The sequence below is a fragment of the Ruegeria sp. AK4 genome (assembly GCF_056541025.1).
This window is the reverse complement of the sequence record NZ_JBQFXS010000011.1, coordinates 55528-110285: the sequence shown is the minus strand read 5'-3', so window position 1 is coordinate 110285 and position 54758 is coordinate 55528. Positions and strand designations below refer to the sequence as shown.

The following is a 54758-nucleotide window of genomic DNA, read 5'->3' as shown; positions in this document are numbered from 1 at the left end:
GATCGCGGCGACGAAGGTTCAGGTGTCGTGCAGGCTGGATCAGGATCAGTTGGACATCCTGATCACGGATACCGGTAACCCGCTGCCGGGGTGCCAGCCGCCCGACGGGGTTCCGGCGCAGATCGGATCATCGGTTCAGGACCTGCCCGAGGGCGGGTTTGGCTGGTTTCTGATCCACCAACTGACAAGCGATATCCGGTATGAGCGGCGTCAGGGATGCAACCTGCTGTCCCTGCGCTTCGACTTTGACCGCCATGATTGACCGCAAATGGCCACAATAAGGCCTCTTTCGAACCATTGTAGCGCCCAAAACGAGCATCATACCTAGTCTTGTAGCTCAGATAGCTTCCCTCGGCGCCATTAATCACAGCCCCCACCCAGTGACCGGCGCCGAGGAACTTCCCCCCCTTAAATTACTGGACAATACCGGATCAGGTTTTACCTTCGCCCCGTTGCAGGCAACAGGAGGGGTAATATGCGGGATTTGCACAAACCGGGCCGGTCCGAAGTTCTGGCCACCGAGGGGATGTGTGCCACATCTCATCCGCTGGCTGCAAAGGTTGCGCTCGACATTCTGGGGCAAGGCGGCAACGCGATGGATGCGGCGATTGCCGGGGCGGTGGTGCTGGGCATTTGTGAGCCGCAGATGACAGGGTTGGGCGGCGATTGCTTTGTGTTGTTCAACCGCGCCAGTGAAAGCGATGTGCGCGCGCTGAACGGGTCGGGCCGTGCCCCAGCAGCGGCCAATGCCGACAGGTTGCGGGACCAGGGCCTGTCTGCCGTGCCCCTGAACAGCGCCGATGCGGTGACGATACCGGGCGCGGTGGATGCGTTTTGCCATCTGGCCGACTCTGAGGGGCGTTTGGCTCTGGATGCGATTCTGCAACCCGCGATTCGCTATGCGGAACAGGGCGTTCCGGTGGCCCCGCGCGTGGCATTCGACTGGCAAAGCGGGGCCGACACGCTGCAGGGTGCGGCGCGCAGCCAATATCTGATCGACGGCAAGATACCGGGCACCGGCCAGATATTCAGCGCCCCGGGCCAGGCTGAGGTTCTACGCCAGATCTCGAAACACGGGCGCGACGCGTTCTATTCGGGCGAGATTGCGCAGGACATGGTGTCGGCCCTGACGGCGATGGGTGGCGTTCATACGACCGAAGACTTTCAGACCACCCGCTGCACCCCGGCTGAACCGCTCAGCGGGGATTATCAGGGCATCGATCTTGTCGAGCATCCGCCCAACGGGCAAGGCGCGACAGCGATTTTGCTGCTCAACATCCTCAAACATTTCGACCTGTCCGGAATGGACCCGCTTGGTGCGGAACGGGTGCATATCGAAGCCGAGGCCACCAAGCTGGCCTATGACGCCCGCAACCGGTTCATTGCCGACCCCGATCACATGGCCGGTGTAGACCGGCTCCTCGACCCCGACACCGCTGCCAAGCTGGCCGCTTTGATCGACCCGAAGGCCGCAATGCCCGCCGCCGCCCCGCTGACCGAGGCGATCCACAAGGACACGGTTTATATCACCGTGGTCGACCGGGACAGAATGGCGGTGTCGCTGATCTATTCGATCTTCCACAGTTTCGGGTCGGGCATTGCCTCGGAAAAATACGGCATTCTTCTGCAGAACCGGGGGGCGGGGTTCAATCTGCAGCCGGGTCATCCGAATGAGCTGGGCGGCGGCAAACGCCCGATGCACACGATCATCCCCGGCCTGCTGAAACAGGGCGGGCGCGTGCTGATGCCATTTGGCGTCATGGGCGGGGCTTATCAGCCCACCGGCCACGCGCGGTTTGTGTCAAACCTTACGGATTTCGGCATGGACCTGCAGGAGGCGATCGACGCCCCCCGCGCCTTTGCCGACGGGTCGGTTCTAACGGTCGAACGTGGCTTCCCGGCGCAGGTCGCGAAACAATTATCGGAAATGGGGCACACTATTGAGCACCCGGAAACCCCCTTGGGTGGAGCGCAAGCGATCCGAATCCGGGATGACGGTGTTCTTGAGGGGGCAAGCGACCCCAGAAAAGACGGATGCGCATTGGGATATTGAATTCTCACCCGCCTAAAAGCGGACACCGGGATGAATCAATTCAGATGGAAATGCAGCGGGTAGGACCCGTCCTCGAACGGGCCGAACATGTTTGGGATATCCGGGTGTTCGACCGGTTCGCCGGAATAGTCGGCGACCAGATTTTGTTCTGAAACATAAGCCACATAGAAGGATTGGTCGTTTTCCGCCAAAAGGTGATAAAACGGCTGTTCCTTGATGGGCCGGCTGTCCTCGGGAATAGCTTCGTACCATTCTTCGGTATTCGAAAACTCTGGGTCCACGTCAAAGATCACCCCTCGAAAGGGATGTTTCTTGTGACGGACCACCTGTCCCAGGCCGTACTTGGCGCGTGTCTTTAGCATTTGTTTATGCCCCCAAAGCATTTACTACCTGTTTTCGGGCAGAAAATCCAATCATTGATCCGAATTTCGGGGAAACAGTCTGTGAACATTCTACTGACAGTGTTCGAAATTGCGGCCCCGGTCTTTCTTCTGGCGGGCATCGGTTTTGCCTGGGTCCGGCTGGGATTCGAGTATCGGCTTCAATTCGTTACGCGGTTCGGCATGACCCTTGCGCTGCCCAGCCTGATCTTCGTCGCGCTGATGCAGTCCGAGATTTCGGGCGGCGATCTGTCGCGCTTCACGGTCGCAACCCTTGTCGCCAACCTGGCTTTGGTGGCGGTGTTCTGGGTCCTGGTCCGGGTCTTGAAACTGGATCAGCGCACCTATCTGTCGCCACTGATTTTCGGCAATACCGGCAATCTTGGCCTGCCGCTGTGCCTGTTTGCCTTTGGTCAGGCGGGGCTGGGCTATGCGGTGCTGTTTCTGGCCGTATCCATCTTGTTTTCATTCACTTACGGGATCTACCTTGTCGCGGGCAAAGGCGCGTTCGGGCAGGTGATGCGCCAGCCGATGGTCTGGGCGACCATCCTGGGGGCGCTGTTTCTGTGGCGCGGGTGGGAGACGCCTGTGTTCCTGACCAACACGCTTGATCTGCTGGGCCAAATGGCGGTGCCGCTGATGCTGGTGACCGTCGGCGTCGCGGTTGCGCGGCTCAGCACGCATAACCTGGGGCGGGCGGTGTGGTTGTCGCTGCTGAAACTGGCCGTATGCTTCGGGCTTGGCTGGGCCGTAGCCGCCGCGTTTGAACTGGAGTCCGTCGCCTTTGGCGTTCTGGTTCTGCAGATGTGCACCCCGGTCGCGGTCACATCCTATCTGCTGGCGGAACGGTTCGGGGCGGATGCGGACGCTGTGGCGGGGATGGTCATGGTCTCGACCCTGCTGTCGGTCGCGGCGCTGCCGATGGTTCTGGCTATGGTTCTGTAGCGATTGTGATTTCCTCGGCGCTCAATCTGCGCTAGAATGCGAAAAAAAGGCACGAGGCACATGAGCAGAATTCTTATCGTACTCTTCGGGGTGCTGCTTTTGGCATCCTGTGGGGGTGGTTCGAAACAACCGCCCAGCAAACTGAATGACGCGTGCAGCATTGCGCGTGAAAAGCCCGATTACATCAGGGCGTTCAAAAGCACCGAACGCAAATGGGGCGTGCCGGTCCACGTCCAGATGGCGACGATCTATCAGGAAAGCCGCTATCGCCACGATGCGCGCACGCCGCACAGATATGTGCTGGGCGTCATTCCGATGGGCCGCCAAAGCAGCGCCTATGGCTATGGTCAGGCGCTGGACGGCACCTGGGATCAGTACCAGCGCGAGACCGGCAAACGCCGGGCCAAGCGGGACCGCATCCGGGATGCCTCGGATTTCATCGGCTGGTACATGAACAAAAGCTACGAGCGGAACGGCATTCATCCGTCCGACACGCGCAACCAGTATCTGGCCTATCACGAAGGTCACACCGGCTATGCGCGCGGCAGCCACAACGGCAAATCATGGCTCCTGAACGTCGCCAATGACGTGGATGCGCGTGCCAATCTGTATCAGGCGCAGCTGGCGACCTGCCGGCACTAAGCCTTAAGGCGGGTCAGCGGTTGCCGGACCCGCTTCTTGTTCTGCTGGAAAACAGGTTCTGATCCAGTTGGCCGCCTTCGGTCAGCGCACCCAGCAGCACCGTGGTCTGGCCGCCCGCATTGTCGTGGATCACCCATTTGCGCAGCTCGACCGGGTTGTCGGTGAACATCAGCTCGATCCGCCCCGAGTCGGGGTTTTTGGGGTCCTGCGCGGTCACCACCGTGGCAGTGCCATCGAAATCATGGCCCACAACCATATTCGCCTGACCCAGATTCACATTCCGCGCCAGCACCAGCGACAGCGGGGTCCGTCTCAGCGGGTATTGCTCGGGCGGCTGGTTTGATTTGGGGTCGAAGATTTTGACGCTGCCGGACCGGGCCAGCACCACCGCGCTGTTGGGCGGGTCATATTCGAACCGCATCTTGCCCGGACGTTCCAGCCAGAGCTTTCCGGTACTCAGCGAACCGTCGTCATTGACCTGCGTAAAGGTGGTCTGAACGGTTTTCAGCCCGTTCAGATAATTGGAAATCTGCGACAAAGGCAGCTTGTCGGCGGCCCACGCGGCAGGCGCGGCCAGTGTCAGAGCAAGGGCAAAAGCAATCTGTTTCATGGCTCACAGATAGGCGCTCTGCCCTTGTTATTAAATATCCTATTGCTCGGGGACCAGGATTTCGCGTTTGCCGACGTGATTTGCCGCCGAAACAACGCCTTCGTCCTCCATCTGCTCAACCAGCCGGGCGGCCTTGTTGTACCCGATGGCGAGTTTCCGCTGAATGTACGAGGTCGAGCATTTGCGATCCTTGATCACAATCGCCACCGCCTGGTCGTACAGCGCATCCTCGCCATTGGTGTTGCCACCGGTGTTCAGGCCCAGAACGGCGTCGATATTGTCGGCCTTTTCCTCGGCCGGGCCATCGACCACGCCGCTCATGTAATCGGGCGGACCGAACTGTTTCAGGTGGTTGACGATTTCCTCGACTTCCTCGTCCGAGACAAATGGCCCGTGGCAACGGGTGATCTTGGCCCCGCCCGCCATATAGAGCATGTCGCCCTGCCCCAGCAGTTGCTCGGCGCCCATCTCACCCAGAATGGTGCGGCTGTCGACTTTCGAGGTGACCTGAAACGAGATCCGGGTCGGGAAGTTCGCCTTGATCGTGCCGGTGATCACATCGACCGAGGGGCGCTGTGTGGCCATGATCAGGTGAATGCCCGAGGCCCGCGCCATCTGCGCCAGACGCTGGATGCAGGCCTCGATCTCTTTGCCTGCCACCATCATCAGATCGGCCATCTCGTCGACGATGACGACGATATAGGGCATCGCTTCGGGGGCGAATTCCTCGGTCTCGAACATCGGCTCGCCGGTTTCGTCGTCAAAGCCGGTCTGGACCGTGCGGCTGAACAGCTCGCCCTTGGCCAGCGCGTCTTTCACGCGGCCGTTGTAGCCCGCGATGTTGCGCACGCCCATCTTGGACATCTTGCGATAGCGATCCTCCATCTCGCCCACGACCCATTTCAGGGCCACAACCGCCTTTTTCGGGTCGGTGACAACGGGCGACAGCAGATGCGGGATGCCGTCATAGACAGAAAGTTCCAGCATCTTTGGGTCGATCATGATCAGGCGGCATTCATCCGGTGTCAGCTTATAGAGCAGCGACAGGATCATCGTGTTGATCGCCACCGATTTACCGGACCCGGTGGTCCCCGCGATCAGCAGGTGAGGCATTTTCGCAAGGTTCGCCACCACAGACTCACCGCCGATATCCTTGCCCAAGGCCAGCGGCAGCGCGTGGTTGCCATCGCCAAAATCGCGGCTGGCGAGAATCTCACGCAGCACCACCATCTCGCGGTTTTCGTTGGGCAGTTCGATACCGATCACCGAGCGGCCCGGCAGGGTCGAAACCCGCGCCGACAGGGCCGACATCGAGCGCGCGATATCGTCTGCAAGGCCGATCACCCGGCTGGCTTTCAGACCCGGAGCAGGCTCCAGTTCGTACATGGTGACAACGGGGCCGGGGCGGACGCTGACGATCTCACCCTTGACGCCATAGTCGTCCAGCACGTTTTCCAGCATCCGCGCGTTTTCTTCCAGTGCCTCATCGCTCAGGTGGTGGCGCTGGATGTTGGCCGGGTTCGACAAAAGGCCCAGGGGGGGCAGTTCGAAATCGGAATGCTTGTCCTCGAATGACAGCGCGGGCTGCGCCTCGGCCTGCGCGCGGCGCGAGGGCTGCGGGGTCCGGCGCACAGGCTGCGCGACCACCGGCTTGCGCGGTTCGGCCACCGGGATTTTCATCGCCGGGCGCTGTTGCGGCGCGGGCTCATCGTCGAACACCGCGTCGTCGTCATAGTCGGGCTCGGGCGCATAGTCGTCATGCTCCGGCTCCTGCCATGCAGGCGCGACATCCGCAGACAGCACCGGCTCGGGCGGCAGACCGTCCAACGTGACCGGCGGTTCAGGCGGCAAGCCGTCTTCCACGCCCCGGTTCAGGATCAGCGGGTCCGGCCCCCTGCCCCGGCCTTTGGTCAGCGGCAGGTTCGGATCGGGTTCCGGGGCCATCTCTCCCGTAGCAACCTTGCGATTGCGCACGGCGGCAGAGATTTTTGACCGGATGCGATCTTCACCGGGCATCTCGTCAAAGCCGTGAACTGGCTCGGGATCGATCAGTTCCGGTTCCGGCATCGGATCGGGGCGGCGGATCAGCCCCGGCATGCGGGCCAGCAGACCCATCTTGGGTGCGGGTTCCGGTGCCTCCTCCTCGTCATCCTCAAACAGCGGGTCGGCATAGGCCATGTCGTCGTCAAACGCAGGCTCAAGACGCGCAGCGCGACGGTCTTCCCATTGCGAACGGCGATCCCGCGCGGCCTGCGCGGTGGCCGAGGCCCCGCGACCCAGCAGGTTCATCAGCATGTCGTAGGACATCACCAGGCCAAGCAGGAATGCCCGCAGCCCACGCCGGACATCGGCCCGGGTAAAGCCCAGCACAAACACGCCCAGAGCCAGCATGCCGAACGCCATCGCCAGCGACATCAGCTTAACCAGAAAATGCGAGGAGATCGGCAACAGCGTCAGCAACGCGCCCATCACCGTGTCGCCAAAGAGCCCGCCCAGCCCATAGCTGTGTGTTGCGCGCCAGGCATCGCCGGGCACCAGCGTCGCGGCATAGACGGAAACGACAGCGATCCAGATCGGCGCAAAGATCAGCCGCGCAACGGCGCGATCTTCACCAAAATGACCCGCAAAGCGCAGGCCCCAGCCGATCAGAACCAGCGCAATACCCCAGCTTCCCCAACCGACAATCATGAACAGCGGCGCGGCGATCGAAGCGCCGACCCGTCCCATCCAGTTCTGCACCGGCGCGTCGGTCGATACCATCCAGTTCGGATCATCCGGCGTGTAAGACCAGATCATCGCGGCGGCGGCCAGCCCCAGCAGGATCAGGGCAATCCCGATCAGTTCCTTGCTGCGCCGTTCGATGGCCGCCTGCGTGGTGCTGTCCAGTAACGGGTCGCGGTTGCGCGCGTTCAATGATGCCATTTTGCCCTCGTACCTCACAAATAGATGCAGTCGCGCAGCGTGATCAGCCCGCGCTCCATCTCTGTTTTTGGGGCCACCATCGCGACCCGGATAAAATGCTCGCCCGGGTTTTGCCCCGGATCGCCCTGAGAAAGATATGCGCCCGGCAGGACCCGTACGCCGGTCTGCTGCCACAGCTTCAATGCGGTTTCCTCGCCGTTTTCCACCGGCAGCCACAGGAAAAACCCGGCCTCGGGCGGCATATAGCCCTGCACCCCTGCAAAGACTCGATCCGCGATGGCGTATTTTTCCTGATAAAGCGCGCGGTTCTCGGCAACATGGGCTTCGTCCGCCCAGACCTTGGCCGACGCAGCCTGCAGCGGCAGCGGCAAGGGCGCGCCCGCGTAGCTGCGCAACTGTTTGACCCGCCGGATCGTTTCCGGCCCGCCCGCAATCAGGCCCGAGCGCAGCCCGGCCAGGTTCGACCGTTTCGACAGCGAGTTGAACAGGGTGATCCGCTCCGGGTCGGCCCCAAGCTCTTGCGCCACGGTCAGAATACCGGTTGGGGCCTCGTCGCGGTAAATCTCGGAATAGCATTCATCGGCGAAGATGCGGAAATCATAGGTCTCGGCCAGACTGATCAGGTCCGCCCAATATTCGCGCGACGCGACAGCCCCCTGCGGGTTGGCGGGTGAGCAGATATAGGCCACAGCGGTGCGGTTCAGCACCTCTGCGGGCAGTCCGGCATAGTCGGGCAGGTGCCCGGTTGCGGCGGTTGCGGGCACAAAAACCGGCTCGGCCCCGACCGAGATCGAGGCGACCATGTAGACCTGATAAAACGGGTTCGGGCACAGAACGACCGGCTTCTGCCCGTTCTTCTGTTCGGGGCAAAGCGCCATCGCGGCGTTGTAAAGCCCCTCGCGCGTGCCATTCAGGGCCATCACGTTGGTTTCGGGGTCCATTGTCACGCCATAACGGCGCTTGATCCAGCCGGTGATCGCGCCGCGCAGCTCGGGCGAGCCTTCGTTTGGCGGATAGCCCTGAAACCCGGCAGCGTTTTCCGCGATCACATCCGGGACCCAGGCCGGGAATTCATGCATTGGCGCGCCGATGGTCATATGAATCACATCGCCACCCGGCTGGTGATGATCCAACAGGGTGCGCAGACGCGGGAATGCATATTCCGGTAGGTCCGAAAACCGCTCGGGGAAATCCATAACTACTGCCTCAATATCGGGGTCATTGGCGCCCCGTTTTTTTGGCAGATTACAGCCCAAGGCCCCCTTCGTCCAGACAAAGAGGTTCCGAATCAGGGGATTGTGGCATTCAGGCCAGCGCGGTTTCCGCCGCGGACCCCAGCCGCAAAAGCGCCTCTTCCGAGCCCGGATAGCCCAGCATCATCAGCCCGCAACCGGGGGTTCCGGTGGGCAGGGTCAGCGCGGCCAGCCCCATCAGATTGGCGATCCGGGTGTTGCGCAGGGCCAGCAGGTTCTCGGTCACGTAATAGTCGTGATCGTTCATCAGGCGCTCCAGATTGGGCGGCAGAATCGGGGCAGTCGGGGCGAGGACCGCGTCAAACCCGGCGGTGGCCGCATCCCATGCGGTGCGGCAGGCCTTGAGCTTTGACCACGCGGCCACGTACTCCGGCCCCGAAAACCCTTTGCCCATGCGGAACCGTTCGAGGATTTCGGGATACATCGCCCCGGGGTTCGCCTCGATCACGTCCCGCCACAATCCGTAGGCTTCGGTGGTATAGAGAACCCCGGTCAGGCCCATCGCCTCATTCAGTTCCGGCACGTCCAGCGGGACGATTTCGGCCCCTGCCTCCCTGAGGCGGGCCAATGCGTCGTCATAGGCCCGCCCCGGCGCATCACGCAGATCGTCTTTGACGACGTTTTGAAGATCGGCGAACCGGCGGCCTTGCAGCGAGGCACCCCGCAGGTCGGCCGGGCTTCCACCCTCTAACGCCGCCAGCATATGGGCCGCATCCTCGACCGAGCGCGCAATCGGGCCAACGGTGTCGAACCGCAGGCACAGCGGCACGGCCCCCTCAAGGCTGATCCGCCCGGCGGTGGTTTTCAGACCGACCAGATTGTTCCACGCCGCAGGTATGCGCACCGACCCGCCGGTGTCCGAGCCGATACCACCAGCTGCCAGATTCCAAGCAACCGACGCCGCAGCGCCGGAAGACGAGCCTCCGGGCACCGCGTCCTCATCATCAATGCAGGGCGGGGTTTCGGTGATCGGGTTCAGACCCAGCCCCGAAAAGGCCAGTTCGCTCATATGCGTTTTGCCCAGACACACCGTGCCCATCGCGGTGGCATTGCGCAGCACAATCGCATCCGCGTCCGGAACACGGCCTTTCAGCAGCGCCGATCCGGCCTCGGTCGCGGTCCCGGCGGTGTCGAACAAATCCTTCCAACTGATCGGCACCCCATCCAGCAGGGAACGCCGCAGGCCAAGGCCCGCCCGTTCCTTGGCCGCTTTCGCCTCGGCCCGCGCCCGGTCATGGGTGACGCGGGCATAGATGCGGTCGCGATGGGGATGGTCGTCAATCGCGCTCAGATAGGTCTCGGTCAGTTCGACCGGGTCGATCTGGCCCATGCCGATACCGCGCCCCAGATCGCATGCTGTCATGGTCAGCCAATCCTGCATCTCGCCCCCCTTCGGATTTTCCGCCTGATCCGGACGGTAGCGACAGGACCGCACATGGACAATCCCGAAAGGGCGCGCATAGTGCGGGCATGAACACGGCTTCGGATATCCTGATCGTTGGCGGCGGCCTGAACGGCCCGGCACTGGCTCTGGCATTGGCGCAAACGGGGCATTCCGTCACCGTGATCGATTCTCTGACCGGGAAAGTGCGCAAGAATGCCGCCTTTGACGGGCGGGCTTACGCGCTGGCGCTGGCCTCGCAACGGCTGCTGGATGCGATTGGTGTGTGGGACCGCGTCGCCGACCACGCCCAGCCGATGCTGGAGATCAAGGTAACCGACGGCCATGCGGGCGCGGGCCCGTCGCCGTTTTTCATGCATTTCGACCATGCGGAAATCGAAGAAGGCCCGATGGGTTACATGGTTGAGGATCGCCACCTGCGCCGCGCCTTTCTGGACGCGATGGGCGAGGAAAAGCGCATCACCCAGATCAGCGGCAAGACGGTTGTTTCACAACAGATCGATGTGGCGGGCGTGTCGCTGACCCTTGATGACGGGTCAACCGTTTCGGGCCACTTGGTGGTCGGCTGTGACGGACGCCGCAGCGGCACTGCCGCGCGGGCGGGGATCAAACGGACCGGCTGGGATTACGGCCAGACCGCGCTGGTTTGCGCCATCGAGCATGACCTGCCCCATCACGGCATCGCGCATCAGTTCTTCATGCCGCCGGGCCCCCTGGCCATCCTGCCACTGACCGGCAACCGCAGTTCCATTGTCTGGAGCGAACGCACCGAGACCGCGCACCGCATCAATGCCATGTCCGAGGCCGACTATCTACAGGTCCTGCGCCCCCGCTTCGGCGATTTTCTGGGCGAGATCCGCTTGCAGGGCGATCGATTCACCTATCCGCTGAACCTGACCATCGCCAATTCCTTCGTCGCGGATCACCTCGCGCTGGTCGGCGACGCGGCCCACGGCATGCACCCCATTGCAGGCCAGGGTCTGAACGCGGGTCTGCGCGATGTGGGCGCGCTGGCCGAGGTTCTGACCCTCGCCGGACGGCGCGGCGAGGACATCGGATCCGTGCTGGTGCTGGAGCGCTATCAGGAATGGCGGCGGTTCGACACCGCTTCGCTGGCAATGGCGACAGATGTGTTCAACAGGCTGTTTTCCAACGACAATCCGCTATTGCGGATGGGCCGGGATATCGGCATGGGCATCGTCGGATCACTGCCCGGCCTGCGCCGCGGTTTCGTGCGCGAGGCCGCCGGGCTGACCGGAGACCTGCCGAAACTGCTGCAAGGCCGCTCAATCTAATCCAACTCGCGCGCCTCATCCACCAGCATCACCGGAATCCCGTTGCGGATCGGAAAGGCCAGACCGGCGGCTTTGGACACCAGTTCCTGTTTGTCAGCATCGTAATGCAGGGTGGTGTGGGTCTGCGGGCAGATCAGCGCCTCGAGCATGTGGCGGTCAAAGGCGTGTTCGGGGGTGCTCATTGCAGTGTTTCCTCATTTGAGCCGCCGCGCAGTGCAAACTCGATCAGTGTCACCAGGGTCTCGCGCCGTGTGCGCAGGCACGGAGCCTCGAGCAGGGCCTGTTTGTCCTCGGGGTCGAAATCCAGCAGCATCGACAGCGAGTTGACCAGCAATTCGTCATCGGCATCCTTCAGCGAATCCCAATCCGTGGACAGGTGGCGCGAGGAAAAGAAACGTTCCAGCAAGGTCAGAAACCGGGTGCGGTTGAAATTGTCGTCCTTCTCGGCCTTGCCCAGATCGCGGTCGAACCCGTCCCACGCAACTTCGCAGCGGCGATAGGGGGTGAAGGCATCCGGCTCGGCCCGGATACGGAACCGCGACACACCGGTCAGGGTGATCAGATAGCGACCGTCTTCGGTTTCGGAAAACTGGGTCACGCGACCGGCGCAACCGATCTGGTGCAATTTGCTGTCATCGCTGATCGAGGGGTTGGGCTGGACCATGCCGATCAGCCGCTCTTTGGTCCTGAGCGCGTCATCCAGCATCTGCAGGTAGCGCGGCTCGAAGATATGCAGCGGCAAGCGCGAACGGGGCAGCAGCAGCGCCCCGGGCAATGGAAAAACGGATACCGTATCCGGCAGGTCAGCGGGATGCATCATGTATCCGAGTGTAGCTCTGATCAGAAATTAGGCAAATATCATCGAGCTGAGCTTGCGCCGCCCATTCAGAACAATCGGATCGTTGGGCTTGAGCGCGTCGAAGATCGTGAACAGCTGCGCCTTGGCGGCACCGTCATTCCATTCGCGATCCCGCCGGAACAGTTCCAGCAATTGCGCCACGGCCTCTTCCACATCGCCATTGGCGTGCAGCGCCTGCGCCAGATCGAACCGCGCCTGATGGTTGTCGGCATCCGCTTCGACCGCCGCGGTCAGATCGGCCACGGGACCGGCATCAGCGGCCTGTTTCGCCAGTTCAAGCTGCGCATGGGCGGCCTCGAGTTCAGGCGCATCTGAAATTTCGGCGGGTGCGCCGTTCAGGATCGCCTCGGCCTGATCCAGATCCCCCGCCGCGATATGCGCACGGACCAGCCCGCCATAGGCGGCTGCGTGGTTCGGGTCTTCGCCCAGAATGGCCGAGAAGGTCTGCGCCGCATCCACCGCCGCCCCTTCCGCCAGCATTTCCTCGGCGGCCTGCACGGCGTCATCCAACTGGCCACCGGGGCTTTCGCCGCCCCCGGCTTCGATCACACGGTCGACAAAAGCCTTGACCTCGGACCCCGGCAAAGCGCCCTGAAACCCATCCACCGGCTGGCCCTTGAAGAAGGCATAGACGGTCGGGATTGATTGGATGCGCATTTGCGAGGCGATCATCTGCGCCTCATCCACATTGATCTTGACCATCTTCACCGCACCTTTTGCGGCGGCTACAGCCTCTTCCAGTTGCGGGCCAAGCGTTTTGCACGGGCCGCACCAGGGGGCCCAGAAATCGACGATCACCGGCGTGTCCTGCGATGCCTCGATAACGTCGGCCATAAAGGTGGCCTCGGACCCGTCCTTGATCAGATCGGTGGTCTCAGGTCCGGCTGCGGGGTTCAGAAGGTCCATGGCAATCACTCTTTCGTTCGAATTTGCGCCCTATATGCAACCGAGCGGGACAGAAACCAAGTGCAGAGTTGCACAATCACAGGTCGAATGTTGCAAAGACCGGAGCGTGATCGCTGGGTTTCTCCCACCCGCGCGCATCGCGCAGGATGCGGCTGGAATGACCGGCGTTCGAGATATCGGGCGTGGCCCAGACGTGATCCAAGCGCCGCCCTTTGTCGGCGGCGTCCCAGTCGCGCGCGCGGTAGGACCACCAACTATACAACCGACCCTCGGGGATATCCTTGCGTGTGATATCGATCCAACCGCCCGCATCCTGTGTTTCGGCCAGTGTTTCGACCTCGATCGGTGTGTGCGAGACCACTTTGAGCAACTGCTTGTGCGACCAGACATCATCTTCACGCGGGGCGATGTTCAGGTCGCCGACGAGGATAGATTTTTCCGGTTTCTCGGCATGGAACCAGTCGCGCATATCGGTCAGGTAATCCAGTTTCTGGCCGAATTTCTCGTTCTTTTCGCGATCCGGGATATCGCCGCCCGCAGGCACATAGAAATTGTGGATCGTCACGCCGTTTTCCAAACGACCCGCAATATGGCGCGCATGGCCCAGACCGGCGAAATCCTTGTCACCGACCTCTTCCATCGGCAGGCGCGACAGGATGGCGACGCCGTTATACCCCTTTTGCCCCCGCGCGATCATGTGGGTGTAACCCAGCGCCGCGAACCCCTCGGTCGGGATTTTCTCGACCGGAGACTTGCATTCCTGCAGACACAACACATCGGGCGCTTCTTCCTGCAGCAATTTCAGCACGATAGGTTCGCGCAGACGGACCGAGTTGATGTTCCAGGTGGCAAGGGTGAAGGGCATGGAAAATGTTCCTCTGTCGCGGTTGGCGCACCCTAGCGTGGTGCCGGTTCAGGTGCCATCGGAAAAATCCGGGCTATGTGGGATGCCCTTCGGACTGGGGTGCGTCATCGCAAATCTCGTACCAATCCGGTTTCTCGGACACAAACTCGTGGAATTGCACCTTGAGGCTTAGCGTTGTGTCCAGCGCATTTGCGGCAATCGGGAAACTGTCTTCCTCTGACAGAATCTCACCCAAAGACGTACCGCAGGTTTTGCAGAAACATCTGCCATATTTGTAAGGCGGGCCCGGTCGGTAAAAGGCGACATTTTCCTTACCCTTAACCCAGGTCAGGTCTTCTTTCTTGACGAATACAATCGTGCTGGCCCCGGCTTTTCGGCAGCGCGAGCAATGACATGTGCCCATAACGGACGGTTCACGGGCCAACTGAAATTCGACGGCCCCGCAAAAGCAACTTCCCTGAATCACCAGAATACCTCCCAACTAAAGCTATGCAGAACATTACATGAACATTTGAGGAATCGCAACGCTGTTCATCCCGGTGCGGGGACCCAAAAGGCACCGAAACTGCACAAAAAAAGCCGGGCCATAAGGCCCGGCAGTCCAACAGGGAGGTGCATGTCATAACCCGGACATGCGCGGGATGGGTGTAAACTAAACTTGTTTACAGAGTATCACTTTGATCCACGTCAATCTACCGTTGATCAAGAGACAAGGCGATATCCGCCGGATTCTGTGACCAAAAGGCGCGCATTGGACGGATCGGGCTCGATCTTCTGCCGCAGACGGTAGATATGGGTTTCCAGCGTGTGGGTCGTGACACCGGCGTTGTAGCCCCAGACCTCGTGCAGCAGCACATCGCGGGCGACCACGCCGTCGGTCGAGCGGTACAGGAACTTGAGGATGTTGGTCTCTTTCTCGGTCAGACGTATCTTGCGATCCTCTTCGGTGATCAGCATCTTCATCGCGGGTTTGAACGTGTAGGGGCCAAGGACAAAGACCGCATCCTCGGATTGTTCATGCTGACGCAGTTGTGCACGGATACGGGCCAGAAGCACCGGGAACTTGAACGGCTTCGAGACATAATCATTCGCGCCCGCATCCAGGCCCAAAATCGTGTCGGCGTCGCTGTCATGGCCGGTCAGCATCAGGATCGGGCTTTTGACGCCTTGTTTGCGCATCAGGCGGCACAGCTCGCGCCCGTCTGTGTCGGGCAGGCCCACGTCGAGAATAACCAGATCGTAAATCGCCTCGCGCGCGCGTTCCATCGCGGATTGACCGTCTGATGCTTCGAACACATCGAAATCCTCGGTCATAACAAGCTGTTCGCTGAGCGCTTCGCGCAGGTCTTCGTCGTCATCCACCAGCAGGATTTTCTTGAGCTGAGCCATTTCCCGGTCCTCCTAAGCCTTTTCCATCACTTGCGCGTGGAATATGCAATCAGCAAGATTTGCTGCAACCGCCTCACGCCTTCGTGTCGGACGCGGAGGAAATGTTTCACATTTCTATTCGAAAGCAGTACCAGAGGCGGTGAACGTTATAGGGTAACACAGATGAGTCTCATCCCCGACATAACCGAGCTGCTGGCACGCGCCCGCGCGGATCTGCGCATGGGGGTTCCGGTGGTCCTGACCGATGACAGCGGGGTCAGCGTGCTTGCGACTGCGACCGAAACGCTGGGGGCGCAGCGGCTGGCCGATCTGCGGGGGCTGGGCGGCGATCCGGTGGTTGCGATCACCGGGCGGCGGGCGGAAACGCTGAAAGCGCGCGCCTATGATGGCGATCTGGCGCGGGTGCTGATCCCGGCGGATGCGGATATCGGCTGGGTGCAGGCCGTGGCCGACCCTTCGGACGATCTGAACACCCCGATGAAGGGCCCGCTGATGACGGACCGGCAGGGCAGTGCCAATCTGCACCGGCTGGCCATCGCGCTGACCAAATCCGCGCGGCTTCTGCCTGCGGTGGTTGTGGTGCCGGTCGAAGATGGTCGCTCCTTTGCGCCGGCGCACGGGCTGACCTGCATCGATCACACCCGCGCCGCACCGCATCTGGCGGCGCGCAGTGCATTGCACTCGGTGGTCGCCGCCCGGCTGCCGATGGAGGTGTCCGAGGCCGGACGCCTGCACGTTTTCCGCCCCGAGGATGGCGGCGAGGAACATTACGCGGTCGAGATCGGCCGCCCCGACCGCGACAAGCCGGTTCTGGCGCGGCTGCATTCCGCCTGTTTCACCGGCGACCTGATGGGCAGTCTGAAATGCGATTGCGGCCCGCAATTGCGCGGCGCGCTGGCGCAGATGGGCTCTGAGGGCGCCGGTGTGCTGCTGTATCTGAACCAAGAGGGGCGCGGCATCGGGCTGGCAAACAAGATGCGCGCGTATTTCCTGCAGGACCAGGGGTTTGACACGGTTGAGGCCAACCACCGGCTGGGGTTCGAGGATGACGAGCGGGACTTCCGCCTGGGCTCGGACATCCTGAAATCACTGGGCTTTACCTCGGTCCGGTTGCTGACCAACAACCCTGCCAAGATCGCGATGATGGAACGCACGGGTATCGCAGTGACCGAACGCGTCCCGCTGAAAGTTGGGGAAACCGCCCATAATCGTGGTTATCTGGCGACGAAAGCTGCCAAATCCGGGCATTTACTGTGACGCCGGACGATCTGGTTCTGACCCCCCAAGGGGTGCGGTTTTGGGGCCGGATGTTTCCCTGCGCAATCGGGAAAGGCGGGTTGAGCAATTCCAAACGCGAAGGCGACGGGGCAACCCCAACAGGGGTGCATCGCATTGTCGGAATGCTGTACCGGCCAGACCGGATCGCCGCGCCCGTGCGCTGGGCAAGACCCATCGGGCCATCGGACCTATGGTCGGACGATATGTCCGACGAGGACTACAACCAGTTGGTGCGCGCGCCCTATTCGTTCAGCCATGAAAAGCTGCGCCGGGCGGACCCGCTTTATGATCTGGTGGTGATCACCGACTGGAACTGGCCAAATGCGGTGCCCGGCATGGGATCGGCGATATTTTTGCACCAATGGCGGCGTCCGGGGTATCCGACCGAGGGCTGCGTGGCATTCAGGCGCGATCATCTGCGCTGGATCGCAGGCCGGATTGCGCCCGGCACGCGCCTGATCATTCCTGCGGTTTGACCCGCTCGCCGAAAATCGCAGACCCGACCCGGACATGGGTGGCGCCCAACGCGATGGCCTGTTCAAAATCGCTGCTCATCCCCATCGACAGGCCATCCAGCCCGTTGCGCGCAGCAATTTTGGCCAGCAGCGCAAAATGCAGCGACGGTTCTTCCTCGATCGGAGGGATGCACATCAGACCGCGAACCGGCAGATCAAGGCCCTGGCATTCGGCAATGAACGCATCCGCGTCCGAGGGCAGAACCCCGGCCTTCTGCTCCTCTTCCCCGGTGTTGACCTGAATGAACAGATCCGGGCAAGCGCCGATTTCCTGCGCCAGACGGGCCAGAGTTTTGGCCAGTTTTGGCCGGTCGACCGAGTGGATCGCGTCACACAGCTCCATCGCCTGCCGGGCTTTGTTGGTCTGGAGCGGGCCGATCAGATGCAGATCGATGCCCTCGAACTGCTCTTTGAAGGCGGGCCACTTACCGGCCGCTTCCTGAACCCGGTTCTCGCCGAAACAGCGATGCCCCTGTTCCAGAACCGCTTGCACCCGGTCGTTGGGCTGCACCTTGGACACGGCTATCAGCTTGACTGAACCGGGCCCCCGCCCGGCGCTGGCTTCGGCATTTGTAATGCGGGCAGAGATGTCTTGCAGCGACATGGCGGTCCTCAATCTGTCTTACGCGCAGGAAAACACCATGTTGGCGCAAAAGAAAAGGGCGGGTCCGAAGACCCGCCCCTGAACTTTGTGGTTCAGACCAACTTAGAAGTTGAACTGAGCACCGAAGTCAGCAACGATCTGGTCGCTCGAGCAGATGTCGCAGTCGTTGCGGCCAATACCGCCACGCAGCGATGCACCGCCACCCAGGTCGTAGATGGCACCAACAGCGATCTGCTGAAGGTCGCCGTCAGCCGAACCGTCACCGTAGGTGAACAGCAGGGTGGTTGCAGCGCCCAGGTTGTAGGCAGCCGACAGACCGTATGCAGTACCGTTGAAGGTGTCGTTGACAACGTCGTCGTCTGCAACGAACAGAGTACCCGAGAAGTCGCCGAATTCTGCACCCAGGGTCAGAACGGCCAGGCTCTGCGAGCTAACCGAGCCAGCACCGCTGGTTTCACCGTATGCAACGGCTGCAGTGATGTTGTTGAAGGTGTAAGTCGCGCTGATGTCCCAACGGTCAGCGTCTTCAACGCTGCCGCCTACGCCGGCAACGATTGTTTGCTGGTCATAGGATGCGCCGAAGGCGAAATCGCCAACTGCGTACTGGAAGAACACAGCGTTCGCACCTGAACCGGTCGACGAGTAGGCCAGGAAGTCATAGTCAACGCCCGAGTACTGACCGGCGAACAGTTCCAGACCAACTTCGTTACCGTAGTAGTTTGCCAGGTTGTCGAAGGCACCTGCAACGTTGCCTGCGTCAACACGCAGGCCGCCGAAGATGACCGAGAAGCGTGCGCCGTTGAGGCCAGCTTCGTTGGCTTCGCCGTTGCCGCTGTCTTCGTCAGCCTGCAGACGAACACGACCTTCGAAGCGTACGCCACCGTCGGTTTCAACGATGCCGTCGATGTTCAGACGGAAGCGCGAGACCAGGATGGTGTCGTCAGTGTCAACAGGGCCAGTGGTGCCAGCAGTGGTGATTGTTGTACCACCAGCTGCGGTTGTTGAGGTGGTCAGGACGACCACGTCACCGGAACGGTCTTCTGCGTAACCCAGACCAAAACGGCCGTAACCGCTGAATTTCACTTCAGCTGCTGCAACGCTAGCGGTCGCCATCAGCGCCGTCGTTGCGAAGAGAACTTTTTTCATCTTGTTTCCCTCGGTTTCAAAATTTTCTACTCGACACATGCCTCTGCACATGTCTCAGCACGGACACCGTTTCGCTCTTTTTGCCCCCTTCACGCAAGCTTGGCATAAGTCCATTGGCCTCATTGAGATCAAATTGGTGCAAGGATGCCACAGTCCTTTTTCGCCCCGTTATCCGGTTGAGAAGCGTATATTTCCTAAGAATAGGGTTGTTGCGCCATGGGTCCTTGTCTAGGAGTATCACTCGAACCACGCACAAACAGCGAAACAGGACTGACAGATTATGCGCATGCCGAAGATTCTAGGTTTGATCGTGCTGACCGCGGCAGTCTCGGCATGCGGGCAGAATCGCACCTCTCCGTCGGCTTATAATCCCAACCTGATCACCGGCGGCAATACGGACGAACAGGAACTGAACGATCCGAACCGCTCGACCATCTGGGATGTGTTCGACCGCAGCAATGCGGAACAGACGACAAATGTGAACCGGTACCTTTGGGCGGCATCGCTGGATGTGCTGAATTTCCTGCCTGTGCAAGAGGTCGATCCGTTTACCGGTGTGATTGTAACGGGTTACGGGACACCTCCGGGCGGTGGCCGGTCGTACCGGGCAACCGTGCATATCAGCGATCCGGCCCTTGCGGCGCGGTCTTTGTCGGTCGCGCTGCAGTCCGGCGGCGGTGCCCCGGTCAGCGCCGCGACCACCCGCGCGGTCGAGGACGCCATCCTGTCGCGGGCACGCCAGCTACGCATTGCAGACAGTAAGTTCTAGCAACCCGACAAAAATCGCACTAAGACCACGCCGGGTTCCCACCCGGCGTTTTCATTCACGAAGGACCGCACGATGTCGCGCTACTCGGCCACCGAAATCGAAGCAAAATGGCAAGAGGCCTGGGACAAGGCCGGAATCTTCACCGCCAACCACAAGGCGGACAAGCCGAAATACTACGTGCTTGAGATGTTCCCCTACCCGTCGGGGCGGATCCATATGGGGCATGTGCGCAACTATACGATGGGCGACGTGATCGCGCGGCACAAGCTGGCGACCGGCCATAACGTATTGCACCCGATGGGGTGGGATGCCTTCGGGATGCCTGCCGAAAACGCCGCGATGGCCATCGGCGGACATCCGAAAGACTGGACCTATGGCAATATCGCCGACATGCGCGGGCAGATGAAGCCTCTGGGCCTGTCGATCGACTGGTCGCGGGAGTTTGCCACCTGCGACCCGGAATATTACGGCCAGCAGCAGGCTCTGTTCCTGGATATGCTCCAGGCCGGGCTGGTTTACCGCAAGAACGCCGTGGTGAACTGGGACCCGGTTGATATGACCGTTCTGGCCAACGAACAGGTCGAAAACGGGCGCGGCTGGCGCTCGGGCGCATTGGTCGAGCGTCGTGAGTTGACGCAATGGTTCTTTAAGATTAGCGATTATTCCGAGGAACTGCTCGACGCGCTGGACACGCTGGACAACTGGCCCGCCAAGGTGCGCCTGATGCAGGAAAACTGGATCGGCAAATCGCGCGGCCTGCAATTTGGCTTTGAACGCACGGATGGGGGTGAGCCGATCACCGTCTATACCACACGGCCCGATACGCTGCTGGGCGCGTCTTTCGTTGGCATCTCGCCGGATCATCCGATTGCCAAGCAGCTTGAGGCCGAGAACCCGGAAGCCGCTGAATTTGTTGCCGAATGCCGCAAGGGCGGCACCACGGAAGAGGCCATCGAAACCGCCGAAAAGCTGGGCTATGACACCGGTATCCGCGTGAGTCACCCGCTGGACCCGAATTGGGAACTGCCGGTCTGGATCGCCAACTTCATCCTGATGGATTACGGCACCGGCGCGATCTTTGCCTGCCCGGCACATGACCAGCGCGACCTCGATTTCTGCCGTAAATACGGCCTGCCCGTGGTCGATACCTTCTTCGCGCTTGAGGATGGCGCGCCGGTCGACAAGATCGCGTTTGTTCCGCCGAAGACCGAGAAAGTCCGCTGGGTGAACCATTTCGCCGGCCTGACCGAGGCCACCGGCGACGAGGCGATCAATGCCACCGTCGATTTCGCCGAAAAGGCCGGTTGGGGCGAAGGCGTCACCAAATACCGCTTGCGCGACTGGGGCCTGAGCCGCCAGCGCTATTGGGGCTGCCCGATTCCCGTCGTGCATTGCGAAAGCTGCGGTGTGGTGCCCGAGAAGAAAGAAAACCTGCCGGTCCGCCTGCCCGATGATGTCAGTTTTGACAAACCGGGCAACCCGCTGGACCGTCACCCCACATGGCGCGATTGCGAATGCCCGAAATGCGGTGCCCCTGCCAAGCGCGAGACCGACACGATGGACACTTTCGTCGATTCGTCGTGGTATTTCGCCCGCTTCACCGCGCCGCGCGCCGAAACCCCCACCGATCTGGCCGAGGCCGAGTACTGGATGAACGTGGACCAGTATATCGGCGGTATCGAGCATGCGATTCTGCACCTGCTCTATTCCCGCTTCTTCGCGCGCGCGATGAACATCACCGGCCATCTGCCCAAAAAAGCCATCGAGCCCTTCGATGCGCTGTTCACCCAAGGCATGGTGACACATGAGATTTACCAGACCCGCGACGCCAATGGCCGCCCGGTCTATCACCTGCCCGAGGACGTGACCGACGGCAAACTGGCTGACGGCACCGAGGTCGAGGTCATCCCCTCGGCCAAAATGTCGAAATCCAAGAAGAACGTTGTCGATCCGGTCAGCATCATCTCGGCCTTTGGCGCAGACACCGCGCGCTGGTTTGTGCTGTCCGATTCGCCGCCCGAGCGGGATGTGGAATGGACCGCTTCCGGGGCCGAGGCCGCGTTCAAGCATCTCAGCCGTGTGCACCGCATCGCCTCGGAAGTCGCTGAGTCGGACAACCCGGCCAATACTGAGGATGAAACCCTGCTGCGCGAGATGCACAAGGCGATTCACGATGTTTCGGGTGGCGTCGAGTCCTTTGGCTTCAACGCATCCATTGCCAAGCTTTATGCCTTTACCAACACGCTGGCGAAATCCAAGGCGGGCTCGGCTGCCAAACGCGAGGCCGCCAAAACGCTGGCGCAATTGATGTCCCCCATGACCCCGCACCTGTCCGAGGAGCTCTGGCAATTGCTGGGCGGCGAGGGGCTGGTCGCCACCGCCCCCTGGCCCATCGCGGATGAGGCGATGCTGGTCGATGACACCGTCACCCTGCCGATCCAGATCAACGGCAAGCGCCGTGCGGAAATCAGCGTGGCCAAGGACATGGCCAAGGACGAGGTTGAAAAAATCGCGCTCAGCACCGAAGCTGTGCAAAAGGCGCTGGATGGGTCAGCGCCGAAGAAAGTGATCGTAGTCCCGGGCCGGATCGTGAATGTCGTCGTTTGATCGCAGAACCCTGCTGTTGATGCCGCTGGCAGCCTGTTTCTTGGGGGCCGCCTGCGGGTTCCAACCCGTCTACGCCCCGGGCGGATCGGGGTCAGAGCTTTACGGCAAGGTTGCTGTATCGGCCCCCAACACGGTCGACAGCTATCTTCTGGTGCAGAATCTGGAACAGCAACTGGGCCGCAGCGCGGCTTCAGGCGGCGCGTACAAGCTGGACGTTAAGGTCTCGACCCGAATCCGGGCCGCCGCGATCACGACGACAAACGAAACCAACCGCTATTCCATCGACGGACAGGCGCAATATTCGTTGCGATCTAACGAAACCGGCCAGATCGTGGCATCGGGCACCGTATCCGACTTTGTCGGCTATTCGGCCGCCGGGTCCACGGTCTCCACCCTGGCGGATGAGCGGGACGCCAAGGAACGGCTGATGGTGATTCTGTCGAGCCAGATCATGAACCGCCTTTACGCCACGCCGGGCCTGACCGCATGAAGCTGAGCCCGCGCGAGGCGGATGGGTATTTCGCAAAGCCGGATGCGGGCAAAACCGGTCTGCTGATCTATGGCGCGGATGCCATGCGCGTCGCGCTGAAACGCCAGCAAGTCTTGGCCGCCCTTCTTGGGGCCGGTGCTGAAGAGGAAATGCGCCTGACCCGCCTGCCCGGCAGCGACCTGCGCGGCGATCCGGCCCTGTTGCTGGATGCGGTCAAGGCGGTGGGATTCTTCCCCGGCCCCCGCGCGGTGTATGTCGAGGACACGACCGATTCCGCCGCACCATCGATCCTCGCCGCGTTGGAAGATTGGGTGCCCGGCGACGCCCAGATCATCGTGACGGCGGGGCAACTCAAGCCAGGTTCGAAGATTCGCAAGGCGTTCGAGGCGCATGCCAACGCCTATGCCGTCGGCATCTACGACGATCCGCCCTCGCGGGCCGAGGTCGAGCGGGTGCTGGCCCAGGCCGGGCTGCAGAACATCCCGCGCGAGTCGATGTCGGCGCTGAGTGAACTGGCCACCAGCCTCAGCCCCGGCGATTTCGCGCAGACGGTCGAGAAGCTGTCGCTCTACAAACGCGGCGATTCTTCGGAACTGAACATTGAGGATATCGAGGCCTGCGCCCCGCGCTCGACTGAGGCCGCGCTGGACGATGTTCTGAACGTCGTCGCCGAGGGCCGCGCCGGAGAGATCGGGCCGTTGATCCGCCGCCTGCAGGCACAAGGCACCAACGGCGTCACACTATGCATCGGCGCGACCCGGCATTTTCGGACGCTTTATGCCTGCGCGTCGGACCCGGGCGGGGCGGCACAGGGGATCGGCAAGCTGCGCCCACCGGTCTATGGCAAGCGGCGCGACCGTATTCTGCGGCAGGCGCAGGGCTGGGGCGCGCCCAAGCTGCAGACCGCGCTGACGGTGCTGACCGATACCGACCTGTCGCTGCGGTCTGCCGGTCAAACTGCGCCTGCGATGGCGCTGGTGGAACGGGCGATGATCCGTCTGGCGATGCTGGCCCGGTCGCGCTGATCTTCGGACCTAGCGGTTGGCCTTTAGCCATCTGGCAGCCGACCGGCCCGCCCAGCGGCCTGTCGCAAGGCAGGCGGTCAGCAGGTAACCACCGGTCGGGGCCTCCCAATCCAGCATCTCACCGGCGCAGAAGACGCCCGGTTTGGTGGTCAACATCAGGCCATCGTTCACCGCATCGCGCCGCACACCGCCTGCGGTCGAGATCGCCTCGTCCATCGGGCGCAGCCCGTTGTGGCGAATGGGCAGAGCCTTGAGCAGCCGCGCAAGGTCATACGGCGCGTTGGGAATCGGGCGGCCAAACTCCATCAGCAGGGCCATCTTGGCCGGATCCAGCTTCAGCACTTTGCGCAGGTGATTGGACAGGCTGGCCTTGCCGCGCGGTTTGCTCAGGCGCGCGGTAATGTCGTCGCGCGCAAGGTCCGGCATCAGGTCGAGCGTCAGCGGCGCGCCCGCGCGCACCGCTTTGCAGATGGCATAGACACCGCCACCCTCAAGCCCGCGCGCAGATATCACCGCCTCGCCGCGTGATCGCAACGCTCCGGCCTGCAGGGCGGCCCCTTTCACAGGTGCGCCGAAATGGGGTGTCATGTGATCCGACCAATCGACCAGCAGCCCGACATTGGCGGGCGCAAAGGGGGCAAGCGCCACGCCTTGTTCGGCAAGCGCGTCGGCCCATTGCCCGTCCGAGCCCAACCGCGCCCAACTGGCCCCGCCCATCGCAAGGATTGTCGCGTCTGTGTTCAGCCTCTGCGGCCCATCCGGCGTATCGAAGGCCAGCGCCTCACCGTCCCACCCGGTCCAGCGCCAGCGGGTTCTGATCTCGACCCCCGCCTGCGCCAGCCGCGCAAGCCATGCGCGCAGCAGCGGCGAGGCTTTCATGACCGTCGGAAACACCCGGCCTGTCGAGCCGGTGAACAACTCCTGCCCCAAGCCACGCGCCCAGTTCTGAACGGCCTCGGCATCGAATTCGGCGATCATCGGCTGCAGCCACTCCGCCGCCTCGTCATAGGACCGGATCAGCGTCTCGAACGGCTCGTCCCTGGTCAGGTTCAGCCCCGACTTCCCCGCCATCAGAAACTTGCGCGCGACCGAGGGTTTGGCCTCGGCCACAATCACCGCATGACCGGCGGCGGCAAGCTGTTCAGCGGCCATCAAACCCGCTGGCCCTGCCCCGATCACCACTGCCTGCGCCATTTTCACCCTCTTGCCTTGGCCGCCTGTTGGCGCAAATTTCATACACCATGAAGACCAGCGATCCGATCTGCCCGCTTTGCGACCGCCCGATCCCCGACGGGTCGGGCAGCCTGCATCATCTGATCCCAAAACTCAAAGGAGGCAAGGGCGGACCGACCGTCCTGCTGCACCAGATCTGCCACAAAGAAGTCCACGCCACCCTGACCGAGGCGGAACTGGCCCGCAACTTCAACACGGTCGAGGCCCTGCGCGCCCATCCCCGGCTTGAGAAATTCCTTGGCTGGGTCCGCAAACGCCCGCCCGGTTTCCGTTCGAAAGTGCCGGGCAAGCGGCGGGGGCGGTGATCAGCCGGGCAGGACCGGGTCGCCAAAGGGATCTGTCAGAGGGCCTCCCAGCCCCTCAACCTCGATCCCTTTATAGTCGGGGACCAGGGCAAAACTGGCTCCGTTGACATGCTGGAATTCCAGCGTTGTATAGGGGCGTTTCCACAGCCATTCGCGGTTTGCCACCGACCAGAGATCGGGGTCTGGCGGCGCATCTTCGGTGAAGGCATAGAAATGCAGGTCGAACCCATACGGGGCCACATCCTGCACGGACAGAAGCCGCATGCCCTGTGCGCGACAGAACGCATCCTCGGCAGCGATATCCCCGGTCCGCAACGTGATCTGACCGATCCGCGCCTGGGCAAACGGGGCCTCGGGGTTCGCCGCGTTGTCTGGGCGGTTGCCTTCGAAATCGTGCTGAAGCAGTTCGATGACAAACCCTTCGGGGTCGCTCAGGTGACACATATAGCCGATATCCAGAAACTGGTTCGGCGTGCTGACGGTGACGCCCTGCTGGTGCAGCGACGCGGCGGCCAGATCGACATCTGGCAGGGTCAAGCCGATCTTCCAGTAGCGCTGGCCCCGGTCATGGGCATAGCCGCCGCCACCGGGCATCAGCAGCAGATCGGCATCCTGACCCTTATAGCCAACGCGACGGTTCGACCCCTCGGCGCGCACCGACATGCCCAGCGCATCGCGGTAGAAGGCGGCCAGCCGGTCGGGGTCGGCCACACGCAGGCGCAGGGCTGACAGCCTCATCCGCAGAGCCTTGCAATGCCTGCGGCAATCTTCGGGTCCGCGCCCAGACTGTCAGCGACCAGATCGCGGGCCGTCTGCATCAGGTCCTCGGGTTCGACCACGCGGTCCACGAGGCCAAAGCGATAGGCCTCCTGCGCGGTGATCTTTTGTCCGGCCATCAGGATCAGCCGGGTTCGGGCCGGTCCGATCAGCGCAGACATGCGTTTGGGATCAGAGGGTTGCGGCAGAAAGCCCAGCTTCATGACCGGGTAGAAGAACTTGGCCGATGGCACGGCAATACGCAGATCGCAGGCCAGCGCCATGCCGTTCGCCCCGCCCGCCAGCGTGCCGTTCAACGCCGCGACGGTCAGGCAGGGCAACGCGGCAATCGCACCGGACAGCCGCTCCCACACGTCCGAGGTTGCAAGCCCCGCCCGCGCCTCCTCCAGATCGGCGCCGGCGCTGAACACCTTGCCCGCCCCGGTCAGGATCAGCGCCCGAGCTTCGGTTGCGGCTTCGGCAATCTCGGCCAGTTCGGTCAGCATCGCCCCGGTCAGCGCGTTGGCCTTGCCGGGGTTGTTGATCGTCACGGTCCACAGACCGTCCTCTTGCACCAGTTCGATCACGTCAGGCCAATCCTTGCGCGAACGTCCTCCTGCCTAAGCGAGATTTCCGTGCCCAGAAACTCATCCGCATCGCCCGAGCACATCCATAGCAACGCCCGTGCAGGCCAGTCTGCCGGAATGTGCACATCCCAGTCCAGCTGGCTGACCGGATTGATACCACTGGCCTTGATGACCCGCTGCATGTCGGTCGCGACGGTGCCGGGGGACAGGCCCATGGCGCGGATGCCGTTATGGCCCTCTTCCAGATGCAGGCATTCGGTCAGCATTTTCGCCCCGGCCTTTGACGCGCAATAGTGGCTCCATGCCTCAACCGGGTTCGAGGCCGCGCCCGACGAAACCGTCAGCACCGTTCCGCCACCCGCTGCGCGCATGACCGGAAGGGCCGCGCGCATGCCGTAGAACACGCCCTTGAGGTTGATGTCGATCGCCTGGCTCCAGTTGGCGACATCGGCGTTCGAAAGATGAAAGATCGGCTCGATCACCCCGGCATTGCCGATCAGCACATCCAGACCGCCAAAGCGCGCGACGCAATCGGCCACCGCCTGTTCGACCTGCGCGAAATCGCTGACGTCGCAGGCCAGCGCGATGGCATTTTCACCCAGCGCCGCCGCCAGCGCCTCGATCTGGTCGCGGCTGCGCGCCACCAGCGCGACATTGGCGCCGGCTGCGGCAAAAACGCGCCCTGCCTCGGCCCCGATGCCCCGGCTGGCGCCTGTAATAAGTACCGTTTTCCCCTGCATGTGCCGCTCCTCTTTCATTGCGCCGTGAACTTTCTGCAGGGGTAGCGCGGAAACGGGGAAGCGGTCTACCCCTTGCCCCTTGACGATGGCAGCCCCAGACCCGACGATGCGCGCAAAATTGATAACGAAGGGTATCCTATGTCTGTTTTTCTACGCCGCGGTTGTGGCGCAGCCCTGGCCTATGCGGTCGCCACCCAAGGCGCGCTGGCCGATCTGACCGCGGATGACGTCTGGTCCGACTGGCAGACCTATTTCGAGTCGATGGGCTACAGCGTTACCGGCGATCAGAGCGTGTCGGGCGATGTGATCACCATTTCGGACATGACCGTTACGCTGGACATGCCGGAAGAGGACGGGCAGTTCACCGTCACCGTGCCCGCGATGGAGCTGACGGAAAACGGCGATGGCACTGTTAGCATCGGCCTGCCCAACAGATTTCCGATGACCGCGTCCGGCGATGCCGAGGGTAAGGCCTTTTCGGTCGATATCGTCTATTCCCACGATCAGTTGGACATGGTGGTGTCGGGCGCGCCCGACGACATGACCTATGACTACACCGCCGCCACGCTGGGGATCGTGCTGGATTCGCTCAAGGTCGAAGGCGAGGACATGCCCGAAGACGCGCTTGGCGTCAGCGTCAGCATGAGCGATCTGGCCGGAAGCTCTCGCATGCGCATCGGTGAAACCCGGAACATCGCGCAGACGTTCAAAGCCGGTGACATGGCCTATACCCTGCGCTTCAAAGAGCCTGAAAGCGGCGATAGCGGCCTGATCGACGGGGTGTTGAAAGAGCTGTCCTTCGACGGCGACAACATTATCCCGGTCGGGATCGACCTGTCCGACCCCAAGGCGCTTTACGAGGCCGGCTTTTCCTTCTCGGGCAATTTCACCTATGCTTCGGGTGCCACGGATATCAGCGGCGTCAGCGAGGGTGAGGCCTTTTCGATGGGCAGCTCGTCGGATGGCGGGCGTTTCGCCGCCAGCATCGACGCCGAGCGCCTTGCCTATGTTATCGAACAAAACAGCACCAAGCTGGCCGTGACCACCGCCGATCTGCCCTTTCCCATCGAGATCGCGATGGACAGCGCCGGTCTGAAATTCGAATTCCCGGTCAAGCAATCGGAAGAGATTCAGCCCTTTGGCTTTGGCGTCAACCTGACCGATTTCACCATGTCCGATGTGTTGTGGAGCATCTTCGACCCCGCCGGTGCCCTGCCGCGCGATCCGGCGACCATTGCGCTGGACGCCACCGGTACGGCGAAGGTTCTGATGAACATCTTCGACCCCGAAACCGCGACCCAGCTGGAAACCTCGGACGAGGCGCCCGGTGAACTGCATTCGCTGAAAATCAACGAATTGCTGGTGTCGCTGGTCGGGGCGAAACTGACCGGAGACGGGGATTTCACCTTTGACAACTCGAACACTCAGGAATACGGCGGGATGCCCGCGCCTTCGGGCGTGGCGAACCTGCAGCTTTCGGGTGCGAACGCGCTGATCGACACGCTGATCGGCATGGGCGTGATCGGCGAGAGTGACGCGCTGGGGGCCCGGATGATGATGGGCATGATGGCGGTTCCGGGCGATCAGCCCGATACGCTGAATTCGACTATCGAGTTCACCGAAGACGGCCAGATTCTGGCCAACGGCCAGCGCATCAAATAATGCGCCCCGGAAGAAGGCCGTAATCACGCGGCCTTCTTCCTGCCTGCACCCGGGGCCCGGGTTTCCACAGGATTTGTTCATACTTCAATCGGTTCACAGGTCTTGCGGGGCGGGCGGTCCGGGGCTACGTCCTGTGCAATCATTCCGGAGGCGACATGACCCGAACACCAGAAGAGATCAGCCACAACCTGCTGGACGCAGCCCGCAAGGCGGGGGCCGAAGCGGCTGATGCGATTGTCATCGACGGGTCTTCGGTCTCGGTCGAGGTGCGCGGCGGCACGCTGGAGCATGCGGAACGGTCCGAAGGCACCGATCTGGGGTTGCGCGTGTTTCTGGGAAAACGGCAGGCCATCGTCTCAAGCTCGGACAGCCGCCCGGAAACGCTGACCGCGATGGCGGAACGTGCCGTTGCGATGGCCGGTGAGGCGCCCGAGGACCCGTTCACCGGGCTGGCTGCAAGCGACCAGCTGGCCAGGAACTGGGACATGCAGGCGCTCGAGATGTTCGACCCGACCCCCGAACCCACCGCCGAGGCGCTGATGCGGGATGCGCTGGCCGCCGAGGCCGCAGCGCTGGCGGTTGAGGGCGTGTCGCAGGTCTCGGACGCCGCCGCCGGCTATGGCACGCACCGGGTCCATCTGGCCGCAACCAATGGCTTTTCCGGCGGGTACGAGCGCAGCAGCCGCTCGACCTCCTGCGTTGCGATCTCGGGCGAAGGCACCGGGATGGAGCGGGATTATGACGGCGACAGCCGGACCTTTCAGTCCGACCTGCGCGCGCCTGACCAGATCGGGCGCACTGCAGGTGAACGTGCCGTGGAACAGGTTGGCGCGCGCCAGCCCGCCACCGGCAGCTTCCCGGTTCTGTTTGACGAACGCATCTCATCTTCGCTGATCGGGCATCTGCTGGCCGCCGGCAACGGCGCGGCCATCGCACGCGGGGCGTCCTGGTTGAAGGACAGTCTGGGCGAACAGGTTCTGCCCAAGCACCTGTCGCTGATCGAAGACCCCCACCGCCTGCGCATCTCGGGCTCTCGCCCTTTCGATGCCGAGGGGCTGCCGACCCGTCGCCGCGCGATTGTCGAAAACGGAGTGCTGACCGGCTGGACGTTGGATTTGTCCAGCGCCCGCAAGCTGAAAATGACCTCGACCGGCAATGCCACGCGCGGGGTGTCCGGCCCGCCCTCGCCCAGCAACTGGAACCTGAGCCTGACGCAAGGCACGCACAGCCGGGCCGACCTGCTGCGCGATATGGGCACTGGGCTGCTGGTGACGTCGATGATCGGATCGACGATCAACCCAAATACCGGCGATTATTCCCGTGGCGCATCAGGTTTCTGGGTCGAAAACGGGCAGATCGCCTATCCGGTCAACGAATGCACCATCGCGGGCAATCTGCGCGACATGCTGAAACGGATCATCCCGGCCAATGACGCGCGGACCTACCTGTCGCGCGTCGTGCCGTCGGTGCTGATCGAAGGGATGACACTTGCCGGCAACTGACCTGCCCCTGCTGATCGAAGCCGCGCTGGAATCGGGCAAGATCGCAACCCGGTATTCCGGCGCGCAGGCGCAGCGCTGGGACAAGCCCGGCGGGGCCGGTCCGGTGACCGAGGCCGATCTGGCCGTCAACGCGATGCTGGAACAGCGGCTGCCCGCAGCCCGGCCCGGTTATGGCTGGCTGAGCGAAGAGACCGAGGACACTGCCGACCGCCTGACCCGCGACCATGTGTTTGTGATCGACCCGATCGACGGCACCCGCAGCTTTGCCGAAGGGTCCCGCACATGGGCGCATTCGCTGGCGGTGGCCGAAAAGGGCGAGGTGACTGCCGCCGTTGTGTACCTGCCCCTGCGCGACCTGCTTTATGCCGCCGCCGAGGGTCAGGGGGCGACACTGAACGGACAGCCTCTGCAGGCCTCGGACGAGGCTGTTTTGGCACAAGCGGAAGTACTGGCGGCACGGCCCAACCTTGATCCGCATCATTGGCATCAGGGGCAGGCACCGGGCTTCAAACGCGCCTACCGCCCCTCGCTGGCCTATCGCATGGCGCTGGTGGCGCAGGGACGGTTCGACGGGATGCTGACGCTGCGGCCCAGTTGGGAATGGGACATCGCAGCCGGTGATCTGATAATTCGCGAAGCAGGGGGCATATGCACCGACAGAACCGGCCAGCCGCTGCGGTTCAACAATGCCCATCCGCGTCTGAACGGCGTGATTGGCATGGGCGCTGGCCTGCACGCGCAGATATTCGCGCAGCTCGACCCGAACGGCCCCGGGATCGGGGCATGAGCAAGCCGCGCTCTCTGAGCCTTGCGGCCTACCGGATTCTGTCCTGGAACGGGCCGAACGCCGCCGGGCACTACGATCTGCCGCGCCCCGAGGGCGAAGTGCTGTGGGTGCATGTCGCCGCGCAGGACCGGCTGCGCGCGGTGTGCGATTTCTGCCAGCGCCTGCAGCAAACCCGCCCGGGGATTTCGGTTCTACTGACCGCGCCGCCGGAGGCCAATCTGAACCGCTGGACAGGCAGCGCCTATCCGCTGGTCGCCCTGCCGGTTGACAACGCACGAACCACACGCGGCTTTCTGGATCATTGGCGGCCCGACATGGCGCTTTGGGTTGGCGGTGGCCTGATGCCGAATCTGATCACCCGCGCCGATGAACACGACATTCCGATGGTCCTGACCGAGGCACAGCCGGACATCACGGTCCCGCTGGGCGTACGCTGGCTGCCCGTTATCGCCAGATGCACGTTCGACTGTTTCCAGACCATCCTTGCGCCAACAGCAGAAGCAGCGCGCCAGATCCGGCGGCTTGGCGTCACCTCGACCAAAGTGGCCGAGGCCCCGCCGCTGCAGATCAGCCCGATCCCCCGATCCTGGCCCGAGGACGAACTGATCGAAATCACTCACGCTTTTGCCGGACGCCCGGTCTGGCTGGCCGCCGGGGTGATCGACAAAGAGTTCATCTCGGTCCTCAGCGCCCACCGTCAGGCCCTGCGGGTTCTGCCCCGTCTGGCGCTGATCCTGCATGTCGCCGATACCGGCGAGGCCGCGCCATTGCACCGCCGGCTCGAGGCGATGGACCTGCGCTGCGCCAACTGGGACGACGGCACGCCGATCGAGGATACTACGCAGGTCATCCTGTCCTCGGAACCCGAAGATCTGGGCCTGTGGCACCGGGTGTCGTCGGTCAGTTTCATGGCCAGCTCTCTGGAGCGCGGCGCGGGCGGGCACGATCCGCTCGAGGCCATCGCGCTGGGTTCGGCCATCATCCACGGCCCTTTTGTGCATCGGTATCAGGAGATGTACGATCGCCTGAAACAGGTCGATGCGGCGCAGGAGGTGCGAACCGCCACCGAACTGGGCGATGCGGTCGAAGCGCTTCTGGCCCCGGACCGGGCGGCGGATATGGCGCTGGCCGGGTGGCAGATGATTACCGAAGGCGCGCCGCAAGCGGATCTGCTGATCGATATGGTGCAGGAAACGCTGGACCAACGGAGTGCACAAGATGCGGGCGCCTGAGTTCTGGAACACCGCCCCGGACCTGCTGGACCTGCGCGCGCGGCTTCTGGCCCCGCTGGGCAGGCTCTATGCCTCGGCCACGGCCCGGCGGGTGGCGTCTGATCCGGGTATCCGGCCCGGCGTTCCGGTGATCTGCGTCGGCAATCTGAACGCGGGCGGGACCGGGAAGACCCCGACCGTGATCTGGGCAATTGAACAGCTCAGCAGCGGCGGACACGCGCCCCATGTCGTCAGCCGCGGCCATGGCGGCTCGCTGGACGGCCCGGTGCGGGTCGATCCGGCCAAACATACGGCGGATCAGGTCGGCGACGAACCGCTGCTGCTTGCGATGTTCGCCCCGGTCTGGGTCGCCAAGGACCGCGCCGCCGGTGCACGCGCCGCTGCCGCTGACGGGGCAACCGCGATCCTGTTGGATGACGGGTTCCAAAACCCCTCGGTCGCCAAGGACTTTTCGATCATCGTGGTGGATGCCCAGCGCGGTTTTGGCAACGGGCTGTGCCTGCCTGCGGGTCCCTTGCGCGAACCGGTCGACGCCGGGCTGCAGCGCGCCGATCTGGTCCTGTCGCTGGGTGACGCCCCGGCTCAAACGGTGTTTGCCGACCACTGGAGCGCCAAACTGACGGTGCCGCACGCGCGGGGTGCCGTGGAGCCGCTGCAAACCGGAATGGACTGGGGCGATACCCGGGTTCTGGCCTTTGCCGGGATCGGGCATCCGGAGAAGTTCTTTCAGACCCTGCGCACGCAAGGGGCCGAGCTTTTGCGGGCCGAAGCGCTGGATGATCACCAGCCGCTGACGCAGGCGCTCATGACACGATTGGAAAACGACGCGCGGCAGTTGGGTGCGCAGATGGTCACGACGGAAAAAGACGCCGTGCGCCTGCCGCCTGCCTTTCGCAACAAGGTGCTGACCCTGCCGGTGCGTCTGCGTGTGGACGAGGCCGACAAGGTCAAAGACATGCTGTTGAAGGCGGCCCCTGCACCCTAGCAGGGACCGGCTGGGATCGTTGGAAACGGGCTTAGCTGCCCAGTTCTTCTTCGATCAGCGCCTTGAAGTCCTCATAGGACTGGTTCGACACCTTCTTGCCGTTCACGACGAAAGAGGGCGTCGCCTGCACCCCGTCGCGTTCCGCGTTTTCCTGATACCAGGCCACAAGCGTCTGCGCGCGGGTGCCGTCCTGCAGGCAGGCGTCCAGCTGGTCATTGTCGATCCCGGCAAGACGTCCGATCTTGCGCAGCTCGTCCACGATCTCGGCCGGGCCACCGGCTTTGGTCCATTCGGACTGGCCTTCATAGATCAGATCGGAAATGCCAAAGAACTTCTCGGGGCCGCCGCAGCGCGCCATCATCGAGGCCCACAGGCCGTAGCGGTCAAAATACACCTCGCGGTAGATGAACTTGACCTTCCCGGTGTCGATGAAATCCTTCTTGAGCTGCTTATACGCCCCCTGATGGAAATTCGCGCAATGCGGGCAGGTGTAGGATGCGTATTCGATGATCTCGACCGGCGCATCCTCGGCCCCCTGCACCATCTCGACGATGGTCGAGGTGTCCAGATCAGCCTCCTGCGCCTCGGCGCTGCTGACCAGCGGATAGGCGGGGGTAGAGTTCGACAGCGACAGCCAGTAGCCGCCTGCGGCCACGGCGACAGCCGCACAGATTCCGGTTGCAATACGGCTCATTCTCGGCCCTTTCTCAGCGTTTCTGCTTGAATAAAACGTTGCGGCCCAGACGTTCAAGGGCAGCGCGCAAATCACTGTCGTTTACGTCGCGCGACACATTGTCAGCCTCGGCTGCGATTTCGGGTGCAATTTCAGGTTTTGCTTGTTTCGGCTTGTGGTCGAAACTGGCCTGCCCCTCGGCAAATCCGGTCGGAGCGGTCTGGGTGATGCGAATGCGGCTGATGGCGTTGTAGCCGTAGACCGCGTTGACCTTGTGGCGCAGCTGATCCTTCTGCATCTCCAGCATCGGGGCCTGCGGCCCGGTGGTCAGTACCGTCAGGGTTGCGCCCATGCCGCCCCGGCCATAGCCCACATTCACCGGGCGCGCGATGGCGGCGGTGTCCTGCCCGACAATCTCGGCCCAATGTGTCAACAGGCGCGATACGGCAAAGCCGCGGGTTTCCCCGGCGCGCCGAATCTGGTCGTTCAGCAAAGTCGCGGTGCGTTTGAACCCGCGGGTCGAAGAACGTCTGCGCTGCATCTGGTTTCCAACTCCTGCGCCACTATTGTAATGGGCAGACCGGCAGGTGCCAGCGAAACCCGACAGAGAGATGAATAAAACTTGCGTGACATCGGTGAATTTGACGTGAGCACCGCCCTGCTCGACTGGTACGACCGCCACGCGCGCGACATGCCGTGGCGTGTAGGTCCGGCAGACCGCAGGGCCGGGGTGCAACCCGACCCTTACCGCGTGTGGCTGTCCGAGGTGATGTTGCAACAAACCACCGTGGCCGCCGTGCGCGACTACTTCACCCGGTTCACCACCCGCTGGCCAACCGTCGAAGCGCTGGCAGCCGCGCCGGACGATCAGGTCATGGGCGAATGGGCCGGGCTGGGATACTACGCCCGCGCCCGCAATCTGCTGAAATGCGCGCGGGTGGTGGCGGATGAGCATGGCGGGTGCTTCCCCGACACCTATGATGCGCTGTTGCAGCTTCCGGGCATCGGGCCCTATACCGCCGCCGCGATCTCGGCCATCGCCTTTGACCGGCCCGAGACGGTGCTGGACGGCAATGTCGAACGGGTCATGGCCCGGCTTTACGACATCCACGACCCGCTGCCGGGGTCGAAACCTGCGCTCAAGGACAAAGCCGCAGCGCTGACCCCGACGAAGCGGCCCGGCGATTACTCGCAGGCGGTGATGGATCTGGGCGCGACCATTTGCACGCCCAAATCCCCGGCCTGCGGCATCTGTCCTTTGCGCGATCCGTGCCTGTCGCGGGTGGCCGGAACTCAGGCGGACTTGCCGAAGAAAACGCCGAAAAAGCCCAAACCCACCCGGTTCGGACATGTCTACATCGCCCGCAGCGCAAATGGCGCAATGCTGCTGGAACGCCGTCCCGACAAGGGCCTGCTGGGCGGCATGCTCGGCTGGCCGGGCTCGGACTGGTCCGACACCCCGTCCGAGGCCCCGCCCTTTCCCGCCAACTGGCGCGTCCTGCCGGGTGAGGTGCGGCACACCTTCACGCATTTTCACCTTGTGTTAAGCATCTGGACCGCAGAATTGCCTGCAGGCATTTGCCCCGAGGGGCTGACCGTGCTGGACAAACACAGTTTCAAACCCGGCGACCTGCCCACTGTGATGCGCAAGGCCCATGACCTCTGGCGTGGCCACCAGGCCGCTGTGCAAACTGGTCAGTCAGGGATAGGCTGACCGCATCCTTTCGGAGCACCGTAATGATCGCATCAGACACCCTGTCACGTTGGCACTCGGCGCTGCCCTTCTGGCTGTCCTTCCTGCTGATCCCGCTGATCTTGGCAACGGCCGTGGCGGGCGGCGGATGGGTGTTGCTGGTGCCGCTGTCCACGTGGTGGGCGTTTGCCGTGCTTGACCGCCTGACCGGGCTGAACCTGCAAAACGCCGACCCCGAGACGCCCGACGGGGTGCTGCGCTGGTACATCCTGCTGACCAAACTGTGGGTGCCGGTGCAGTTCCTGACCCTGTACGGCCTGCTCTGGTACGCGACCCGCGCCGATCACCTGACGATTGCGGCGAAGCTCGGGCTGTTTTTCGGGATGGGCGTAATCTCGGGCACCATCGGGATCAACTACAGCCACGAGCTGATGCACCAGAAATCGCGGTTCGAGCGCTGGCTGGGCGATGTCCTTCTGGCCATGGTGCTGTATTCCCACTTCCGGTCCGAACATCTGCTGGTCCACCACCGCTATGTCGGTACCCCGCGCGATCCGGTCACCGCCCGCTATAACGAGGGGTTCCACCGCTTCTATCCCCGTGTTCTTTGGCAATGTGTGGCGTCGGCTTTCAGGGCCGAACGGGCCAAACTGGCGCGCAAGGACCGTCCTTGGACCGACCGCGCAAATCCGTTCTGGCGATACTGGGCGCTACAAGGCGGCATGATGCTGCTGGCGCTGTTGGTTGGCGGCTGGTCCGGGCTGGGCCTGTTCCTGCTGCAGGCCGGCGTCGCCATCTGGCAGCTGGAACTGGTCAACTATGTCGAACATTACGGCCTGACCCGGAAGCACATGGGCGAAGGCAAATACGAACATGTCCTGCCGCGCCATTCTTGGAATGCCTCGCAGAAAGCGTCCAACTGGCTGCTGATCAACCTGCAAAGGCACTCGGACCACCATTACAAACCGAGCCGCCGCTTTCCGCTGCTGCAACACCACACACCGGATACCGCACCGCAATTGCCTTATGGCTATCCGGTCATGACCGTGGCCGCGATGATCCCGCCTCTGTGGCGCCGGGTCATGAACCCCAGGGTGCGCGCATGGCGGCGGCAATATTACCCCGAAATCACCGACTGGCACCCCTACAACAAGGCGCTCAACCCGCAGCCAAACGCGTGACCGCGGCGCGCTGCCCGGCGGGAGGGGTTCAGATCACCCACACATCCATTGGGCCTTCGACGCCGCGCACGGCCAGCGCGGCGCGGGACTCGAACCCCTCAATCACCGTCTGCGCCGCCGGGCCTTCGCTGACCGCCTGATTGCGCAGGGCGTCGCTGATGACAACGCGGGTGCCCAGCGAACGTGTCATCGCTTCCAGCTTGGCCGCCACATTCACCGCGTCCCCGATCACCGCAAATTCCAGCCGGTTGGCCCCAATATCTCCCAACACGACAGGCCCGTAGTGAACACCGATCCCGACATTGATTTCGGGCTCGCCATTCCGGCGTCTCTCGGTGTTCCAGCGCTCGATGGCCGCAACCATCGCCCGCGCGCACGAGATCGCATTTGTCGCGTCCAGCGGCGTCGGGACCGGCGTGCCAAAAGTCGCCATCAGCCCGTCGCCCAGATATTTGTCCAGGGTGCCGTGATGCCGGAACACCTCGGTCTCCATCCGGGCATGAAATCCGCGCAGAATCTCGATCACCTCATACGGATCGCGACCAGCAGAAAACCGGGTGAAGCCGACGATATCGATGAACAGGACGGCGATGTTCTCCTTGCGCACCTGTTTCAGCGGCTCGTCATTCTGGCTCAGCTCCTCGACCACATTGGGCGAGAAATAGCGCGACAGGTTCGCCCTTTCCCGCTCCAGCCCCGCATTGGTCATCAGCAGGTTGTTCAGCCGCCGCAGCGATACCCCAAGCGTCACCGCCACCATCACGAAGACGATGACCTGCTGAATGCGCTGAGACACCATGAAACTGTTCGGATCCAGCAGGTCCGCCACATCCGGGTAGCCCTGCAAAGCCTGCGCCACCCGTTCGCTGATGCCCGGTATCGGGGTCGCCACCCACCACGCGATGATCCAGCCAACGGTCCACATCATGGCGGTCCAGGACCCGATGGCGATCACCGTGCGCCAGGAATAGGCCAGTGTGCCCGCCGCCAGAATGATGAAGAAATACTGGAAGTTATCGAACCGGTACTGCATCGCCAAAGGCCGTACATCGTCGCTGAACGGGTTGGGAATGATCATACCAAGGGTCATGATCAGCAGATCGACGAAGATAAGCAACAGTTCGGTCCGCGATTGCCCCACCCGGCCCGCGCGGCGGATCAGCCAGCCGTTGCCGCAGATCAGCAGCAGGATGAAGTGATACCACAGCACCTCGGGGTGCGGGTTCAGATAGATCAGCAGAACTCCGGTCAGCCCCATCGCGATCCACCGGGCGCGCACGGCCAGTTCCAGCCCTTCGCGTTTGTGCCGTTCAAGGACGGCCTCGGTATATTTATTGTCCAGGTCGTACTTGTCCGGCTGGGTGACAAAGAACCTGCCGAAGCGGGATTCGCCTGCGGTGCTGTCAGTCATGGCCTGCGCCTTTCGCGGGGTCTGTCAGGGGTGCCTTATGCAATCACCAATAGGATGAAAACAAAAGACCCCGCCGAAAACGGCGGGGCAAGGCGTAGTGCCTTGTGTCAGGCCACAGGCACCGGCGGTGTTCTGGAAATCAGTTGTGCATCTCGGCCCGGATCTGCTGGCGCAGCACGTCGATAGGCACGGTTTTGCCATCGCGTTTGAAGCACCAATAGGTCCAGCCATTGCAGGAGGGCGCGTTTTCCAGATGCGCGCCGACCTGATGGATCGAACCCTTGACGTTATCGCCGACCAGCGTGCCGTCGGCGCGGACCTTGGCCTTGTGGCGCTGGTTCATGGAATACAGTTCCTCACCCGGACGCAGCATGCCGCGTTCGACCAACTGACCAAAGGGCACGCGCGGCTCGGCGCGTTTGCTGGCGCTGACCTCCAGCGCCTCGCGGTCGAACTTGCGGACCTTGGCGATGCGCTTTTCGGCGACCTTGCGATAGCTTTCCTCGCGCTCAATGCCGATGAACTCGCGCCCCAGCATCTTGGCAACCGCGCCGGTGGTGCCGGTGCCAAAGAACGGGTCCAGCACCACATCGCCGGGATTGGTCGAGCCGATCAGGACCCGGTGCAGCAGCGATTCCGGCTTCTGCGTCGGATGCGCCTTGTCGCCGTTTTCATCTTTCAGGCGCTCATGCCCGGTACAGATCGGCAGAACCCAGTCGCTGCGCATCTGCACGCCTTCGTTCAGCGCCTTCAGCGCCTCGTAGTTAAAGGTATATTTCGCGCCTTCGCGCTTGCTGGCCCAGATCATCGTCTCATGCGCGTTGGTAAAGCGCTTGCCACGGAAATTCGGCATCGGGTTCGACTTGCGCCACACGACATCGTTCAGAATCCAATACCCCGCATCCTGCAGGGCCGAGCCGACGCGGAAAATGTTGTGATAAGAGCCAATCACCCAAATCGCGCCATTGGGTTTCAGCAACCGATGCGCCGCCTTCAGCCAGTCGCGGGTGAACTGATCATAGGCCCCGAAGCTGGAAAACTGATCCCAGTGATCGTCAACCGCATCCACCTGAGAATTATCGGGCCGGTGCAACTGCCCTTTCAGTTGCAGATTATAGGGCGGGTCCGCGAAAATCAGGTCAACCGACGCCTCGGGCAGACTGTTCATCGCTTCGATGCAGTCCCCGGATAGAATCATGTTTAAAGGGAGCGCCTTTGCGCCCTTTTTGGTGGTCGTTGTCATATCACTGCCTCAAGTGTCCACGGCGCTTTTGCGCTCATTTGGTTGAGACAAGGATGAGTCAAAGACGATTCGCCGTCAAATTCTTTTTTGAATCAGCGACTTACGATTTACTCTTGATACAAGATATTGTGGACCGGTTTGAACGAACGTCTATGATGTGGGGTCACGCCGAGATTTCGCAGCGCCTCGCGATGCATTTTTGTCGGATAGCCTGCGTTTGTCTCCCACCCGTAGCCGGGATGCTGTTGCGCTAAATCCACCATCCGCTGATCGCGCCAGTTTTTCGCGATGATCGAGGCCGCCGCAATCGACACCGACCGCGCATCCCCTTTGACCACCGCCTGAGACGGGATCTTCATGCCGCGCGGAATCATGTTGCCGTCGATCAGCAGGAAATCCGGGGCGGGGTCCAGCGCCGCGACCGCCCGCACCATCGCCAGATGCGAGGCGCGCAGGATGTTCATCTCATCAATCTCGGCCACCGACGCCTCGGCCGCGGCAAATTCGGACCGCGCGCGCAAGGCGTCATCCAATGCCAGACGCCGCTTGGCGGTCAGTGCCTTCGAATCATTCAGCCCGTCGGGAATGTCCTGCGGGTTCAGGATGACGGCGGCGGCCACCACCGGCCCGGCCAGGGGGCCACGCCCGACCTCATCCACCCCGGCGATGCGGGTATGGCCACGCGACAGCAGCGCCTGTTCCAGATCAAAATTCGGCAAGCTCATCCCCCCGGCAAACCGCGTTTCGCCCGACACCGCAAGCAAAAAAAGAGAGGGCAGCTTGCGCCGCCCTCTCCCGTAACGGTGCTTCTGTGGCACCGCTCCTGCTCGAAATAGGTACTAGTAAACCACACGGTATCCGTGATGGCGCAGGCATGCGGGTTCATAGGCCCGCTTCACCTTGTGGCCATTCCAGAAACCAACCTTGCATTGTTGCGGCAGGCTGTTGGCATGTTTGTAATGCTTGTTCAGGCATTTCGGCCGCAGCAGCGGGCGATTGCCATATCCTTCGTAGGTGCGCAGGCAGCGCTGCGGGATGTCGTAACGCTTTACGCGTTTGGGCAGCCGCTTGGACTTGTGGCGCTTCTTCCTGGGCTCCTGGTACACGTGATTGTGGAAATGCCGCTCGACCTTATCCTCGCGCCTGTCCGTGGAGTAATGATTGACGGCGGCCCCAAGGATCGCAATCGCGGCGAGCCCGGTCAGAATATCCCCGGTATCCGCTGCCCGCGCCTGTGAGGCTGAAATCCCGGTTACGGCAACGGCGGCCGCAATGATCAGAGCGATAAATTTCTTATGCATGGCACCTGTCCTTTCGAGTGATTGGGCGACCTGCCTCGGGCCGCGTATTTGTTGCACCGACACTGGGCCCACCCCCTGCAGACAAGCAATAACGGGGATTTGTTATCCGATATCAGGCCCCGCAAACCCCTTGGGTTATTGAATATCCGCCCAAGCGATGCGCAGGATGCGGCCTATGAAACAGATCATCTCTTCTCTGGCCGTGGTGGCCCTGATATCGGTTGGCTCTGCCGCCTCCGCCGCGGATTGCTATGCGGATTACAAGGCCAAACAGGACAATCCGCTGCGCCTGCACTATGGCGTGATGCAGGTGTCGTCCTGCAACAAGGGGCAGGCAAAGAACGAGGTCGCCCAGCGCCTGAAAGCGTCGGGCTGGACCTTGCTGAACGTCCAGTCCGTGTTTGGGCCGGAAGGGTTGGATCAAAGGAAGGCCAATGCCGGAAAATTCTATCTCCGTTACTGAGGCGCGGCGGTCCGGCGTTCGGCTGGTTGGTCTGGGCCTTGCAGCCATCGTCGTGATTCTGATCACCGCCGCCGTGTTCCTGTTTGCCACCCTGCCCGATGCCAACGCCTTCAACGCGCGGGTGGAGCGTCTGTTCGTGGAAAGCGACCTGACTTCGCAGGCCGAAATCCGGTTGCTGGAAATCCTCGCGCAATCGGGCACCGCCTTTGCCGACACCCTGTCCAGCTATCGCATGGTGATTTACGTGCTGCTGGTCTTTGCCTGCGCCATGATGATCTCGGCGCTGGTGTTTCTGGTAATGCTGGTCCTGCTGAACCGGCGCATGGCCCAGATCGAACGCACCGGCATTCAGGTCACTTCGCTGCTGATCAGCCGCGAGGAAAACACCGTTTACCTGAACAATATGGATTTCAAACTGACCACTGCCGCGATGGAAACCCTGTCGGTTCTGGCCGAATCCCGGCTGGATGACGAGGTGCTGTCGGGCGCGCAGATCGAGGCGATGATCTCGGGCCGCGACGCCGCCGATTGTGACGAGGCCGCCGGGGCCACGCGGATCAAGCGGCTGCGCGATGCGCTGGGCAACCAGATGGTCAGTGAGCTGCTGGTCAAGAATATCGCCAAAAAGGGCTATATGCTGTCCATCGAAAAGGACGTTATCCAAATGGTCTGAGGGCGCGCTTCGCACGCTCCCGATTGGCAAATTTCGCATTATCCCCCTTGGAATAGTTCCCCCGAAGACCCATTCTAGAAAGACTCTGGGCAAGGGAGGTCGATGATGAACGTCCACGCCACACCTAAACTCAAAGGCTATGAGATTTCAGTAGAGCGGCTGAATGGCAGGATCGCCGTTTACCGCGATGATATCCTTCTGGCCGAAAGCGAAGACGCCAAGGTGATGTATGAAACGCGCCTGCAGCCGACGATCTACATCCCCCGCAAGGACGTTCTTGTCGAGCTGAGCGAAGAGACCGAGTTGCAGACCTTCTGCCCGTTCAAAGGCACGGCAACCTATCACGATATCGAACTGGCCGGCGAGCGGCTGGCCAATTGCGTCTGGGCCTATGAAGAGGCGCTGCCCGAAAGCGTGGCTATCCAGGGCCATATCGGTTTCATGTCCAGCGCCTATACCGACATCGATCTGGGCGAGAACCGCCTGCGCGAACCCGATGACGGGAATATCAGCGGGCCTCTGATCGACTGGCTGATGCGCGGCGCGTCGCTGTCGGACACGCCCGAAGCCTTTACCAAGGCGCTGGCCGAAAAGATGCTGGAACACGGCATCGCCATTCAGCGCCTGAGCATTCTGGCCTGGTCCCTGCACCCTCTGATCGCGGGGAAACACTATATCTGGGAAAAAGATCAGGCCGAGATTCTGACCCGCGCGCCGACCTATGAAATTTACGATCACCCGGCCTTTATCAACAGCCCGCTGCGGCATGTCTCGAACGGGTTGGGCGGGGTCCGCCAGCGGGTGAACGACGACAATCCGCATAACAGTTTCCCCATCATCGAGGATCTGCGCGCCAAGGGGGCCACCGATTACGTCGCCATGCCGATGTCTTTCTCGGACGGACGGACCAATGTGCTGACCCTGACCTGCGATCATCCCGATGGCTTCACCACCGAGAATCTGGGGCTGGTATTCGAATGCTCGACGGTGATCGCCCGCTATTACGAAGTGTTCATGCAGCGCGAAAACGCGCAGGTTCTGCTCGAGACCTATGTGGGCAAACGCTCGGGCGCGCGGGTGCTGGGCGGTGAGATCCGGCGCGGCGACGGTGATGAGATCGATGCCGCGATCATGTTCTGCGATCTGCGCAATTCGACCAGTCTGGAAGAACGGCTGGGCCGGACCGCCTATATCAATCTGCTGAATGAGTTCTTTGAAACCGTGTCCGAAATCGTCCATGCCAATGGCGGCGAAGTGCTGAAGTTCATCGGCGACGCTGTGCTGGCGGTGTTCCCATCCGGCGAAAACGAAGGGGCGGCCCGCGTCAATGCCCAACGCACGGCCATTGGGATCGTCGAAAAACTGGGCGAGCTGCGGGAAGCCGGAGCCGAGGTTCATTGCGATTGCTCGATCGGCCTCGCTTATGGCCGTGTGACCTATGGCAATGTGGGCTCTCGCGAACGTCTCGATTTCACCGTCATCGGTCAGGCCGCCAACATAGCCGCCCGTTTGGGGGAATACGGCAAAACGGTCAGCCATCGCATTGTTGTGTCCGAAGACATCGAACCTGCCTGCTCCAATGCCCTGCCGCTGGGCGAGGTCAAACTGCATAACGTGTCGCAACCGGTTACCAGCTATGCGCTGCGAACCTCGGCAGATGCTGTTCTGGACGCGTGACGAACGGGGCGGATGTCACTGATCCATCGGATTTATGGCGCGACCCGCCGAAAGCGGCTGGACGCGTTATGTTCGGCATGAGTTATGTGCCAGCATTGGTTTTCCGCGTCGTAGCCAAATTGGCTCACCCAGCTGCGCCCAACAGAATCAAAGCCGTCTGAGCCGGAGAAACATTGCTTTGCAATTGCGCGATCTGACTGCGTGCCAGATAGGTGTCGGTCAGTTTCCCGATTGCCTCCTCGTCCGCGAACTGCGCCAGATCGTCTGAGCCGGTGAGACGGGACAGCCTGTCTTTGAACTCACCCAACTGAGTATCCAGATCCAGCTGCGCAAAGGATGGCGGCAGGCCGAGGGCGGTTTCCATCATGCTGCGCAGCGGCGGCAGGCCCATCAGGTCGAACCATTTCGTATCCACACCCGCATCGCCCCGGGCCAGGTCCGACAGCCTATGCTGGGCGTATAGCGAGATGCGCATCGTTTCATCGGATTCCCCCACCGAAACCTCGAACCGCGTGACCAGACTATCCTGCGCGACCTTTTCCATATTCGTGGTCAGGCCGGTTTTCCTGACCTCACCGGGGCCAAAGCCAAACGCGTCAGAGAATTCGCGGTACCGTTTATCCGACAACCGGTTGGCCAGCGCGTCCTGCGCATTTGTACCGTCTTCAAGAATTTTCCGGATGAAGAAACGATTGTTCAGATCACCCTCTAACCCGAATGCACCCAATGCGACCTGCAGCAACCGGCGATCCGAGACCAAATCCCCAGCCGTCTCGACCTTGCCGATATTGTCCAGAAAACACTTGGTTTCGCGCTCGTTCACATTCGAAGACGTAAAACTCTGAAGCTGCGCATCATAGGTTCGCTGCAGAAACCGCCAGCCGACCAGCCCGCCCGAGGGTATGACAGGCTGAAAACTCATTGCTGATAGGCCATCAGCCGCTCTTCCCGGGGCAGCAGCGACCGCAGGGATTTCAGGCATTTGTAGTAGTGCTCTCCGACCAAAGCATCCGTTGCTTCGGCCAGAACACGGCGGCTGTCCGCGTCGGTGAAAACCTGGCTCAACTCCTCAACCCGGCGCAGCAATTGCTGGCGGGCCTGATCGGGCTCGGTATCTCCGGACAAGACAAGCTGCGCGGCATAGCACACGCGCCGCACTGGCGTGTTGACCTCATCCGGGTGAATGGCATCTTTCAGCCGCAAGAGTTTCGCCTGCGGTGTCATGATCGAGAACCGGCTGCGGCGGTCGCCGTTTTCGATCACCACGCCGTTGATCAGAACCCTTTCTTTCGGCGCCAGCTTAAGAACCAAACCACTCATCACATCGCCCCCGCTTGGCGCAGCCCGCGCAGAACGGCGGTGTTGATCTCGAGCAAAGGATCAACCGTCGCGTTATTGCCCAGAATCTGGCTGCTGTGCCGTTCCGTGAACTCGGCCAGATAGAATATGCGCGCGCGCAGGTCATTGGGTAGCGCGTTGGCGGAATCCGAGACCCCCGTGGCCAGGACGGTCCACAGACGTCGGTTTTCATGCACGGCCTGAACAAATCCCGCAAAGTCCGCCTTTTGTCTGGCCGCTGCGGCCTTGAGACGGCGGGTGATTTTCGAAATCGCCTCATACTCCGTATCCCGCGGCGTCCTTGTCGGGGCGGCAGTCTGGGCGTAGGCGGTATGGGCGAGCGTTTGCGGTGTCACGTGCAATCCTTCCTATGAGCAGTCATCAGGCAGTCAGAACCGGGGCGCAAAAACCGCGCCCCGATCCGGTTCCGGAATTAGCGGAACAGCGACAGGATCGACTGCGGTGCCTGGTTGGCAATCGACAGCGACTGGGTTGCCAGCTGCTGCTGCACCTGCAACGCCTGCAGACGGGCCGAGGTTTCTTCCATATTGGCGTCAACCATCGAGCCGATACCGGATTTCAGCGAGTCGGTCAGTTTGGACACAAAGTCGTTCTGGGTTTCGATACGGCTCTGCGCCGACCCAAACGCCGCTGCGGCATCGATCGATCTGTCGATCAGGGTTTCAATCGTGCCAAGCGCTGCGGACGCGCCGGCTGCGGTAGACACGTTGATCGAGCTTAGCGCGCCCAGACCACCGGCTCCGGCATTGGTGAATTGCGCCGAAACGGTCACGTCACGATCCGCATCCGCCCCTGCCGTTGCCGCCCCGGTCACGAAGGTCAGAGTGTTGGGCGTGCCCGAGTCGTAATCGACCGCCACCCCGGTGATGCCCAGCGCGTCGATCTGGTTCTTCAGGCCAACCGCGACCAGCGCATCCGTGTAAGCGTCGTCATAGGTGCCCGAAGGTTCCAGATCGCTGGCCTGAACGGTGTAGGACACCCGCTGATCGCCGACGGTGATCGAAATCGAATCGCCAACCGCAAAGTTATCGACCGAGCTGTCGATCACGATGTTGCCAGTGCCGCCCGCCTTGTCCATCGTGAACCCGGCCGTGTCGTCATCGGTTGTCTGACCTGTCGAACCGTCCAGAACCGCCTTGGCCGTATAACCGCCAATCGACAAATCCTGCGCCGCCACCGAAATCGTGTTCGGCGTCACCGCGCCCGAACTGTCGCGGTCAAGCGAAGACAGGATTGTTGCGCCCGTCACCCCGTTGACCAGATTCAGCCCGTTGAACTGCGCTGCCCCGACAACCGATTCAATCTGATTGCGCAAAACGGTCACATCGGCGTTGATCTTGTCGCGGTCAACATTGTCTTCCTGCGCCGCGATGACCTTTTCCTTCATCTGCGTCAGCAGGTCAGTGACCGTTTCCGATGCGTTCCGCGCCACTGCGACGGTCGATTCGCCCAGTGCGAGGCTGTCCTTGATCGCATTGAAGCCCTTGACGTCCGATTCCATGACCTTCGAGATCGCCCAAACGGCCGAGTTGTCTTTTGCCGTTGCTACGTCCTTGCCGGTCGAAATCGCGTTCTGGGTCATTTCCAGGTTCTTGTTGACCGATTTCAGGGTCTGCAGCGCAACCATTGCGCCATTGTTTGTCAGAATGCTGGACATAGATGTCATCCTTTCAGGTTTGGGCCATTTTGCCCTTGTTCACCCCGCGCGCCTCGCGGGCCTTGGCGTCTTTCTGACCTGTGCGACATGCCATAGGGCCATTCGCGCCACCTGCTGTTTCAGGTGCAGGCTCACTTTTGGCCCCGATCTCCTAACGGAGTGCTAAGACGCCCCGACCGGAAATTTCGGATTTGAATCAACCCGGTCGCTATGCCCGTTTTTCCAGCTTCGGTGCGCCGCGCACAGTGAACCCGCTGCGCTGCCCGTCGGCCCCGTAGGTGCTGAATTCCTGCCGAACCCGCCGCAGCTCGGCCATCCGGGCGGCAATGGCACGAATCCCGTCGGCAGCGCTGTTCAGCAAAGCCTGATTCCGTTCGACCTTTTTCTGCACCTGAATCAACTGTGCGCTGTCCCGCACCTGCAGATCGTTGATCGCGCCGATCAGCTTTTCCTTTTCCGGCACCATATGGGTCAGACGATCCAGGTCCCCATCGACAAGCGCCGTACGCTCGAGATCCAGCAATTCTTCCAGGGACTTTATCAGCGAGAGGTCGCGGTCAGCCGTCATCAGAGTTCTCCATCAGTGATTTGAAAATGACCTCGGACAGGCCGACGCCGCCGGATTGTGCCAGCTGCCGCGCCTGATGCTGCGCCAGAAAGGACGCGAACTGATCTTCGCCCGCCCCGCCACCAAATGCCTGGCGCGTTTTGCCCAAACCGGCGGATTTCAGCATTTCGCCCAGAAACGCGGCCTCAAGCTCAACCGCCGCTGCCCGCAGCTTGTCCGGGGGGGATGGCATTTGCGAAATCGGAGGGGGTGCGGAAACCTTCATTGCTTTCTCCGAAAATTGCATCGAACTTTTTCGATCAAAGGCGAAAGCAGTTAAAATAAACGTAACTTCCTGCGGTCAGGTTTGCGGTCAGACCAGATGGAGCCGGAGCAAAATGCCCAACCCTCTTACCCTGACACCCGCAGCGCCAGCCACGGCGGCAAAGCCCGCTGTCCTGCAACGGCACGACGGCGAGGCCGAAGTGTCCACAGATTTTCAGGGTGTTCTGACCTTGGTAACACTTACGGATTCTGCGGGACCCGGTGGGGAAACAGCCGTTCCTACCCATGCGGATGCCAATATCGAAGCGGCTGAGGTTGACGTCGAACCGGTTCCCGATGCGCTTGCCCAAACGCCTCCCGCCCCGGTCGAGGGCGCGGAGGGATCCGTGGCGGCATCTCAAATCAACAGTCAGGCCCCTGAGGTTCCGGTTGAAGCGAAGATGGTACATGACAAAGCCGGTCTGGCCATCTCGCAGACTGAGTCGCGTGCTGACATGCCCGTCGCTGCGCAGACTCAGCCTGCACCACCCCTCATCGCCGAACCGTCACACGCCAACGCTCCGCAAAAGGTTGAACTGGGTGTGGTGGGCAAGACGCCCCTTCCCATGGGAACGCCAGATGAACCTATCCCGGATATCGACGTCAGGCACGGCAACCCGCAGGCCTCTGCCACACCGGTCGAATCGCCCAAACCCGCCCTGCCGGTTCACCCCCCCACGGTCGCGCAGATGCAGCTAACCGCATCCATGAAATCCGCCGAAACAGAAGACGCACCGCAGGTTTCTGAAAGCGAAGGGCTTAACAACACCCGATCCGAGCAGTTGCTGCAGCTTACGCGAGACATCGCCCCGCAACCGAATGCGGCCTCGGCGATTGCGCGGGCGGAAATCTCGCGGGCTATCGCCGGTCAGATGGCGGCTGCGATCACCGCGCGGCCCGGGTCCGGCGCGGTCGAGATTGCCCTGAACCCCGAGGAGCTGGGGCGCGTGTCGATCATCATGAACGGACGCGATGACGGGTTGCATCTGGCGATCATGGCGGAACGGCCAGAGACGCTGGACCTGATGCGCCGACACATCGCGGTTCTGACGACCGAGTTGCAGAAACTGGGATTTGGCGACCTCTCGCTGGATCTGGGAACGCCGTCAGAGTCGCATCAAGACCAGCCCGACTCCCAGCCGGGACAGGTCATTGAAACGGAATTTGCCGAGGCCGGCGCGCCGACCTATCCGCAGCGCAGCACCCCGGCCACCGGTATTGATATGAGGCTTTAACACATGATCACGCCAACCCACTCTGTGCAGCCAGCCGCTCAGCCCGGCCCCGCGTCCAAAACCGCCGCGGTGACGTCAGATTTTGAGACGTTTCTGCTGATGATGACAACGCAGGCGCGGAATCAGGACCCGTTAGAGCCGATGGACGCTTCGGATTACGCATCGCAACTGGCGCAATTCTCGATGGTCGAGCAGCAGGTCCAGACCAACGACTTGCTGTCGTCCCTGGCCACGGCTCTGGGCAGCGTCAATCTTGCGGATCTTGGCAACTGGGTCGGCATGGATGTGCGCTCCGGTTCAGGGTTTCACTTTGACGGTACCCCGGTCACGCTGTTCGCCCAGCCCGACCCGACCGCCGATGAGGTCACGCTGGTCGTGCGCGACGATCAGGGGGATGAGGTCAGCCGCGCGACTCTGCCCGCAACCGACGCCGAATTTGTCTGGGCCGGTACGGATGCGCAGGGCAACCCTTTGCCTGTCGGCAATTACACGGCGACGCTGGAAAGCCATCGCAAGGATGAGCTTGTTTCCGAAGCCCCGGCAGCGGCCTATTCCAAAGTGATCGAAGCACAGATCGCCGAAGGGTCGGTGATCCTGACTCTGCAGGGCGGTCTGGCGGTTCAGGCCACCTCCGTCACTGGTGTCAGAACCGGCGCTTGATCTGTCAGGCAGGACGGGTCAAACCTTGGCAAATCCCGACTCGCTCGATTGGTAACTCCGCTGTCCGACCTGCCCGATCCACCGTCCGACCTGACCCGGCAACTTCTGTCGCGGGGGTTGGTGACCTCTGCCGTGAGGTTCGAAACACTCTATGGCGGGCGCACCAATCAGGTCTGGAAGGTTCTAGGCGAGGATGGCGACAAGGTCCTGAAACTCTATCGCACCGACCTGAGGAATCCGTTGTTCCGCAACGATGCCGAGCTTGAGGCCGGATGCCTGCAAGCGCTTGAACCCACCGGTTTTGTGCCGCGCCTGCGCGCGACGGGGCAATACCGGACCGATCACTGGGTTCTCTATGACCACGCGCCCGGATCGCCCTGGCGCGCAGGACCCGAGGCGGTGGGGGTCTTGCTGCGCAACCTGCATGCGCAACCGGTGTCGATGCCCCTGCCAAAAGCCTGCAATGGCAGCGAGGATCTGGCGGCGCACGGGCAGCGTATATTGGCGGATTGTACATCCGATACGTCCAAACCGCTTATGCATCAGCGCCCCGAAATTCATGTACCACCGGCTTCCGAGACCTGTCTGATCCACGGCGACCCCGTGGCGGGGAACATTCTGGTCTCAGACGACCGGCTGACCCTGATTGACTGGCAATGCCCGGCCAGGGGCGATCCGTGCGAAGACCTCGCGCTGTTTCTGTCCCCCGCGATGCAGCGCCTGTATCGCGGAACGCCTTTGAGCCCGGCGGAAATCCAGCAATTCCTGATGGCCTATGACAATGCCGAGGTTGTCTCTCGGTACCAAACTCTTCGCCCTTGGTTTGCCTGGCGCATGGCCGCCTATTGTCTGTGGCGGGCCGAGCGCGGCGCGGCAGATTATGCCGACGGTCTGCAACTGGAACTGGCGCTGATTTAGTCGCACTGTCACCTCAGATCAGCCAGCGCCATCAGGGCGTAGAGCGGTGGCATCAGTGCCCTGCGCCATCGGCCAAAGGGGAAACGCCGGGGCGGTTGCGTCATAGGCGCGGGCAGTTGGCTGTTCTGACCCAGCACCAGCCGCGCCAGGGCCCGCCCGCAATAGGTGCCCATCGCAACGCCGTTTCCGTGATAGGCAAACCCGGCAAACATCCCCGCCTGCCCGGGGACCGGCCCGACATAGGGCAGCAGATTGCCGGACAGGCACACCAAGCCCGACCACATATGCGTTGCCTCGACCCCGGACCACGCCGGGAACATGCGCCGGAAGTCCTGCTGAACCTTGCGCCGGATCGCGGCCTCAGAGGCCGGGGACGACCGCAACCCGCCGCGCATGCCGAACAGGAACCGCCCATCGGGCATCAGCCGGAAATAGTGCAGCAGATTGCGGGTGTCGTAACACATCTGACCCGAGGTCCAGCCCTGCGCCATCTGCTCGGCCGGGGTCAGGGGGCGCGTCACCAGAACCGTGGATTGGGCGGGCATGTAGCGACCGGACATCCAGGCCGGGATGTCTTCGCTGGAATAGCCGTTGGTGCAGATCAGAACCGTTTCAGCTGTAGCGCGACCTGTTGGTGTGCGCAGATCGAACCCCGACCCGCTTTTGTCGACCTTCAGAACCGGGCTTCTCTGAAACATCTCAGCCCCTTGAGATCGGGCCTCGCTGGCAAGACCGAATAGGTATTTTCGCGGGTTCAGGCCAAAGCCCACCGGCAGCGTGTAACCGCCGTGAAACGGCCCGCTCAGCCCCAGCGCTGGCAAGTCCTTTGCCGCGTGCAATGTGCCTGTTTCCTCTGCATCCCGGCGCAGCCTGTCCATTGCGCGCCGGGAATGGGCAAGCTGGGTTTCGCCCTGGGAATGGGTGTCGGCATCGATCCGATAGCGCGCCAGCAGATCGGAGACCAGATGCACGGCCTCCGCCTCGGCCCTCGCATAGCCTTCGCTAGCGACAGGCCCAACGCGGCGCGCCAGAGTTGCATGATCCAGCTTCGATCCACCCAGACAGCAAAACCCGCCGTTGCGCCCCGAGGCGCCCCAGCCCGGCGTTTCCGCCTCGAACACCGCGACCGAGGTCCCGCTTTCGGCCAGATGCAACGCAGCGGACAATCCGGTGAACCCGCCGCCGATTATGGCAGTATCTACGCGCAGATCGCCCTGATGGGTGGGCCAGTCGGGGCTGGCAATCGTCTCATCCCACCAGCACCCGTCGCGGGGGCCCGGACCATAGGTGTAGTCCGGGAAAATCCGCCTCATTCAGCGCGCGCGGCGGCCATCTCATCCTGCCGCTGGCGCACCATCGCGCGTTTTGTCACCAGCGATGCCGTGATCACGCCGACCGTGACAACCGCAATCATGATCGTGGAAAGCGCGTTGATCTCGGGACTGACCCCCAGACGCACGGCTGAGAATATCTTGATCGGCAGGGTCGTGGCCGACGGGCCCGAGGTGAAGGACGCGATCACCAGATCGTCCAGCGACAGGGTGAAGGCCAGCAACCAGCCCGAGATCACCGCCGGCGCGATGATCGGCAGCGTCACCAGCCGGAACGCCTGTGCCGGGGAACAGCCAAGGTCCAAAGCGGCCTCTTCCAGCGACTGATCAAAGGTCACAAGGCGCGAGGAGACGACAACCGAGACATAACACATGGAAAACGTCGTATGGGCCAGCACGATGGTCAGGATACCCCGGTCCAGCCCGATGCCGATGAACAGCAGCAGCAGCGACAGGCCGGTGATCACTTCGGGCATCACCAGCGGCGCGTAGATCATGCCGGAAAACAGCGTGCGGCCAAGGAACCGCCCGCCGCGCACCAGAACAAGCGCGGCGGCGGTGCCCAGAATGGTGGCCAGCGTCGACGAAAACACTGCCACGCGCACGGTCACCCAGGCGGCGTCCAGAAAAGCCTGATTCTGTACCACCTCGGCGTACCATTTGGTCGAGAAACCCGCCCAGACCGTCACCAGCTTGCTTTCGTTGAAGCTGAAGATGATCAGGATGATCATCGGGATATACAGAAAGGCAAAGCCCAGCGTCAGCGAGACCGTATTGAACCAGCTCAGCCTGTTCATTTCTCGGCCTCCGTCTGTTTCTGCTGGTTGCGCTGGAACAGCACGATCGGGATGATCAGGATCAGCAGCAGAACCACCGCCACGGCGCTGGCCACCGGCCAGTCGCGGTTCGAGAAGAACTCTTCCCACAGCACCTTGCCGATCATCAGCGTGCCGGACCCGCCCAGCAGTGACGGGATGACGAACTCACCGATTACCGGGATCATCACAAGGAAACAGCCCGCGATGATACCGGGGCGCGACAGCGGAATGGTCACAAGCCAGAACGCCTGCAGGCGAGAACAGCCCAGATCCTCGGCAGCCTCGATCAGTGAGCCGTCCATCCGTTCCAGCGCCGAGTAGATCGGCAGGATCATGAACGGCAAATAGGTATAGACGATGCCGATATAGACCGCCGTGTTGGTGTTCAGAATGGTCAGCGGGGTCGAGATGATCCCGGTCCACAGCAGGAACTGGTTCAGATAGCCTTCGTTCGACAGAATTCCCATCCACGCGTAGACGCGGATCAGGAACGAGGTCCAGAACGGCAGAATCACCAGCATCATCAGCGTCGGCCGCCACTCTTCCGGGGCGCGGGCCATGCCATAGGCGATGGGATAGCCGACCAGCAACGTGAAGAAGGTCGAGATCAGCGCGATTTTGACGCTGGACAGGTAGGCTTTCCAATACAGATCGTCCTCGGTCAGCCAGACGAAGCTTTCAAAGTCCAGCTGGCTGAAGAAATCCCGGATGCCCGCCCATCCCTGCGACAGGTCCAGCGTCGGGGTATAGGGCGGAATCGCCAGTTCGGTGTCCGACAGCGAAATCTTCAGGACGATGAAGAACGGCACCAGAAAAAGCGCCAGCAGCCAGACATAAGGAACGGCGATCAGCAGGGCGCGGCGCATCAGTCTGCCAGCAGGACCGCGGCGGTTGCTGTCCAGGACAGCCAGACCGGGTCTTCCCATGTAAAGGACCGGCGCGAGATACGGCGGGTATTGGCCGTTTGCGCCTTGATGATCGTGCCGTTTGCCAGTTCAACGTGGTAGGTGGACAGATTGCCCAAATAAGCGATGTCATGCACCTTGCCCTGAATGGCGTTGATCGCATCTGCCGGGCGGTCGACCGAGATCGTCACCTTCTCGGGCCGGATCGCCAGGTGGCAGGACTGGCCGTGCGACAGATCGGTTGCCGAGGTTGCGGTCAGCGGCGCCTGCCCCTCGGCCCAGTCGATCTGAAAGGTCTGTTCCCCGTTCGCCGTCGCGCGGCCTTGGATGATGTTCACGTCGCCGATGAAATCCGCCACGTAGACCGAGTTCGGGTTTTCATAAATACGATCCGGGGTGGCGACCTGCATCAGCCTGCCCTGATCCATCACCGCCACGCGGCTGGCGACAGTCATCGCTTCTTCCTGATCATGGGTGACGATGACAAAGGTGGTGCCGGTCTTTTCCTGAATATCCATCAGTTCGAACTGCGTATCCTGCCGCAGTTTCTTGTCCAGCGCGCCCAGCGGTTCGTCCAGCAACAGCAGCTTGGGTGCCTTGGCCAGCGACCGCGCCAGCGCCACCCGCTGCCTTTGCCCGCCGGAAATCTGGTGCGGTTTTCGGCGGGCGAACTGTTCCAGCCGGGTCAGGCGCAGCATTTCCTCGACCCGCTCTTCCAGGTCATGCTTGGGCATGTTGTCCCGGCGCAGGCCAAAGGCGATGTTGTCCCAGATGCTTAGGTGCGGGAACAGCGCGTAGGACTGGAACATCATGTTCACCGCCCGTTTGTTGGGCGGGATCGGGTCGATATCCTGCCCGGCCAGCAGAATATGCCCCTCGGTCGGGGTCTCGAACCCCGCCAGCATCCGCATCATGGTTGTCTTGCCGCAGCCCGAGGGCCCGAGC

General features: G+C 62.1%; 58 protein-coding genes (2 of these 58 only partly in view). 25 read left to right on the top strand and 33 right to left on the bottom strand.

Translation table 11 applies throughout. From position 1 onward, the window contains the following. Both ACR0EZ_RS18110 and ggt read left to right on the top strand, forming a co-directional pair. Positions 1-262 carry the 3' portion of an ATP-binding protein gene (locus ACR0EZ_RS18110; protein ID WP_480615736.1) on the top strand. It extends 188 nt beyond the left edge of the window, so only the last 262 of its 450 coding nucleotides appear in the window; its start codon lies beyond the left edge, outside the window; the stop codon is at positions 260-262. 213 nt (positions 263-475) lie between these two features. Beyond that, positions 476-2053: a gamma-glutamyltransferase gene (gene ggt, locus ACR0EZ_RS18105; protein ID WP_480615734.1), complete on the top strand. Its 1578-nt coding sequence runs from the start codon at positions 476-478 to the stop codon at positions 2051-2053. Positions 2054-2088: 35 nt separating this feature from the next. Here the strand turns inward: ggt and hspQ are convergent, their stop codons facing one another. After that, a complete protein-coding gene (gene hspQ, locus ACR0EZ_RS18100; RefSeq protein ID WP_480615732.1) occupies positions 2089-2415 on the bottom strand; it encodes a heat shock protein HspQ in 327 nt (108 codons plus the stop codon). Positions 2416-2496: 81 nt separating this feature from the next. Between hspQ and ACR0EZ_RS18095 the strand changes: the two genes are divergently transcribed. Then, the gene (locus ACR0EZ_RS18095) at positions 2497-3378 is read left to right on the top strand and encodes an AEC family transporter (RefSeq protein WP_480615730.1); all 882 of its coding nucleotides are present in this window, start codon (positions 2497-2499) and stop codon (positions 3376-3378) included. A gap of 60 nt (positions 3379-3438) precedes the next feature. Further along, complete coding sequence (locus tag ACR0EZ_RS18090; protein ID WP_480615728.1) at positions 3439-4020, top strand: transglycosylase SLT domain-containing protein; 582 nt, start codon at positions 3439-3441, stop codon at positions 4018-4020. Positions 4021-4033: 13 nt separating this feature from the next. Here the strand turns inward: ACR0EZ_RS18090 and ACR0EZ_RS18085 are convergent, their stop codons facing one another. The 4 genes from ACR0EZ_RS18085 to ACR0EZ_RS18070 form a co-directional block, all read right to left on the bottom strand. Further along, positions 4034-4630 (bottom strand): LolA family protein, encoded by a 597-nt coding sequence (locus ACR0EZ_RS18085; RefSeq protein ID WP_480615726.1) that lies wholly within the window; start codon positions 4628-4630, stop codon positions 4034-4036. A 39-nt stretch (positions 4631-4669) separates the two neighbouring features. Next, a complete protein-coding gene (locus ACR0EZ_RS18080) occupies positions 4670-7552 on the bottom strand; it encodes a DNA translocase FtsK (protein ID WP_480615724.1) in 2883 nt (960 codons plus the stop codon). Between the two features lie 14 nt (positions 7553-7566). Next, a complete protein-coding gene (locus ACR0EZ_RS18075) occupies positions 7567-8748 on the bottom strand; it encodes an aminotransferase class I/II-fold pyridoxal phosphate-dependent enzyme (RefSeq protein ID WP_480615722.1) in 1182 nt (393 codons plus the stop codon). 109 nt (positions 8749-8857) lie between these two features. Next, a complete protein-coding gene (locus ACR0EZ_RS18070) occupies positions 8858-10186 on the bottom strand; it encodes an amidase (RefSeq protein ID WP_480615720.1) in 1329 nt (442 codons plus the stop codon). Positions 10187-10275: 89 nt separating this feature from the next. Between ACR0EZ_RS18070 and ACR0EZ_RS18065 the strand changes: the two genes are divergently transcribed. Continuing rightward, positions 10276-11502 carry an FAD-dependent monooxygenase gene (locus ACR0EZ_RS18065; RefSeq protein ID WP_480615718.1) on the top strand — a complete coding sequence of 409 codons (1227 nt, stop codon included), beginning with the start codon at positions 10276-10278 and terminating at the stop codon, positions 11500-11502. Here the strand turns inward: ACR0EZ_RS18065 and ACR0EZ_RS18060 are convergent. The 6 genes from ACR0EZ_RS18060 to ACR0EZ_RS18035 all read right to left on the bottom strand — a co-directional run bounded on the left by ACR0EZ_RS18060 (position 11499) and on the right by ACR0EZ_RS18035 (position 15521). After that, positions 11499-11684, bottom strand: a complete 186-nt coding sequence (locus tag ACR0EZ_RS18060) for a Trm112 family protein (RefSeq protein ID WP_480615716.1) — start codon at positions 11682-11684, stop codon at positions 11499-11501. The two genes, ACR0EZ_RS18065 and ACR0EZ_RS18060, sit on opposite strands and share 4 nt — an antisense overlap. Continuing rightward, complete coding sequence (locus tag ACR0EZ_RS18055; protein ID WP_480615714.1) at positions 11681-12322, bottom strand: LON peptidase substrate-binding domain-containing protein; 642 nt, start codon at positions 12320-12322, stop codon at positions 11681-11683. Before ACR0EZ_RS18055 ends, ACR0EZ_RS18060 begins: the two co-directional genes overlap by 4 nt. A gap of 27 nt (positions 12323-12349) precedes the next feature. After that, positions 12350-13267: a thioredoxin gene (trxA, locus tag ACR0EZ_RS18050; protein ID WP_480615712.1), complete on the bottom strand. Its 918-nt coding sequence runs from the start codon at positions 13265-13267 to the stop codon at positions 12350-12352. A gap of 76 nt (positions 13268-13343) precedes the next feature. Beyond that, positions 13344-14132, bottom strand: coding sequence for an exodeoxyribonuclease III (locus ACR0EZ_RS18045; protein WP_480615710.1), 789 nt, complete (start codon positions 14130-14132; stop codon positions 13344-13346). 73 nt (positions 14133-14205) lie between these two features. Beyond that, the gene (locus ACR0EZ_RS18040) at positions 14206-14598 is read right to left on the bottom strand and encodes a GFA family protein (RefSeq protein ID WP_480615708.1); all 393 of its coding nucleotides are present in this window, start codon (positions 14596-14598) and stop codon (positions 14206-14208) included. A gap of 236 nt (positions 14599-14834) precedes the next feature. Beyond that, on the bottom strand, positions 14835-15521 hold the full coding sequence (locus ACR0EZ_RS18035; RefSeq protein ID WP_117872957.1) for a response regulator transcription factor: 687 nt from the start codon (positions 15519-15521) through the stop codon (positions 14835-14837). Between the two features lie 162 nt (positions 15522-15683). Between ACR0EZ_RS18035 and ribA the strand changes: the two genes are divergently transcribed. Both ribA and ACR0EZ_RS18025 read left to right on the top strand, forming a co-directional pair. Beyond that, complete coding sequence (gene ribA / locus ACR0EZ_RS18030) at positions 15684-16778, top strand: GTP cyclohydrolase II (RefSeq protein ID WP_480615706.1); 1095 nt, start codon at positions 15684-15686, stop codon at positions 16776-16778. After that, positions 16775-17275 (top strand): L,D-transpeptidase family protein, encoded by a 501-nt coding sequence (locus ACR0EZ_RS18025; protein WP_480615704.1) that lies wholly within the window; start codon positions 16775-16777, stop codon positions 17273-17275. The genes ribA and ACR0EZ_RS18025 overlap by 4 nt, the downstream gene beginning before the upstream one ends. Here ACR0EZ_RS18025 and ACR0EZ_RS18020 read toward each other — a convergent pair. Both ACR0EZ_RS18020 and ACR0EZ_RS18015 read right to left on the bottom strand, forming a co-directional pair. After that, complete coding sequence (locus tag ACR0EZ_RS18020) at positions 17259-17918, bottom strand: YggS family pyridoxal phosphate-dependent enzyme (protein WP_480615702.1); 660 nt, start codon at positions 17916-17918, stop codon at positions 17259-17261. The genes ACR0EZ_RS18025 and ACR0EZ_RS18020 overlap by 17 nt on opposite strands. A 102-nt stretch (positions 17919-18020) precedes the next feature. Continuing rightward, a complete protein-coding gene (locus tag ACR0EZ_RS18015; protein WP_480615700.1) occupies positions 18021-19064 on the bottom strand; it encodes a porin in 1044 nt (347 codons plus the stop codon). A 280-nt stretch (positions 19065-19344) separates the two neighbouring features. On the opposite strand from ACR0EZ_RS18015, the gene ACR0EZ_RS18010 reads away from it, so the two are divergent. The 4 genes from ACR0EZ_RS18010 (at position 19345) to holA (ending at position 23955) form a co-directional block, all read left to right on the top strand. Then, positions 19345-19833, top strand: a complete 489-nt coding sequence (locus tag ACR0EZ_RS18010) for a DUF3576 domain-containing protein (protein WP_480615698.1) — start codon at positions 19345-19347, stop codon at positions 19831-19833. A gap of 72 nt (positions 19834-19905) precedes the next feature. After that, a complete protein-coding gene (gene leuS / locus ACR0EZ_RS18005) occupies positions 19906-22440 on the top strand; it encodes a leucine--tRNA ligase (RefSeq protein ID WP_480615696.1) in 2535 nt (844 codons plus the stop codon). After that, a complete protein-coding gene (lptE, locus tag ACR0EZ_RS18000; protein ID WP_480615694.1) occupies positions 22427-22930 on the top strand; it encodes an LPS assembly lipoprotein LptE in 504 nt (167 codons plus the stop codon). Before leuS ends, lptE begins: the two co-directional genes overlap by 14 nt. Next, positions 22927-23955: a DNA polymerase III subunit delta gene (gene holA, locus ACR0EZ_RS17995; protein WP_480615692.1), complete on the top strand. Its 1029-nt coding sequence runs from the start codon at positions 22927-22929 to the stop codon at positions 23953-23955. Before lptE ends, holA begins: the two co-directional genes overlap by 4 nt. A 9-nt stretch (positions 23956-23964) precedes the next feature. Here holA and ACR0EZ_RS17990 read toward each other — a convergent pair whose 3' ends face one another. Then, a complete protein-coding gene (locus tag ACR0EZ_RS17990; RefSeq protein ID WP_480615690.1) occupies positions 23965-25149 on the bottom strand; it encodes a TIGR03862 family flavoprotein in 1185 nt (394 codons plus the stop codon). A 47-nt stretch (positions 25150-25196) separates the two neighbouring features. Between ACR0EZ_RS17990 and ACR0EZ_RS17985 the strand changes: the two genes are divergently transcribed. Next, positions 25197-25493: an HNH endonuclease gene (locus ACR0EZ_RS17985; RefSeq protein WP_480615688.1), complete on the top strand. Its 297-nt coding sequence runs from the start codon at positions 25197-25199 to the stop codon at positions 25491-25493. Here the strand turns inward: ACR0EZ_RS17985 and ACR0EZ_RS17980 are convergent, their stop codons facing one another. Genes ACR0EZ_RS17980 through ACR0EZ_RS17970 form a run of 3 tightly spaced genes read right to left on the bottom strand, consistent with a single transcriptional unit; the run spans position 25494 to position 27576 of the window. Continuing rightward, complete coding sequence (locus ACR0EZ_RS17980) at positions 25494-26231, bottom strand: VOC family protein (RefSeq protein ID WP_480615686.1); 738 nt, start codon at positions 26229-26231, stop codon at positions 25494-25496. Further along, on the bottom strand, positions 26228-26836 hold the full coding sequence (locus tag ACR0EZ_RS17975; protein WP_480615684.1) for an enoyl-CoA hydratase/isomerase family protein: 609 nt from the start codon (positions 26834-26836) through the stop codon (positions 26228-26230). Before ACR0EZ_RS17975 ends, ACR0EZ_RS17980 begins: the two co-directional genes overlap by 4 nt. After that, positions 26833-27576: an SDR family oxidoreductase gene (locus tag ACR0EZ_RS17970; protein ID WP_480615682.1), complete on the bottom strand. Its 744-nt coding sequence runs from the start codon at positions 27574-27576 to the stop codon at positions 26833-26835. The genes ACR0EZ_RS17975 and ACR0EZ_RS17970 overlap by 4 nt, the downstream gene beginning before the upstream one ends. Positions 27577-27714: 138 nt before the next feature. Between ACR0EZ_RS17970 and ACR0EZ_RS17965 the strand changes: the two genes are divergently transcribed. The 5 genes from ACR0EZ_RS17965 (at position 27715) to lpxK (ending at position 33744) form a co-directional block, all read left to right on the top strand. Beyond that, complete coding sequence (locus ACR0EZ_RS17965) at positions 27715-29238, top strand: DUF2125 domain-containing protein (protein ID WP_480615680.1); 1524 nt, start codon at positions 27715-27717, stop codon at positions 29236-29238. A gap of 155 nt (positions 29239-29393) precedes the next feature. After that, the gene (locus ACR0EZ_RS17960) at positions 29394-30740 is read left to right on the top strand and encodes a TldD/PmbA family protein (protein ID WP_480615678.1); all 1347 of its coding nucleotides are present in this window, start codon (positions 29394-29396) and stop codon (positions 30738-30740) included. Beyond that, entirely contained in the window at positions 30727-31527 is an 801-nt protein-coding gene (locus ACR0EZ_RS17955; RefSeq protein WP_480615676.1) for an inositol monophosphatase family protein, read from the top strand. Before ACR0EZ_RS17960 ends, ACR0EZ_RS17955 begins: the two co-directional genes overlap by 14 nt. Next, positions 31524-32759, top strand: coding sequence for a 3-deoxy-D-manno-octulosonic acid transferase (locus ACR0EZ_RS17950; RefSeq protein ID WP_480615674.1), 1236 nt, complete (start codon positions 31524-31526; stop codon positions 32757-32759). The genes ACR0EZ_RS17955 and ACR0EZ_RS17950 overlap by 4 nt, the downstream gene beginning before the upstream one ends. Then, on the top strand, positions 32746-33744 hold the full coding sequence (lpxK, locus tag ACR0EZ_RS17945; RefSeq protein ID WP_480615672.1) for a tetraacyldisaccharide 4'-kinase: 999 nt from the start codon (positions 32746-32748) through the stop codon (positions 33742-33744). Before ACR0EZ_RS17950 ends, lpxK begins: the two co-directional genes overlap by 14 nt. A gap of 31 nt (positions 33745-33775) precedes the next feature. Here the strand turns inward: lpxK and ACR0EZ_RS17940 are convergent, their stop codons facing one another. Together ACR0EZ_RS17940 and ACR0EZ_RS17935 are read right to left on the bottom strand one after the other, a co-directional pair. After that, entirely contained in the window at positions 33776-34438 is a 663-nt protein-coding gene (locus ACR0EZ_RS17940; protein WP_480615670.1) for a DsbA family protein, read from the bottom strand. Positions 34439-34451: 13 nt separating this feature from the next. Then, entirely contained in the window at positions 34452-34958 is a 507-nt protein-coding gene (locus ACR0EZ_RS17935; RefSeq protein ID WP_480615668.1) for a DUF721 domain-containing protein, read from the bottom strand. Positions 34959-35063: 105 nt separating this feature from the next. Here ACR0EZ_RS17935 and mutY point away from each other — a divergent pair, with 105 nt between their 5' ends. Together mutY and ACR0EZ_RS17925 are read left to right on the top strand one after the other, a co-directional pair. Then, on the top strand, positions 35064-36131 hold the full coding sequence (gene mutY / locus ACR0EZ_RS17930; protein WP_480615666.1) for an A/G-specific adenine glycosylase: 1068 nt from the start codon (positions 35064-35066) through the stop codon (positions 36129-36131). Between the two features lie 23 nt (positions 36132-36154). Next, complete coding sequence (locus tag ACR0EZ_RS17925) at positions 36155-37291, top strand: alkane 1-monooxygenase (RefSeq protein WP_480615664.1); 1137 nt, start codon at positions 36155-36157, stop codon at positions 37289-37291. A gap of 28 nt (positions 37292-37319) precedes the next feature. Here the strand turns inward: ACR0EZ_RS17925 and ACR0EZ_RS17920 are convergent, their stop codons facing one another. The 4 genes from ACR0EZ_RS17920 to ACR0EZ_RS17905 all read right to left on the bottom strand — a co-directional run bounded on the left by ACR0EZ_RS17920 (position 37320) and on the right by ACR0EZ_RS17905 (position 41246). Next, a complete protein-coding gene (locus tag ACR0EZ_RS17920; RefSeq protein ID WP_480615662.1) occupies positions 37320-38702 on the bottom strand; it encodes an adenylate/guanylate cyclase domain-containing protein in 1383 nt (460 codons plus the stop codon). A 139-nt stretch (positions 38703-38841) separates the two neighbouring features. Next, a complete protein-coding gene (locus ACR0EZ_RS17915; protein WP_480615660.1) occupies positions 38842-39945 on the bottom strand; it encodes a DNA methyltransferase in 1104 nt (367 codons plus the stop codon). A gap of 107 nt (positions 39946-40052) precedes the next feature. Further along, positions 40053-40670 (bottom strand): ribonuclease HII, encoded by a 618-nt coding sequence (locus ACR0EZ_RS17910; RefSeq protein WP_480615658.1) that lies wholly within the window; start codon positions 40668-40670, stop codon positions 40053-40055. 114 nt (positions 40671-40784) lie between these two features. Beyond that, positions 40785-41246, bottom strand: coding sequence for a hypothetical protein (locus ACR0EZ_RS17905; protein ID WP_480615656.1), 462 nt, complete (start codon positions 41244-41246; stop codon positions 40785-40787). 175 nt (positions 41247-41421) lie between these two features. Between ACR0EZ_RS17905 and ACR0EZ_RS17900 the strand changes: the two genes are divergently transcribed. The 3 genes from ACR0EZ_RS17900 to ACR0EZ_RS17890 all read left to right on the top strand — a co-directional run bounded on the left by ACR0EZ_RS17900 (position 41422) and on the right by ACR0EZ_RS17890 (position 44059). Then, a complete protein-coding gene (locus ACR0EZ_RS17900) occupies positions 41422-41709 on the top strand; it encodes a hypothetical protein (protein WP_480615654.1) in 288 nt (95 codons plus the stop codon). Next, the gene (locus ACR0EZ_RS17895) at positions 41681-42382 is read left to right on the top strand and encodes a winged helix-turn-helix domain-containing protein (RefSeq protein WP_480615652.1); all 702 of its coding nucleotides are present in this window, start codon (positions 41681-41683) and stop codon (positions 42380-42382) included. The genes ACR0EZ_RS17900 and ACR0EZ_RS17895 overlap by 29 nt, the downstream gene beginning before the upstream one ends. Positions 42383-42487: 105 nt before the next feature. Continuing rightward, a complete protein-coding gene (locus ACR0EZ_RS17890; protein ID WP_480615650.1) occupies positions 42488-44059 on the top strand; it encodes a DUF427 domain-containing protein in 1572 nt (523 codons plus the stop codon). Positions 44060-44183: 124 nt separating this feature from the next. On the opposite strand, the gene ACR0EZ_RS17885 is transcribed toward ACR0EZ_RS17890, so the two are convergent. The 6 genes from ACR0EZ_RS17885 to ACR0EZ_RS17860 form a co-directional block, all read right to left on the bottom strand. Continuing rightward, positions 44184-44981, bottom strand: a complete 798-nt coding sequence (locus ACR0EZ_RS17885) for a DUF1217 domain-containing protein (RefSeq protein ID WP_480615648.1) — start codon at positions 44979-44981, stop codon at positions 44184-44186. Further along, entirely contained in the window at positions 44978-45379 is a 402-nt protein-coding gene (gene flbT / locus ACR0EZ_RS17880) for a flagellar biosynthesis repressor FlbT (protein ID WP_480615646.1), read from the bottom strand. The genes ACR0EZ_RS17885 and flbT overlap by 4 nt, the downstream gene beginning before the upstream one ends. Then, positions 45379-45753: a flagellar biosynthesis regulator FlaF gene (gene flaF, locus ACR0EZ_RS17875; RefSeq protein ID WP_480615644.1), complete on the bottom strand. Its 375-nt coding sequence runs from the start codon at positions 45751-45753 to the stop codon at positions 45379-45381. The genes flbT and flaF overlap by 1 nt, the downstream gene beginning before the upstream one ends. Positions 45754-45830: 77 nt before the next feature. After that, positions 45831-47075, bottom strand: coding sequence for a flagellin N-terminal helical domain-containing protein (locus tag ACR0EZ_RS17870; protein ID WP_480615642.1), 1245 nt, complete (start codon positions 47073-47075; stop codon positions 45831-45833). Between the two features lie 208 nt (positions 47076-47283). Further along, the gene (locus ACR0EZ_RS17865; RefSeq protein ID WP_480615640.1) at positions 47284-47643 is read right to left on the bottom strand and encodes a flagellar biosynthesis protein FlgN; all 360 of its coding nucleotides are present in this window, start codon (positions 47641-47643) and stop codon (positions 47284-47286) included. After that, positions 47633-47908, bottom strand: a complete 276-nt coding sequence (locus tag ACR0EZ_RS17860; RefSeq protein WP_480615638.1) for a rod-binding protein — start codon at positions 47906-47908, stop codon at positions 47633-47635. Before ACR0EZ_RS17860 ends, ACR0EZ_RS17865 begins: the two co-directional genes overlap by 11 nt. A gap of 112 nt (positions 47909-48020) precedes the next feature. Here ACR0EZ_RS17860 and ACR0EZ_RS17855 point away from each other — a divergent pair, with 112 nt between their 5' ends. From ACR0EZ_RS17855 to ACR0EZ_RS17845, 3 genes are read left to right on the top strand one after another with little or no spacing between them, the layout of a single operon-like run. Next, a complete protein-coding gene (locus ACR0EZ_RS17855) occupies positions 48021-49181 on the top strand; it encodes a flagellar hook-length control protein FliK (RefSeq protein ID WP_480615636.1) in 1161 nt (386 codons plus the stop codon). A 3-nt stretch (positions 49182-49184) separates the two neighbouring features. Then, positions 49185-49841: a flagellar hook capping FlgD N-terminal domain-containing protein gene (locus ACR0EZ_RS17850; protein WP_480615634.1), complete on the top strand. Its 657-nt coding sequence runs from the start codon at positions 49185-49187 to the stop codon at positions 49839-49841. A 48-nt stretch (positions 49842-49889) separates the two neighbouring features. Next, positions 49890-50759, top strand: a complete 870-nt coding sequence (locus ACR0EZ_RS17845; RefSeq protein ID WP_480615632.1) for a phosphotransferase — start codon at positions 49890-49892, stop codon at positions 50757-50759. Between the two features lie 8 nt (positions 50760-50767). On the opposite strand, the gene ACR0EZ_RS17840 is transcribed toward ACR0EZ_RS17845, so the two are convergent. The 4 genes in view from ACR0EZ_RS17840 to ACR0EZ_RS17825 are tightly spaced (each overlapping or abutting the next) and all read right to left on the bottom strand, a layout consistent with a single transcriptional unit that may run on beyond the window. Further along, positions 50768-52072 (bottom strand): NAD(P)/FAD-dependent oxidoreductase, encoded by a 1305-nt coding sequence (locus tag ACR0EZ_RS17840; protein WP_480615630.1) that lies wholly within the window; start codon positions 52070-52072, stop codon positions 50768-50770. Beyond that, positions 52069-52887 carry an ABC transporter permease gene (locus ACR0EZ_RS17835; protein ID WP_480615628.1) on the bottom strand — a complete coding sequence of 273 codons (819 nt, stop codon included), beginning with the start codon at positions 52885-52887 and terminating at the stop codon, positions 52069-52071. The genes ACR0EZ_RS17840 and ACR0EZ_RS17835 overlap by 4 nt, the downstream gene beginning before the upstream one ends. After that, positions 52884-53774, bottom strand: coding sequence for an ABC transporter permease subunit (locus ACR0EZ_RS17830; protein ID WP_480615626.1), 891 nt, complete (start codon positions 53772-53774; stop codon positions 52884-52886). Before ACR0EZ_RS17830 ends, ACR0EZ_RS17835 begins: the two co-directional genes overlap by 4 nt. Beyond that, a protein-coding gene (locus ACR0EZ_RS17825; RefSeq protein ID WP_480615624.1) for an ABC transporter ATP-binding protein crosses the window boundary here: on the bottom strand, positions 53774-54758 show its 3' portion. Its footprint extends 143 nt past the window's final position; only the last 985 of its 1128 coding nucleotides appear in the window; the start codon falls outside the window, past its right edge; its stop codon occupies positions 53774-53776. The genes ACR0EZ_RS17830 and ACR0EZ_RS17825 overlap by 1 nt, the downstream gene beginning before the upstream one ends.

Coding starts and splice junctions, on each gene's coding strand:
- ggt (WP_480615734.1), top strand. CDS start 476: ATGCGGGATTTGCACAAACCGGGCCGGTCCGAAGTTCTGGCCACCGAG.
- hspQ (WP_480615732.1), bottom strand. CDS start 2,415: ATGCTAAAGACACGCGCCAAGTACGGCCTGGGACAGGTGGTCCGTCAC.
- ACR0EZ_RS18090 (WP_480615728.1), top strand. CDS start 3,439: ATGAGCAGAATTCTTATCGTACTCTTCGGGGTGCTGCTTTTGGCATCC.
- ACR0EZ_RS18085 (WP_480615726.1), bottom strand. CDS start 4,630: ATGAAACAGATTGCTTTTGCCCTTGCTCTGACACTGGCCGCGCCTGCC.
- ACR0EZ_RS18080 (WP_480615724.1), bottom strand. CDS start 7,552: ATGGCATCATTGAACGCGCGCAACCGCGACCCGTTACTGGACAGCACC.
- ACR0EZ_RS18075 (WP_480615722.1), bottom strand. CDS start 8,748: ATGGATTTCCCCGAGCGGTTTTCGGACCTACCGGAATATGCATTCCCG.
- ACR0EZ_RS18070 (WP_480615720.1), bottom strand. CDS start 10,186: ATGCAGGATTGGCTGACCATGACAGCATGCGATCTGGGGCGCGGTATC.
- ACR0EZ_RS18065 (WP_480615718.1), top strand. CDS start 10,276: ATGAACACGGCTTCGGATATCCTGATCGTTGGCGGCGGCCTGAACGGC.
- ACR0EZ_RS18060 (WP_480615716.1), bottom strand. CDS start 11,684: ATGAGCACCCCCGAACACGCCTTTGACCGCCACATGCTCGAGGCGCTG.
- ACR0EZ_RS18055 (WP_480615714.1), bottom strand. CDS start 12,322: ATGATGCATCCCGCTGACCTGCCGGATACGGTATCCGTTTTTCCATTG.
- trxA (WP_480615712.1), bottom strand. CDS start 13,267: ATGGACCTTCTGAACCCCGCAGCCGGACCTGAGACCACCGATCTGATC.
- ACR0EZ_RS18045 (WP_480615710.1), bottom strand. CDS start 14,132: ATGCCCTTCACCCTTGCCACCTGGAACATCAACTCGGTCCGTCTGCGC.
- ACR0EZ_RS18035 (WP_117872957.1), bottom strand. CDS start 15,521: ATGGCTCAGCTCAAGAAAATCCTGCTGGTGGATGACGACGAAGACCTG.
- ribA (WP_480615706.1), top strand. CDS start 15,684: ATGAGTCTCATCCCCGACATAACCGAGCTGCTGGCACGCGCCCGCGCG.
- ACR0EZ_RS18020 (WP_480615702.1), bottom strand. CDS start 17,918: ATGTCGCTGCAAGACATCTCTGCCCGCATTACAAATGCCGAAGCCAGC.
- ACR0EZ_RS18015 (WP_480615700.1), bottom strand. CDS start 19,064: ATGAAAAAAGTTCTCTTCGCAACGACGGCGCTGATGGCGACCGCTAGC.
- ACR0EZ_RS18010 (WP_480615698.1), top strand. CDS start 19,345: ATGCGCATGCCGAAGATTCTAGGTTTGATCGTGCTGACCGCGGCAGTC.
- leuS (WP_480615696.1), top strand. CDS start 19,906: ATGTCGCGCTACTCGGCCACCGAAATCGAAGCAAAATGGCAAGAGGCC.
- lptE (WP_480615694.1), top strand. CDS start 22,427: ATGTCGTCGTTTGATCGCAGAACCCTGCTGTTGATGCCGCTGGCAGCC.
- holA (WP_480615692.1), top strand. CDS start 22,927: ATGAAGCTGAGCCCGCGCGAGGCGGATGGGTATTTCGCAAAGCCGGAT.
- ACR0EZ_RS17990 (WP_480615690.1), bottom strand. CDS start 25,149: ATGGCGCAGGCAGTGGTGATCGGGGCAGGGCCAGCGGGTTTGATGGCC.
- ACR0EZ_RS17985 (WP_480615688.1), top strand. CDS start 25,197: ATGAAGACCAGCGATCCGATCTGCCCGCTTTGCGACCGCCCGATCCCC.
- ACR0EZ_RS17980 (WP_480615686.1), bottom strand. CDS start 26,231: ATGAGGCTGTCAGCCCTGCGCCTGCGTGTGGCCGACCCCGACCGGCTG.
- ACR0EZ_RS17970 (WP_480615682.1), bottom strand. CDS start 27,576: ATGCAGGGGAAAACGGTACTTATTACAGGCGCCAGCCGGGGCATCGGG.
- ACR0EZ_RS17965 (WP_480615680.1), top strand. CDS start 27,715: ATGTCTGTTTTTCTACGCCGCGGTTGTGGCGCAGCCCTGGCCTATGCG.
- ACR0EZ_RS17960 (WP_480615678.1), top strand. CDS start 29,394: ATGACCCGAACACCAGAAGAGATCAGCCACAACCTGCTGGACGCAGCC.
- ACR0EZ_RS17950 (WP_480615674.1), top strand. CDS start 31,524: ATGAGCAAGCCGCGCTCTCTGAGCCTTGCGGCCTACCGGATTCTGTCC.
- lpxK (WP_480615672.1), top strand. CDS start 32,746: ATGCGGGCGCCTGAGTTCTGGAACACCGCCCCGGACCTGCTGGACCTG.
- ACR0EZ_RS17940 (WP_480615670.1), bottom strand. CDS start 34,438: ATGAGCCGTATTGCAACCGGAATCTGTGCGGCTGTCGCCGTGGCCGCA.
- ACR0EZ_RS17935 (WP_480615668.1), bottom strand. CDS start 34,958: ATGCAGCGCAGACGTTCTTCGACCCGCGGGTTCAAACGCACCGCGACT.
- ACR0EZ_RS17925 (WP_480615664.1), top strand. CDS start 36,155: ATGATCGCATCAGACACCCTGTCACGTTGGCACTCGGCGCTGCCCTTC.
- ACR0EZ_RS17920 (WP_480615662.1), bottom strand. CDS start 38,702: ATGACTGACAGCACCGCAGGCGAATCCCGCTTCGGCAGGTTCTTTGTC.
- ACR0EZ_RS17915 (WP_480615660.1), bottom strand. CDS start 39,945: ATGACAACGACCACCAAAAAGGGCGCAAAGGCGCTCCCTTTAAACATG.
- ACR0EZ_RS17910 (WP_480615658.1), bottom strand. CDS start 40,670: ATGAGCTTGCCGAATTTTGATCTGGAACAGGCGCTGCTGTCGCGTGGC.
- ACR0EZ_RS17905 (WP_480615656.1), bottom strand. CDS start 41,246: ATGCATAAGAAATTTATCGCTCTGATCATTGCGGCCGCCGTTGCCGTA.
- ACR0EZ_RS17900 (WP_480615654.1), top strand. CDS start 41,422: ATGAAACAGATCATCTCTTCTCTGGCCGTGGTGGCCCTGATATCGGTT.
- ACR0EZ_RS17895 (WP_480615652.1), top strand. CDS start 41,681: ATGCCGGAAAATTCTATCTCCGTTACTGAGGCGCGGCGGTCCGGCGTT.
- ACR0EZ_RS17890 (WP_480615650.1), top strand. CDS start 42,488: ATGAACGTCCACGCCACACCTAAACTCAAAGGCTATGAGATTTCAGTA.
- ACR0EZ_RS17885 (WP_480615648.1), bottom strand. CDS start 44,981: ATGAGTTTTCAGCCTGTCATACCCTCGGGCGGGCTGGTCGGCTGGCGG.
- flbT (WP_480615646.1), bottom strand. CDS start 45,379: ATGAGTGGTTTGGTTCTTAAGCTGGCGCCGAAAGAAAGGGTTCTGATC.
- ACR0EZ_RS17870 (WP_480615642.1), bottom strand. CDS start 47,075: ATGTCCAGCATTCTGACAAACAATGGCGCAATGGTTGCGCTGCAGACC.
- ACR0EZ_RS17865 (WP_480615640.1), bottom strand. CDS start 47,643: ATGACGGCTGACCGCGACCTCTCGCTGATAAAGTCCCTGGAAGAATTG.
- ACR0EZ_RS17860 (WP_480615638.1), bottom strand. CDS start 47,908: ATGAAGGTTTCCGCACCCCCTCCGATTTCGCAAATGCCATCCCCCCCG.
- ACR0EZ_RS17855 (WP_480615636.1), top strand. CDS start 48,021: ATGCCCAACCCTCTTACCCTGACACCCGCAGCGCCAGCCACGGCGGCA.
- ACR0EZ_RS17850 (WP_480615634.1), top strand. CDS start 49,185: ATGATCACGCCAACCCACTCTGTGCAGCCAGCCGCTCAGCCCGGCCCC.
- ACR0EZ_RS17840 (WP_480615630.1), bottom strand. CDS start 52,072: ATGAGGCGGATTTTCCCGGACTACACCTATGGTCCGGGCCCCCGCGAC.
- ACR0EZ_RS17835 (WP_480615628.1), bottom strand. CDS start 52,887: ATGAACAGGCTGAGCTGGTTCAATACGGTCTCGCTGACGCTGGGCTTT.
- ACR0EZ_RS17830 (WP_480615626.1), bottom strand. CDS start 53,774: ATGCGCCGCGCCCTGCTGATCGCCGTTCCTTATGTCTGGCTGCTGGCG.